Here is a 55,526-nt window from a genome sequence, read left to right on the forward strand (position 1 = left end):
TAAACCGATCCTGGTCATCAAAAGTGGGCGTAGCCCGGCGGCGCAGCGTCTGCTGAATTCGCATTCAGGTATGGATCCCGCGTGGGATGCCGCGATCCAGCGTGCCGGTTTACTTCGGGTGCAGGATACGCACGAGCTTTTTTCCGCCGTTGAGACGCTGAGCCATATGCGTCCGTTACGCGGCGAAAAGCTAATGATTGTCAGCAATGGGGCGGCACCTGCAGCGCTGGCACTGGATGAGCTCTGGCTACGCAACGGCAAGCTGGCTACGCTCGGCGAAGAGACGCTTCAACACCTGCGTGAGGCATTACCCGTCAGCGTCGCACCCGGAAACCCGCTGGATTTACGCGATGATGCCAGCAGCGAGCGCTATATAAAGGCCATTTCAATTTTGCTGGACAGCCAGGATTTCGACGCGCTCATGATCATCCACTCGCCCAGTGCGGTTGCGCCTGGTACTGAAAGCGCGCGGACGCTCATTGACGCTGTGCGTAATCATCCGCGCGGCAAATACGTTACCGTGCTCACCAACTGGTGCGGTGAATTTTCCTCTCAGGAGGCACGCCGGCTGTTCAGTGAAGCCGGGTTGCCGACGTATCGCACACCAGAAGGCACTATCACCGCATTTATGCATATGGTGGAATACCGTCGTAACCAAAAGCAACTGCGTGAAACCCCGGCTTTACCAGGTAACCTGACTGCGAATGCCGTCGACGTCCACCGACTGCTGCAGCAGGCTATCGAAGAGGGGGCGACCTCGCTCGACACGCATGAGGTACAGCCCGTTCTCGGCAGTTACGGCATGCAAACGCTGCCGACATGGATCGCCAGCGACAGCGCGGAAGCCGTCCATATTGCTGAGCAAATTGGCTACCCGGTTGCCCTGAAGCTTCGCTCTCCGGATATCCCACATAAGTCGGATATTCAGGGCGTAATGTTGTACTTACGCACGGCTGCGGAAGTGCAGCAAGCTGCAGATGCCATTTTCGATCGCGTCAAAATGGCCTGGCCGCAGGCCAGGATCCACGGCCTTCTCGTGCAAAGCATGGCTAACCGAGCAGGCGCCCAGGAGCTACGCGTGGTGGTTGAGCACGATCCGGTCTTTGGGCCGCTGATTATGCTGGGTGAAGGCGGCGTTGACTGGCGACCTGAAGAGCAGGCGGTGGTGGCATTACCGCCATTGAATATGAATCTGGCACGCTATCTGATAATACAGGCGATAAAGAGCAAAAAAATCCGTGGCCGGAGCGCCCTGCGCCCGCTTGATATTGCCGGATTAAGCCAGTTCCTGGTGCAGGTCTCTAACCTGATTGTGGATTGTGCCGAGATTCAGCGGTTGGATATTCACCCGCTGCTCGCGTCCGGCAATGAGTTTATCGCGCTGGATGTCACGCTGGATATTGCGCCATTCACAGGAGACAGAGAGAGCCGTCTGGCGATCCGCCCTTATCCTTTACACCTCGAAGAATGGGTGGAGATGAAAAACGGCGAACGCGCACTCTTCCGCCCTATTCTGCCGGAAGATGAGCCGCAGCTACGCACGTTCATCTCTCAGGTGACCAAAGAAGATCTTTACTACCGCTACTTTAGCGAGATCAATGAATTCACTCATGATGATTTAGCCAATATGACGCAGATCGACTACGATCGAGAAATGGCGTTTGTGGCCGTACGGCGTTCCGGGCAGAGTGATGAGATCCTTGGCGTGACGCGTGCTATTTCGGATCCGGATAATATCGATGCGGAGTTTGCCGTGCTGGTACGCTCTGATTTGAAAGGCCTGGGCCTGGGGAGACGGCTGCTGGAAAAACTCATCAGTTATACGCGAGATCACGGATTGCTCCGCCTGAATGGCATTACTATGCCCAACAATCGCGGTATGGTCACTCTGGCGCGCAAACTGGGTTTTGACGTGGATGTTCAGCTGGACGAAGGGATTGTGGCCTTGTCCCTCCCCCTGACATCAGCAGATAAACAAGAGTAACCTACTGGAAATGTTACCCACTTTTGATAGCACTGGGGTATCATTGTCCGCTTATGTTGTTTGCATGCTACAGACAACCCTTCAATGAACAGAGAAGAAACGCACTGTGATGTTGTCAAAATTCAAGCGTAATAAACATCAACAACACCTTGCTCAACTACCGAAGATTTCTCAGTCAGTTGATGATGTAGAGTTCTTTTACGCTCCCGCTCATTTTCGGGAGACGATCCTGGAAAAGATCGCCAGCGCTACGCGACGTATTTGTATTGTGGCGCTGTATCTTGAACAAGATGAAGGCGGGCGCGCGATCCTGAACGCGCTCTATGAAGCTAAGCGTCAACGTCCGGAGCTGGATGTTCGCGTTCTGGTTGACTGGCACCGTGCACAGCGCGGCCGCATTGGTGCGGCGGCGTCTAACACGAATGCTGACTGGTATTGCCGCACGGCGCAGGAGAACCCTGGCGTCGATGTGCCGGTTTATGGCGTACCGGTCAATACCCGTGAAGCACTCGGCGTTCTGCATTTCAAAGGCTTCATTATTGATGATAGCGTCCTCTACAGCGGCGCGAGTCTGAATGACGTTTACCTCCATCAGCTCGATAAATATCGATATGACCGCTACCATCTGATTCGCAATGCGCAGATGGCGGATATCATGTTTAACTGGGTTGACAGACACCTGGTCCATGGCCGTGGCGTGAACCGTCTCGACGATCCCCATCGACCTAAAAGCCCCGAAATCAAAAACGATGTTCGCACTTTCCGTCAGGAGCTGCGCGATGCGGTGTATCATTTTCAGGGCGATGCCAATAACGAAGAGCTTTCCGTTACGCCACTCGTTGGTTTAGGCAAATCGAGCCTGCTGAACAAGACCATTTTCCATTTAATGCCGTGTGCGGAACAGAAACTGACCATCTGCACGCCGTACTTTAACCTTCCCGCGGTGCTGGTTCGCAATATCATCCAGCTGCTGCGTGATGGTAAAAAAGTGGAAATCATTGTCGGGGATAAAACGGCAAACGACTTCTTTATCCCGGAAGATCAGCCGTTCAAGATTATCGGCGCGTTACCTTATCTCTATGAGATCAACCTGCGTCGATTCCTGAGCCGTTTGCAGTATTATGTGAATACCGACCAACTGGTTGTGCGTCTCTGGAAAGATGAAGACAACAGCTATCACCTTAAAGGTATGTGGGTCGACGATGAATGGATGCTGCTGACAGGCAATAACCTGAACCCACGCGCCTGGCGCCTGGATCTGGAAAATGCCATTTTGATCCACGATCCGCAGCACGAATTAGCCGCGAAACGCGAGCGCGAGCTGGAATTGATTCGTACTCATACCACCGTCGTTCGCCATTACCGCGATCTGCAGAGCATTGCCGATTATCCTGTGAAGGTCCGTAAACTTATTCGTCGTTTACGTCGGATCCGGATAGACCGCCTCATCAGCCGTATTCTGTAATGTTCAGGCCCTGTCATTAGCAGGGCTTTTTTATGGAGTTCGTTAATGCGCATCCCTCTCTTATTCGCCCTCTTGTGCCTGACAGGATGTAGCCACATGGCTAACGATAGCTGGTCGGGTCAGGATAAAGCCCAACACTTTATCGCTTCTGCCATGTTGTCCGCTGCCGGTAATGAGTATGCGCAACATCAGGGATACAGCAGAGATCGGAGTGCGGCAATCGGCCTGATGTTCTCAGTAAGCCTTGGAGCATCAAAAGAGCTTTGGGACAGCCGCCCCGCAGGGAGCGGCTGGAGCTGGAAAGATTTTGCCTGGGATGTCGCCGGCGCAACGACCGGCTATGCCGTGTGGCAGTTGGCGCATGATTAAAGTCGAATACCTTTACCCTTGCGGTGCAGCATCAGGGACACGATGAAAGCCAGAGCCCCCATCACCGTAACATACCAGAAAAACGTTGTTTCACTGCCCCATGATTTTAGCGACAGGGCAACGTATTCCGCAGACCCGCCAAAAATCGCATTCGCCACTGCATACGAAAGCCCAACCCCCAGCGCACGAACCTGAGCCGGGAACATTTCCGCCTTGAGTATGCCGCTGATCGAGGTATAGAAACTAACGATCACCATTGCCACCATCACCAGCGCAAATGCCGCATACGGTGAGGAAACATGCTGAAGCGCAGTCAAAATGGGGACGGTACATAATGCAGATAATCCGCCAAAAATGAGCATCGACGTACGTCGACCCATCTTATCCGAGAGCGCTCCGATGAGCGGTTGTATGAGCATAAAAACAAATAAAGCCACCGTCATGACAACGCTGGCGACATTCGCATGCATACCTGTAGTGTTCACCAGATACTTCTGCATATAAGTGGTGAAAGTGTAAAAACTGAGAGAGCCGCCCGCAGTAAAGCCCAGCACCATCAGGAAAGCCTTGCGGTTACGCCATAACCCTTTGAATGTTCCCGCCTCCTTCAGCGTTCTGACTTCCTTCTGAGAGGTCTCATCTAACTGACGACGCAGCCAAAGTGCGACGATAGCCAGTACTGCCCCCATGGCGAAAGGAATCCGCCATCCCCAGGTGTGAAGCTGCTCATCCGTCAAAATCTGCTGCAGGATCACCACGACAAGGATGGCCAACAGTTGACCACCAATTAGCGTGACGTACTGGAATGAGGCGTAAAAACCTTTACGGCCTTCCAGTGCAATCTCACTCATGTAGGTCGCACTGGTACCGTATTCACCGCCGACAGATAGCCCCTGGAATAAGCGGGCCAGTAAAAGTAGCGCCGGTGCCCAGGTCCCAATCGATTCATATCCCGGTAGACAGGCGATCACCAGCGAGCCAAAGCACATCATACAAACCGAGATCAACATGGAGGCCTTACGACCACGACGATCCGCAATGCGACCGAACAGCCAGCCACCGATTGGTCGCATTAAGAATCCTGCAGCGAATACCCCTGCCGTTTGTAGCAACTGCGTCGTGGTGTTTCCCGAAGGAAAGAAGATATGTGCGAAATAGAGTGAACAGAATGAGTAGACGTAAAAGTCGAACCATTCAACAAGGTTCCCTGAAGAGGCACTGACGATTGCCCATACCCTTCTGCGGGTATCACTGTTAGCCAGCGTCCCGTTTGATGCAATGCTTTCTGTCATTGTGATTATGCTCCAGCCATAAACAGCGGCGTATTGAGCCAGGAGACTCAATTACCTCGTAAATGAAATGTTATAATTTTGTTATAAACAACATTGAGACAGAGATCACACATTCCATTAGCAGGATAAGCGATTAGGAGAAAGGCTAATTAAGAGAAAATCCAAAAGCAAAAAACCCCGCACCTTTCGGTACGGGGTTCTTCTATTTGATGCCTGGCAGTTCCCTACTCTCACATGGGGAGACCCCACACTACCATCGGCGCTACGGCGTTTCACTTCTGAGTTCGGCATGGGGTCAGGTGGGACCACCGCGCTAAAGCCGCCAGGCAAATTCTGTTAAATCTGTATCAGGCTGAAAATATCGTGTCTGTCTCTTCGCCGAAACAGCTTCGGCGTTGTAAGGTTAAGCCTCACGGTTCATTAGTATCGGTTAGCTCAACGCATCGCTGCGCTTACACACCCGACCTATCAACGTCGTAGTCTTCAACGTTCCTTCAGGACTCTCAAGGAGTCAGGGAGAACTCATCTCGGGGCAAGTTTCGTGCTTAGATGCTTTCAGCACTTATCTCTTCCGCATTTAGCTACCGGGCAATGCCATTGGCATGACAACCCGAACACCAGTGATGCGTCCACTCCGGTCCTCTCGTACTAGGAGCAGCCCCCCTCAATTCTCCAGCGCCCACGGCAGATAGGGACCGAACTGTCTCACGACGTTCTAAACCCAGCTCGCGTACCACTTTAAATGGCGAACAGCCATACCCTTGGGACCTACTTCAGCCCCAGGATGTGATGAGCCGACATCGAGGTGCCAAACACCGCCGTCGATATGAACTCTTGGGCGGTATCAGCCTGTTATCCCCGGAGTACCTTTTATCCGTTGAGCGATGGCCCTTCCATTCAGAACCACCGGATCACTATGACCTGCTTTCGCACCTGCTCGAGCCGTCACTCTCGCAGTCAAGCTAGCTTATGCCATTGCACTAACCTCCTGATGTCCGACCAGGATTAGCTAACCTTCGTGCTCCTCCGTTACTCTTTGGGAGGAGACCGCCCCAGTCAAACTACCCACCAGACACTGTCCGCAACCCGGATTACGGGTCTACGTTAGAACACCAGCCATTAAAGGGTGGTATTTCAAGGGCGGCTCCACGCAGACTGGCGTCCACGCTTCAAAGCCTCCCACCTATCCTACACATCAAGGACCAGTGTTCAGTGTCAAGCTATAGTAAAGGTTCACGGGGTCTTTCCGTCTTGCCGCGGGTACACTGCATCTTCACAGCGAGTTCAATTTCACTGAGTCTCGGGTGGAGACAGCCTGGCCATCATTACGCCATTCGTGCAGGTCGGAACTTACCCGACAAGGAATTTCGCTACCTTAGGACCGTTATAGTTACGGCCGCCGTTTACCGGGGCTTCGATCAAGAGCTTCGCGTTGCCGCTAACCCCATCAATTAACCTTCCGGCACCGGGCAGGCGTCACACCGTATACGTCCACTTTCGTGTTTGCACAGTGCTGTGTTTTTAATAAACAGTTGCAGCCAGCTGGTATCTTCGACTGATTTCAGCTCCACCCGCAGGGGCTTCACCTACATATCAGCGTGCCTTCTCCCGAAGTTACGGCACCATTTTGCCTAGTTCCTTCACCCGAGTTCTCTCAAGCGCCTTGGTATTCTCTACCTGACCACCTGTGTCGGTTTGGGGTACGATTTGATGTTACCTGATGCTTAGAGGCTTTTCCTGGAAGCAGGGCATTTGTTACTTCAGCACCGTAGTGCCTCGTCATCACACCTCAGCGTTAAAAGAGTTCCGGATTTACCTAAAACTCCCGCCTACATGCTTAAACCGGGACAACCGTCGCCCGGCTAACATAGCCTTCTCCGTCCCCCCTTCGCAGTAACACCAAGTACAGGAATATTAACCTGTTTCCCATCGACTACGCCTTTCGGCCTCGCCTTAGGGGTCGACTCACCCTGCCCCGATTAACGTTGGACAGGAACCCTTGGTCTTCCGGCGTGCGGGCTTTTCACCCGCATTATCGTTACTTATGTCAGCATTCGCACTTCTGATACCTCCAGCAACCCTCACAGGCCACCTTCAACGGCTTACAGAACGCTCCCCTACCCAACAACACATAGTGTCGCTGCCGCAGCTTCGGTGCATGGTTTAGCCCCGTTACATCTTCCGCGCAGGCCGACTCGACCAGTGAGCTATTACGCTTTCTTTAAATGATGGCTGCTTCTAAGCCAACATCCTGGCTGTCTGTGCCTTCCCACATCGTTTCCCACTTAACCATGACTTTGGGACCTTAGCTGGCGGTCTGGGTTGTTTCCCTCTTCACGACGGACGTTAGCACCCGCCGTGTGTCTCCCGTGATAACATTCTTCGGTATTCGTAGTTTGCATCGGGTTGGTAAGCCGGGATGGCCCCCTAGCCGAAACAGTGCTCTACCCCCGAAGATGAGTTCACGAGGCGCTACCTAAATAGCTTTCGGGGAGAACCAGCTATCTCCCGGTTTGATTGGCCTTTCACCCCCAGCCACAAGTCATCCGCTAATTTTTCAACATTAGTCGGTTCGGTCCTCCAGTTAGTGTTACCCAACCTTCAACCTGCCCATGGCTAGATCACCGGGTTTCGGGTCTATACCCTGCAACTTAACGCCCAGTTAAGACTCGGTTTCCCTTCGGCTCCCCTATACGGTTAACCTTGCTACAGAATATAAGTCGCTGACCCATTATACAAAAGGTACGCAGTCACCTAACAAGTAGGCTCCCACTGCTTGTACGTACACGGTTTCAGGTTCTTTTTCACTCCCCTCGCCGGGGTTCTTTTCGCCTTTCCCTCACGGTACTGGTTCACTATCGGTCAGTCAGGAGTATTTAGCCTTGGAGGATGGTCCCCCCATATTCAGACAGGATACCACGTGTCCCGCCCTACTCTTCGAGTTCACAGCAAGTGTGCTTTCGTGTACGGGAGTATCACCCTGTACCCTGCGACTTTCCAGACGCTTCCACTAACACACAAGCTGATTCAGACTCTGGGCTGCTCCCCGTTCGCTCGCCGCTACTGGGGGAATCTCGGTTGATTTCTTTTCCTCGGGGTACTTAGATGTTTCAGTTCCCCCGGTTCGCCTCGTTAACCTATGTATTCAGTTAACGATAGTGTGTCGGAACACACTGGGTTTCCCCATTCGGACATCGCCGGGTCAAAGGTTCATATCACCTCGCCGGCGCTTTTCGCAGATTAGCACGTCCTTCATCGCCTCTGACTGCCAGGGCATCCACCGTGTACGCTTAGTCGCTTAACCTCACAACCCGAAGATGTTTCTTTCGATTCATCATCAAATTGCGAAAATTTGAGAGACTCGAACACACATAACATGTGTGTCGTTTCAATTTTCAGCTTGATCCAGATTTTTAAAGAGCAAATATCTCAAACGTCACCCGAAGATGAGTTTTGAGATATTAAGGCAGGTGACTTTCACTCACGAACCAGCAAGTGGCGTCCCCTAGGGGATTCGAACCCCTGTTACCGCCGTGAAAGGGCGGTGTCCTGGGCCTCTAGACGAAGGGGACACTGAAGTCTCAATCGCAAGACGCCTTGCTATTTACTTTTCATCAGACAATCTGTGTGGACACTACAAAGGCAGGTTCTTTAAGGTAAGGAGGTGATCCAACCGCAGGTTCCCCTACGGTTACCTTGTTACGACTTCACCCCAGTCATGAATCACAAAGTGGTAAGCGCCCTCCCGAAGGTTAAGCTACCTACTTCTTTTGCAACCCACTCCCATGGTGTGACGGGCGGTGTGTACAAGGCCCGGGAACGTATTCACCGTAGCATTCTGATCTACGATTACTAGCGATTCCGACTTCATGGAGTCGAGTTGCAGACTCCAATCCGGACTACGACGCACTTTATGAGGTCCGCTTGCTCTCGCGAGGTCGCTTCTCTTTGTATGCGCCATTGTAGCACGTGTGTAGCCCTACTCGTAAGGGCCATGATGACTTGACGTCATCCCCACCTTCCTCCAGTTTATCACTGGCAGTCTCCTTTGAGTTCCCGGCCGAACCGCTGGCAACAAAGGATAAGGGTTGCGCTCGTTGCGGGACTTAACCCAACATTTCACAACACGAGCTGACGACAGCCATGCAGCACCTGTCTCAGAGTTCCCGAAGGCACCAATCCATCTCTGGAAAGTTCTCTGGATGTCAAGAGTAGGTAAGGTTCTTCGCGTTGCATCGAATTAAACCACATGCTCCACCGCTTGTGCGGGCCCCCGTCAATTCATTTGAGTTTTAACCTTGCGGCCGTACTCCCCAGGCGGTCGACTTAACGCGTTAGCTCCGGAAGCCACGCCGCAAGGGCACAACCTCCAAGTCGACATCGTTTACGGCGTGGACTACCAGGGTATCTAATCCTGTTTGCTCCCCACGCTTTCGCACCTGAGCGTCAGTCTTTGTCCAGGGGGCCGCCTTCGCCACCGGTATTCCTCCAGATCTCTACGCATTTCACCGCTACACCTGGAATTCTACCCCCCTCTACAAGACTCTAGCCTGCCAGTTTCGAATGCAGTTCCCAGGTTGAGCCCGGGGATTTCACATCCGACTTGACAGACCGCCTGCGTGCGCTTTACGCCCAGTAATTCCGATTAACGCTTGCACCCTCCGTATTACCGCGGCTGCTGGCACGGAGTTAGCCGGTGCTTCTTCTGCGGGTAACGTCAATTGCTGAGGTTATTAACCTCAACACCTTCCTCCCCGCTGAAAGTACTTTACAACCCGAAGGCCTTCTTCATACACGCGGCATGGCTGCATCAGGCTTGCGCCCATTGTGCAATATTCCCCACTGCTGCCTCCCGTAGGAGTCTGGACCGTGTCTCAGTTCCAGTGTGGCTGGTCATCCTCTCAGACCAGCTAGGGATCGTCGCCTAGGTGAGCCGTTACCCCACCTACTAGCTAATCCCATCTGGGCACATCTGATGGCAAGAGGCCCGAAGGTCCCCCTCTTTGGTCTTGCGACATTATGCGGTATTAGCTACCGTTTCCAGTAGTTATCCCCCTCCATCAGGCAGTTTCCCAGACATTACTCACCCGTCCGCCGCTCGTCACCCAGGAGCAAGCTCCCTGTGTTACCGCTCGACTTGCATGTGTTAGGCCTGCCGCCAGCGTTCAATCTGAGCCATGATCAAACTCTTCAATTTAAGTTTGATGCTCGTGAATTAAACTTCGTAATGAATTACGTATGTTCACTCAGAGACTTGGTATTCATTTATTGTCCGAAGACATTAAGAATCCATATCACTTTGAGTGCCCACACAGATTGTCTGATAAATTGTTAAAGAGCAGTGCCGCTTCGCTTTTCGCAGCGGCGCGGGGTGTGCATATTACGTCTTCCCGCTTCAGAGTCAAGCGTTTATTTTCGCTTTTCTCTGCTGACCCGGCGGCGTGTGTGCCGTTGTTCCGTGTCAGTGGAGGCGCATTATAGGGAGTAATTACGAAGCTGCAAGGATAAAGTGAAAATTATTTACTGACTGCTCACTTTCCAGGCAAAGCTCCTCCCAGACCTCAATTTTTGCCTGGTTTTTAAACAAAAACGAGCCGCAAGCGGCTCGTTTTTGAGTTTTGTGATTTACTGCACTGCCACAATGCGATCGTCGTTGGCTTCGAGACGGATAACTTTGCCAGGAATCAGCTCCCCGGAAAGGATTTGCTGCGCCAGCGGGTTTTCGATCTGCTGCTGGATAGCTCGTTTCAATGGACGAGCCCCGTACACCGGGTCGTAACCATTCTCGCTCAGCAGCTTCAGCGCCTCGTCCGAGATGTGGATTTCATATCCACGCTCTTCCAGACGTTTATAAAGACGCTGCAGCTGAATCTGCGCAATCGACGCGATGTGTTTCTCACCCAGAGGATGGAAGACCACGACTTCATCAATACGGTTGATGAACTCCGGACGGAAGCTATGGCTGACCACACCGAGTACCAGATCCTTCATATGGCCGTAATCCAGTTCACCGAAGCGTTCCTGAATCAAATCGGAACCCAGGTTCGACGTCATAATCACTACTGTATTACGGAAATCGACCGTTCTCCCCTGCCCGTCGGTCAGTCGACCATCATCCAGCACCTGCAGCAGAATGTTGAACACATCCGGGTGTGCTTTTTCCACTTCATCCAGCAGGATGACGGAGTAAGGACGGCGGCGAACCGCTTCTGTCAGGTAGCCCCCTTCTTCATAACCGACATATCCCGGAGGCGCACCAACCAGACGCGAGACGGAGTGTTTCTCCATAAACTCGGACATATCGATACGCACCATCGCGTCGTCGCTGTCGAACATAAAGTTAGCCAGCGCTTTACACAGCTCGGTTTTACCGACACCGGTTGGCCCCAGGAACAGGAACGAACCGATTGGACGATTAGGATCGGAAAGCCCTGCACGGCTACGACGAATAGCGTTGGAAACAGCCTCAACCGCCTCGTTTTGCCCAATCACGCGATTGTGGAGATCCTGCTCCATGCGCAGCAGTTTCTCACGCTCACCTTCCAGCATGCGTGCCACTGGAATACCGGTCCAGCGCGCCAGCACTTCAGCAATTTCTGCATCCGTCACTTTATTACGTAACAAGCGCATCGTTTTGCCTTCGGACTGCGTCGCAATCTCAAGCTGTTTCTCCAGCTCAGGAATTTTGCCGTACTGTAGTTCAGACATACGCGCCAGGTCACCGACGCGACGCGCCTGCTCAATGGCGATTTTTGCCTGTTCCAGCTCTGCTTTGATCGTCTGGGTGCCAGAAAGGGACGCTTTCTCCGCTTTCCACTCTTCTTCTAACTCAGAGTACTGACGTTCTTTATCGTCCAGCTCTTCGTTCAGCATATCCAGGCGTTTCTTACTGGCTTCATCAGACTCTTTCTTCAACGCCTGCTGTTCCAGCTTGAGCTGAATAATACGGCGGTCAAGACGGTCCAACTCTTCCGGTTTCGAGTCAATCTGCATACGAATGCTTGATGCCGCTTCGTCGATCAGGTCAATCGCTTTGTCCGGCAGCTGACGGTCAGCGATATAACGATGTGAAAGCGTCGCCGCCGCAACGATGGCCGGGTCCGTAATCTGCACATGGTGGTGCAGCTCATAGCGCTCTTTCAGGCCACGCAGGATGGCGATGGTATCTTCAACGCTTGGCTCAGCAACAAACACTTTCTGGAAACGACGTTCCAGCGCAGCATCTTTCTCAATGTACTGACGGTACTCATCCAGAGTAGTTGCACCTACGCAGTGAAGTTCACCACGCGCCAGCGCAGGTTTCAGCATGTTCCCGGCATCCATTGCGCCGTCTGCTTTACCTGCACCGACCATGGTGTGCAACTCGTCGATAAACAGAATGACGTTGCCTTCCTGTTTCGCCAGGTCGTTAAGCACGCCTTTGAGACGCTCTTCAAACTCGCCACGGTATTTCGCACCGGCCACCAGCGCGCCCATATCCAGCGCCAGCACGCGGCGGCCTTTCAACCCTTCCGGCACTTCGCCGTTGACGATACGCTGCGCCAGCCCTTCAACAATGGCGGTTTTACCAACACCCGGTTCACCAATCAGCACCGGGTTGTTCTTGGTACGACGTTGCAGTACCTGGATAGTACGGCGAATTTCTTCGTCACGGCCGATCACCGGGTCAAGTTTGCCCTGTTCAGCACGCTCGGTCAGATCGACCGTAAATTTCTTCAAAGCCTGACGTTGGTCTTCGGCTCCCTGATCGTTCACGCTTTCACCTCCGCGCATTTTCTCAATCGCCTGAGTCACATTGGCGGTGGTTGCACCAGCAGATTTCAGCAGGTCGGTTAAGGTACCGCGTGATTCAAGCGCCGCCAGAACAAAAAGCTCTGACGATATAAAGTTGTCACCACGTTTTTGCGCCAGCTTGTCGCAAAGGTTCAGCACGCGCACCAGATCCTGAGACGGTTGAACGTCACCACCGGTACCTTCTACCTGCGGTAAACGGCTCAGCGCCTGATCGATAGCGGTGCGTAACTGGCCAGCATTAATGCCAGCGGACGTTAATAAAGGACGTACCGATCCCCCTTCCTGATTCAGCAAGGCGCTCATTAAATGAAGAGGTTCGATAAATTGGTTGTCGTGCCCCAGTGCGAGAGACTGGGCATCGGCGAGAGCAAGCTGGAATTTATTAGTAAGACGATCCAGACGCATAACTCCTCCCATTACAGGTCAAATTTGCTACTGGAGATTAAATGAGGTCATCCCTCAATTATTCAAGGTTAATGACCTGAATTATGTGAAAAGAAAACGGCACGTGCCGGATCGTCTTGATTCTTTAGGTTATATCAGCCAAATGAAACTTGCCATACGACCCGTCGTCTTGTCGCGGCGATAAGAGAAAAAATCACCCTTTTCGGTGAAGGTACAGCGATCGCCGCCGAAGATCTGCGTTACGCCCACGTTATTCAGGCGCTGACGAGCGAGCGTGTAGATATCGGCCAGATATTTACCTCCTGAAGGCAGGAAGGCTTCCACTGCTTGCGGATCTTTTGCCATAAAGGCTTCGCGGACCTCTGGGCCCACTTCAAATGCGCGAGGACCAATGGCCGGGCCGAGCCAGGCGATGATATTGTCTGGCTCATCGTTAAAGCAGGCGACTGTTTCTTCCAGAACACCTTCACACAGACCACGCCAGCCCGCATGAGCTGCCGCGACTTCAGTGCCCGCACGGTTACAGAACAGAACCGGCAGGCAGTCAGCGGTCATCACGGCGCACACCGTTCCTGGCGTGTTGCTGTAGGAAGCATCGGCACGTTTAGACGCATAGGGTTCCCCCGACAGCGTCAACACATCCTTGCCGTGAACCTGCTCAAGCCAGACCGGTTTAGACGGTAACTTGCCCGCAGCAAACAGACGTTTACGGTTTTCTTCAACGTGTTCCAGGTTGTCACCACAGTGCGCGCCAAGGTTCAACGACTCCCACGCCCCCTGGCTCACACCGCCGATTCGGGTCGAACTGCAGGCAGCCACGCCTTCGGGCAGCGGCCACTCCGGAACAATCAGTTTGGTCATAACCAGTCCACGTGATCCTTATGTTCTTCAAAGTCAGCGCGCATGGCGTCGATAAGTTCCACCATATCCTGTGGGATCGGCGCATGCCATTCCATCTGAATCCCCGTAATCGGGTGGTAAAGACGCAGCATGGTTGCGTGCAGTGCCTGACGGTCAAACTTACGCAGCACAGAAATGAACTCATCAGACGCGCCTTTTGGCGGACGAGGACGACCACCGTAAACCTGATCGCCCACCAGCGGATGGGTAATGTGCGCCATGTGCACGCGGATCTGGTGAGTACGGCCGGTTTCCAGACGCAGACGCAGGCGCGTATGTATGCGGAAATGTTCCATGATGCGGTAGTGCGTCACCGCCAGTTTACCCATCGGGTGCACCGACATATGGGTACGTTTGGTCGGGTGTCGACTGATAGGCTCTTCAACCGTGCCGCCAGAGGTCATATGACCAATGGCTACTGCTTCATACTCACGGGTGATTTCGCGCAGCTGCAGGGATTCCACCAGACGGGTCTGAGCAGGAACAGTCTTTGCCACTACCATCAGACCCGTGGTGTCTTTATCCAGACGGTGCACAATACCGGCGCGCGGTACATCAACGATTGGCGGGTAATAATGGAGAAGTGCGTTAAGTACCGTACCGTCAGGATTCCCCGCGCCTGGATGAACAACCAGGTCGCGCGGCTTGTTGATCACCAGAATGTCATCATCTTCATAGACGATGTCCAGTGGGATATCCTGCGGCTCGAAGCGGATTTCCTCTTCGATTTCAGCATTGATGGCGACAGCTTCCCCACCTAACACTTTCTCTTTTGGTTTGTCCCAGATCTTGCCGTTTACCATCACGCGCTGGTCAAGGATCCATTCTTTTATGCGTGAACGCGAATAATCAGGGAACAATTCGGCCAAAGCCTGATCTAAGCGTTGACCGAGCTGATTTTCGGAGACTGTTGCGGTGAGTTCTACTCGTTGTGCCATAAACTGCTTCTTCGTTTAACGTTGGGTTTTACGGCTTTGCCGTTTAATATAGTGTGCTATTGTAGCTGGTCTTAATCGGGAGCAGGAACAGAGTTTCTCCCGGACAAACATTTGAGGAAAGTCAAAACGTCATGACGCGCATGAAATATCTGGTGGCAGCGGCCACGTTGAGCCTGGCTTTGGTGGGCTGCTCCGGTTCAAATGAACAGGTCCCTGACAATCCGCCGAATGAAATCTATGCGACTGCACAACAAAAGTTGCAGGACGGTAACTGGAAACAGGCGATAACGCAACTGGAAGCGTTGGATAATCGCTATCCATTTGGTCCCTATTCACAGCAGGTACAGTTAGATCTTATCTATGCGTACTATAAAAATGCCGATCTTCCACTGGCTCAGGCCACCATCGATCGCTTCATGCGTCTGAACCCAACTCATCCTAACATCGATTATGTCATGTATATGCGCGGACTGACCAACATGGCGTTGGATGACAGTGCGCTGCAGGGCTTCTTCGGCGTGGATCGTTCTGACCGTGACCCGCAGCACGCACGCGATGCCTTCAATGACTTCTCCAAGCTGGTGCGCGGCTACCCGAACAGTCAGTACATTACCGATGCCACCAAGCGTCTGGTGTTCCTGAAAGATCGTCTGGCGAAATATGAATACTCCGTGGCTGAGTACTACACCCGCCGTGGCGCTTGGGTTGCCGTGGTTAACCGTGTTGAAGGTATGCTGCGTGACTATCCGGATACTCAGGCAACGCGCGATGGCCTGAAGCTGATGGAAAATGCCTATCGTCAGATGCAGATGACTTCGCAGGCTGAAAAGGTCGCGAAAATCATCGCCGCGAACAGCAGCAACACCTGACAGAAGCGTCAATGCAAATCGGCAGCCTCAGGGCTGCCGATTTTTTATTCATTTCTGTCACCCGCTGAAGCGCTTTAGCCTCAACACATCCCGTCAACTATGGCCCCAATTTTTGTCTTCGACAAGGTAAATCTCACCTCTTCCTGCCCTGCCTCACAAAAAAGATTCCCTGACAAAAAGTGACAAAATAACGTGATCTAAATCACACATTTTGACATTAGGTCGGGTATGCTGGAATCACCAAGACGGAAAGACAAGAGGTAAAATTTATGACAATGAACATTACCAGTAAACAAATGGAAATTACTCCGGCAATTCGCCAGCACGTCGCAGACCGTCTCGCCAAACTGGATAAATGGCAAACACATTTGATTAACCCACATATCATTCTGTCCAAGGAACCGCAGGGTTTCATCGCTGACGCAACTATCAATACTCCAAACGGCCATCTGGTCGCCAGCGCAAAACATGAGGATATGTACACCGCTATTAACGATTTGATCAACAAGCTGGAACGGCAGCTCAATAAAGTGCAACACAAAGGTGAAGCCCGTCGCGCCACAACATCGGTGAAAGACGCCAGCTTCGCGGAAGAAGTTGAAGAAGAGTAATCCTTTAAATTGAGTGTACCGCCAACGCGCCTTCGGGCGCGTTTTTTATTGACAGGGTGAAAACAGTACGGGTACTTTAACGGTATCAATTTCAGGATGACTTTATGAAACTTACGCCGTTCTTCTTCGCATTCTTTTTTACCTTCCCCTGACTGGGAGGCGTTTCGTCGTGTGATAAAGAATGCGAAGACGAACAACAAGGCCTCCCACAGCGGGAGGCCTTTTTTATTGATAACGATAAAACGAGACAGGCAACACTATGACACCGGAAAACCCGTTACTGGATCTGCGCGTAAAAATCAGCGCGCTGGACGAGAAATTACTGGCGCTGTTGGCCGAACGCCGTGCCCTCGCCGTCGAGGTGGGTAAAGCCAAGCTGGACTCTCACCGCCCCGTGCGCGATATCGACCGCGAGCGCGATTTACTGGAACGGTTGATTCAGCTCGGCAAAGCGCATCATCTTGATGCCCACTACATCACCCGTCTGTTCCAGCTCATCATCGAAGATTCCGTTCTGACCCAGCAAGCGTTGCTCCAGCAGCATCTGAACAAAACCAACCCGCACTCTGCACGCGTCGCGTTCCTCGGTCCAAAAGGCTCCTACTCCCACCTGGCTGCGCGCCAGTACGCAGCCCGCCATTTCGAAGAGTTCATTGAGAGCGGTTGTGCGAAGTTTGCTGATATTTTCAATCAGGTAGAAACCGGCCAGGCGGATTACGCCGTGGTGCCTATTGAGAACACCAGTTCCGGCGCCATTAATGATGTCTACGATCTGCTCCAGCACACCAGCCTGTCGCTGGTTGGCGAGCTGACAATCCCAATCGACCACTGCGTGCTGGTCTCCGGCTCAACCGACCTGAGCAAGATCGAAACGGTTTACAGCCATCCTCAACCGTTCCAACAGTGCAGCCAGTTCCTGAACCGCTATCCGAACTGGAAAATTGAGTACACTGAAAGCACCTCGGCGGCGATGGAAAAAGTGGCGCAGGCTAACTCTCCAACCGTCGCCGCGCTCGGCAGCGAAGCGGGTGGCGCGCTGTATGGCCTGCAGGTGCTTGAACGCAATCTGGCAAACCAGACGCAAAACATCACCCGTTTCGTGGTGCTGGCGCGTAAAGCAATTGATGTCTCGGATCAGGTTCCGGCAAAAACGACCCTGCTTATGGCTACCGGTCAGCAGGCAGGCGCACTGGTTGAAGCGCTGTTGGTACTGCGTAATCACAATCTGATCATGACAAAGCTGGAATCACGTCCGATCCACGGTAATCCGTGGGAAGAGATGTTCTACCTCGATATCCAGGCCAACCTGGAATCTGCATCCATGCAGAAAGCCCTGCGCGAACTCGGCGAGATCACGCGCTCCATGAAAGTGCTGGGCTGCTATCCGAGCGAGAACGTGGTCCCGGTTGACCCGGCTTAATGTTCAATAAATCGACTTTTCTTCATCCCTGCCACGCTGACGGGCAGGGTGAAGATGGCACCGGAGAGGGGGTACTTCGCCACCTCTTCCGCATCCATATTTTCCCGCGTGGTGGTAATAAACAGCGTTTTCATGTCATCACCGCCAAAACAGACCATCGTCGGGCAACGTACCGGCATGCGGTATTCTTCAAGTTGCTCCCCTTGCGGTGAAAAACGGGCAATACGCCAACCGTCAAACATCGCGCTCCAGTAGCAGCCTTCTTCATCCATAGCCGCACCGTCGGGTATGCCTTCCCCCTCGTTAAACCGGCGAAACGCCTCGCGCTTGCCGGGTTCGCCCTGCTCATCAAGCGGCGTACGGTAGATCACGCCGTTTGGCGTGTCTGAGGTAAACATCCACTGCTTGTCCGGACTAAACGCTAAGCCGTTATGCCCGTGAATATCACACTGGATCACTTTCGGCGTCAGGTCGTTATCGATACGCATCAGCATGGCACCGTTATAATCTCCCGGCCCCCAGAAGGTGCCTGCATAGAACCGTCCCAGATGGTCGGTACCCCCGTCGTTAAAACGAGCAAGCTGCGGGTTGGACGGGTTATCGCACACCTTGCGCCGGAGCAGACCGTGTTTATCGGTCAGCCAGATCCCCGTACGCATCGCCACAATAAACCCGCCACGCTCGCGCAGCGCGAAACAGCCCACCTCTTCGTGAAAAGAGAGCACTGTGTGTTCTGCCGTGGGCAGATGAAAACGATGGATCTCCCCTTCCAGAATATCCGCCCAGTAGAGTGCATTCTCTTCCGCACTCCACGTCGGGCACTCTGGCAAATGTCCGGTGTAATTCAACAGCAGCTGCGGTTCAGCCATGACAAGTCCCCAAAATGAAAAAAGCCAGCAACGCTGGCTTTCAGTATATACATCATCGCATTACTGGCGACTGTCATTTGCCTGACGCAACAGCGTGCGGCTTTCACTCTGGAAACGCGTGGCGTAATCGCCGAACCAGTGCTCTACCTTACGGAAGCTGTCGATAAACGCCTGCTTGTCTCCGTGCTCCAGCAGCGTAATAGCTTCGCCAAAGCGCTGATAGTAGCGCTTGATCAGCGCCAGGTTGTTTTCGGAGGACATAATAATGTCCGCGTAAAGCTGTGGATCCTGAGCAAACAGGCGCCCGACCATCGCCAGTTCCAGACGATAGATAGGTGAAGAGAGCGCCAGCAGTTGTTCAAGCTGCACGTTCTCTTCCGCCAGATGCAGACCATAGGCAAAGGTTGCAAAGTGGCGCAGCGCCTGAATGAAGGCCATGTTCTGGTCGTGCTCAACTGCGCTAATGCGGTGCAGTCGCGCGCCCCACACCTGAATTTGTTCCAGGAACCACTGGTATGCTTCCGGCTGACGCCCATCACAGTAGACGACTACCTGCTTCGCCAGGCTGCCACTGTCCGGGCCAAACATCGGGTGCAGACCCAGTACCGGGCCCGTATGTGCAGCCAGCATTGCCTGCAGCGGACCATTTTTGACGGAAGCCAGATCCACCAGAATGCAATCATCCGGTAAAGGAGGAAGCTTCCCGATGATCTGCTCCGTCACGTGGATCGGGACGCTGACAATAACCATTCCGGCATCTTTCATGAGTTCCGGGGCATGCTCCCAGTCCTCTTTTTCCAGAATGCGTACCTGGTAGCCAGAAAGCGTCAGCATTTTTTCAAACAGACGGCCCATCTGACCGCCGCCGCCGACAATCACTACCGGGCGCAGCGAAGGACAAAGGGTTTTGAAGCCTTTGTCATTTTCACTGGAGTAAGATTCGCGCATCACGCGGCGCAGGACATCTTCAATTAAATCCGGAGAAACGCCCAGCGCCTGAGCCTCTTTACGGCGGGAGGCGAGCATAGTGGCTTCGCGTTCCGGGACGTAAATCGGCAGGCCGTATTTGCTTTTGACCTCACCGACTTCAGCAACCAGCGCCATGCGGCGCGCCAGCAGGTCCAGCAGCGCCTTATCCACTTCATCAATTTGATCGCGTAATGCGGTCAATTCAGCAACCATAACTACCCTCTTAAGCCAGACGCGTCGCCAGCTGGCCGTTCAAATCTTTGTGGATCTCACGCAGCAGCGCATCGGTGGTTTCCCAGCTGATGCAGGCATCCGTAACGGAGACGCCATGCTTCATTGCGCTACGCGGTTGTTCCGATGACTGATTGCCTTCATGAATGTTGCTCTCAATCATCAGACCGATAATGGAACGGTTGCCATCTTTAATCTGTGCGATCACCGATTCCGCAACCGCAGGCTGGCGACGGTAATCTTTATTCGAATTACCATGACTGCAATCTACCATCAGCGCCGGGCGCAGTCCTGCCTGTGCCATCTCTTTTTCACACTGCGCGACATCAGCCGGGCTGTAGTTTGGCGCTTTACCGCCGCGCAGGATCACATGGCCATCGGGGTTGCCCTGCGTTTGCAGCAGGCACACCTGGCCCGCCTGGTTGATACCGACAAAACGGTGCGGCATTGCGGCAGCGCGCATCGCGTTAATCGCCGTCGCCAGACTACCATCGGTACCGTTTTTAAAACCGACCGGCATCGACAGGCCAGACGCCATCTCGCGGTGGGTTTGTGATTCCGTGGTACGCGCACCAATCGCAGACCAGCTGAACAGATCGCCCAGGTACTGCGGGCTGTTCGGATCCAGCGCTTCGGTAGCCAGCGGCAGCCCCATGCTCACCAGTTCCACCAGCAGGCGACGCGCAATTTTCAGTCCTGCTTCCACATCAAACGAGCCATCCATGTGCGGATCGTTAATCAACCCTTTCCAGCCCACGGTAGTACGTGGCTTCTCAAAATAGACGCGCATAACGAGATAGAGGCTATCGCTGACCTCCTCCGCTAATGCTTTAAATCGACGAGCGTACTCAATGGCGGTTTCAGGATCGTGAATGGAGCAAGGACCGCAAACCACCAGCAGGCGCGGGTCGCGGCCAGCGATGATGTCAGAAATGGTCTGGCGCGAGTGCTCGATTTGAGCTTCCTGCGCAATGCTCAGCGGAAATTCCGCTTTAAGCTGATCCGGAGTGATTAAAACCTGTTCGTCAGTGATATGTACGTTATTCAGCGCGTCTTTTTGCATGATGGCGATCCTGTCAAGCTCGTTTGCGATAGTTGTTTTCCTCAAAGAGGTGAAACCACCATACCATAAAAAGTAAACATTTCAATCCAAAATACGTACACATTAGTTTACACAAGCCAATTTATTGCAAAAATCAGCCGATAAAAACGTAAACTTTAAATTACAGACGGACTTTCATTAGCCAGGCTATGCTGAAGAAAAAGGAGAATGGCTATGCGTTCAATTGCTCTCACGCTGTTGTCACTGTTCTTATCAGGTTGCCAGATCAATCCTTACACCTTCCAGCCTGACTGGACCAGCCCGAGTTGGTTTGATGCAGGTAAAGAAGACGCCATGAATGGCCTGCCGGTTAAAGATAATCAAACCCTGGCCGATAGTTTTAACGACCCCCATGTCGATCGGAGTGAATATCTCCGGGGTTATACTGACGGTCAGAAGAAAGTGTGTGAAGAGGGTTTTATTCACGCATGGGGATTAGCAGGTAAATCTTTTCCTGCCAGTTGTGATACTGCCGAAAATGCAGCAAAGCTGCATGAGTCATGGCAAAAAGGGATGGATGAAAGTATGAGTACCAGCAGACTTAATTGAGTCTGGCTTTTAATGTCCAAATATAAGTAATTGTAGGATTTAGCTTAAGTCTGGCCTGCGATTTTTCTGACATAATGACGGCGTTGATAAACAATGGTATTCTGCCAACAACTCTTAAGGACAACTATTTCCAGAGCAGTGTGGCGGAATCTGGTGAGAAATTTATTCTTGATCTCTTTGTTCCGATTCACTCTGGTGATAATGCTGTTCTTTACGGCAGGTTCAGCGACGGCAGCTCCGTTCACAGATACCGATAAATCGGTACGTTCGATTGTTTCCGGTATTGTGAGCTATACCCGATGGCCTTCACTCTCAGGGCAGCCTAAGCTCTGTATTTATGCTTCATCTCACTATACGCAAGTACTCAGCAGTGAAGATGCGCAAAGCCAGTTACCTTATACTCCTGTCATTGTACGTAACGATCAGGAAGCACTCTCTGCGACGTGCGATGCTATTTATTTCGGGGCTGAATCGCCTGCAAAACAACTTGAATTAATTAGTCAATATCAGGGCCGAGCGTTGCTATTAATCTCAGAGCAAAATCCTGAATGTGTTATTGGCAGTGCATTTTGCCTGATAACAGAACAGAACCAGGTCAGATTTTCCGTCAATCTGGATGCATTGACGCGCAGTGGCGTGCGCGTCAATCCAGATGTATTAATGCTTGCACGGAATAAAAAGCATGAATAAGGATTTCGCCTCTACACCGCGTCCGACGTTTAAAAGAACGTTGCGCCGGATCAGCATGATAAGCGTCATCATTACAATGACATTTATATGGTTGTTGCTGTGTTTCGCTTCCGTGGTGACATTAAAGCAATACGCGCAAAAGAATCTCGAACTCACCGGCTCAACCATGAGTCACAGCCTTGAAGCCTCGTTGGTTTTCAATGATTCACTCGCGGCCAATGAAACACTTGCAGCCCTTGGGAAACAGGGGCAATTTGCCGTGGCGGAAGTCCTCAATGCCCACCAAAAACGTTTCGCTTACTGGTCATGGGATCCGGAAGATAACACAGACACCCTGGGTGCGCTGGTCAGCCGCTGGCTGTTTCCTGTCCCTGTTGCACAACCGATCGAGCATAACGGCACGGTGATTGGCGAAATTCGCCTTACCGCACGAGACAGCCTTATCAGCCACTTTATCTGGCTGTCGTTTGCTGTCCTGACCGGCTGCATTCTGTTTGCATCTGCCGTTGCGCTCACCATTACACGTTCCCTGCATCACGGTATGGTGACGGAGATGCAGAATATTACCGACGTCGTCCATGACGTGCGCGCCAACCGTAATTTCTCCCGTCGGGTGACGGAAGGCCGTATTGAAGAATTCCACCAGTTTGGCGAAGACTTCAACAGCCTGCTGGATGAGATGGAAGAGTGGCAGCTAAAGCTTCAGGCCAAGAATGCCCAGTTACTACGTACTGCCATGCACGACCCCTTAACCGGGCTGGCTAACCGCGCCGCGTTTCGTAATAGCATTGCGGCACTGATGAACGATTCATCGGCAAAGGCAAACTCGGCCCTGCTTTTCCTCGATGGGGATAACTTTAAGTTTATCAACGATACCTGGGGACATGCGGCAGGTGACGGCGTGCTGATTGAAGTCGCCAGCAGGATGGTTGAGTTTGGTGATAAACGTCATCAGTCATACCGCCTCGGCGGCGACGAGTTCGCCATGGTGCTGTACGGCGTCCATTCTGAGCGTGAAGTTCAATATATTTGTGCTGCGCTTTCGCAGCAGTTTATCCGTCCGTTTGATCTGCATAACGGGCAAACTGCATCATTGTCACTCAGCATTGGCTTCGCTCTGGCGTGGGAAAATGCCTCCGTGGAAGCATTACTGGAGCAAGCCGACCGCAATATGTACCTGGTCAAGAATCAGCGTACAAAAACAATAAATTAGAAAGGAATGTACTATGTTAAAGCGATATATCGCGCCCTTGTTACTCGGATCGCTGGCCCTGGCAGGCTGCCAGACACCGCCAGGTAAATTTACACCAGAACAAGTTGCGGCGATGAAGTCTTACGGCTTTAACGAACTGAATGGCGACTGGTCCCTGGGACTGTCGGATAAAATCTTATTTGATAAAAATGATGCAAGACTGCGCCCGGAGAGCGAAACACAGATCCAGACCATGGCCTCGCGTCTGGCGGCAACCGGTCTGAACCACGCCCGGATGGACGGTCACACGGATAATTATGGTGAGGATAGCTATAACGAAGCGCTCTCGTTAAAACGCGCCAATGCCGTTGCAGACACCTGGGCAAAGGGTGCGAATATCCCACGCAGTAACCTCACCACGCGGGGATTAGGCAAAAAATATCCCGTTGCCAGCAACAGCACCTCGCAAGGGCGCGCTGAAAACCGCCGGGTCGCGGTAGTCATCAGCACGCCATAAGGTTATTTAACGGAGGATCCGGCGAGCGACACGCCTGACGCCGCTCGCCAGCGTAGCCAGTCAACAAATATAAACAAGGCCAGACTAACGCCCATCACCGGCAACGCCAGTCCCAGCAGAGCACTAACCACTATCGTGACCGCCCTCCCCCAGAATGACAGCGCCAGCCAGCTCTGACAAAGCGTCTGCACCGGGTTCGCAGCTGACCTCGCCGGACGACGCATCCACCACATTCGGTATCCCCAGATAACGAGCACGCAAAGGGCAAGTCCGAACGCAACGAGCAGCAGCTGGTTCACCAGCCCGAATAAGATCCCCATATGGAAATCCACGCCCCAGCGGGTCAGTTTTGCCATTAACGGGAAATCTTCAAAGCGGGTTCTGTCCATGACCTGCATCGTATTGGGATCAACCGCAACGGCATCAACCTGCGTTGGCCAGCTGCGATCGATTTCCGTTACCGTCCAGGCTCGATCGGACGTACTGGCGGGGCGGATCTCAAGCTTGTTAGCATCAATTCCTGACTTTCGCGCAGCACTCAGCACGCCATCAAACTGCGTCAGATCCATCGCCATCTCCGGCACGATCATTACCCCATGATGGCCGCGATGTTCGGCGTGTTCGTCCATGACCATGGGCATACCGGAGAGCATTGTATTGACCTGCGGCGTCAGCCAGTTCATCTCAGCACGCAGCTTATCAACGTTCCCCCCCGCCCACTGGGACCAGGTCAGGCCGGTTGCTGAGAATAACAACATTCCACCCAGCAGCGTCCAGCCTAACGCCACATGCACTCGACGTCGGTTCTGAAAGGGGTTGTTAATGCGCCGTTTGGGTCGGGTATAAAACCACAGCGCAATGCCGCCGAGCGCAGCGACCCACATCCACGAGGCCGCCAGCTCGCTGTAGAGCCGCCCAACATCGCCCAGCATCAGCGACGTATGCAGATAATCAATAGTCTGACGCAGCGGTAAAATCCCGCTGGTTCCGTATACCGTCATGTCCCCCAGCACCGCCAGGCTTATCGGATCGACAAAGATAGCCCGATGTTCCGATGGACCAAGCGACGGGTCAGCAAACATCACGCGGGTGGTTTCACCCTCAGCCAGCCCCGGACGAACGGCGTGCAAACGCAGATCTGTTCCAAGGGTTTTTTCCGCCACGGCAATTTGTTCCGCCAGCGGCTGCAACTCACCCACAGAATTTGTGTGGAGCGCATGCCGGTAGAGCGCATTCTCCAGCTGCGGGGTTGCCACATACAGCGTACCGGTCAACGCAGCGAAGAAGATAAACGGGCCGACAAACAGCCCAACGTAGAAATGAAGGCGACGCAGCAGGTTTCCCCATGCCGCGCGCGGCGTGCAGGTAGTCATACTTTTCCTTTTTAAGGCAGTAAGTTATCGATTTATTTTTAAAGGGAAAAAGCAGACTGCCGCGGCGGCGCGCGGGTATCAGGGTAAAGCCAGGGGAAAAAGTGCCAGTGGCTGACCGCCTGGCACGGCGGCTTAACGCGCAGCCTTTGCAGCACCGCGCTTAGCAGGACGATCAGCGCCAGCATCACGCCAGGAACATGCGCTAACAGCACGCAGTAGCCGCAGGCCTCCGCATGGTCAACAGGCCTGGAATGCTGCATATCGCCGTGATGGTCATCCATCGACATCATGCTCATATCATGATGCATGCCCGGCATGGAGCTCATGGGATCTTTTTGCAGCGAGACAGAGATAAGCGGCGCGACCACGATCAGCAGGATCGCAAACAGCGCGGTCAATGCCGCTGCGCGTTTCCCATTATGCCGATGCAGTACGTTATCCACTTACCCTCCGGTGAAGAGGCAAGCATTGTAAATGATTTATGTCGAAAGAGTTAATGCGCGAGATGCGATTACAAAAAAAAGGGCCAGCCTTTCGGCCAGCCCTTTCTAACAGGATGTCGCTTAAGCGAATCTTAGTTCAGACGCTCTTTAATACGAGCAGACTTACCAGTACGCTCACGCAGGTAGTACAGTTTAGCTTTACGTACAGCACCACGACGTTTAACAGCAATGCTGTCAACTACCGGAGAGTGAGTCTGGAAGACACGCTCAACGCCTTCGCCGTTGGAAATTTTACGAACAGTGAATGCAGAGTGCAGACCGCGGTTACGAATAGCGATAACCACGCCCTCGAATGCCTGCAGACGTTTTTTGGAACCTTCAACAACCCATACTTTCACTTCCACGGTGTCACCTGGACGGAAGGAAGGTACGTCCTGCTTCATCTGCTCTTGTTCAAGTTGCTTAATAATGTTGCTCATAATTTAATCTCTTATCCTGGGTAAACTGATATTCGGGAGCGTATTACGCATTCCCATCATGTTCATGCTGCTGGTGTGCGTGTTCAGTTTTGAACTCGGCCAGCAACTTTGCTTGCTCTTCAGTCAGAGCCAGGTTTTCCAGAAGTTCAGGTCTTCTAAGCCAGGTTCGGCCCAGCGACTGCTTCAAACGCCAGCGACGTATCTCGGCATGGTTTCCAGACAGTAACACTGCCGGGACGTCCATCCCTTCTAACACTTCAGGACGAGTATAGTGTGGACAGTCCAGCAATCCATCGGCAAAGGAATCTTCCGTTGCCGAAGCTTCATGGCCCAGAACCCCCGGAATAAACCGGGCGACGGAGTCAATCAGCGTCATTGCGGGTAACTCACCACCGCTGAGAACGTAATCGCCGATAGACCATTCTTCGTCAATCTCGGTTTGAATTACGCGCTCATCTATCCCTTCGTAGCGACCACAGACCAGAATCAGTTTTTGATTCGTCGCCAGTTCGCTCACGCCCGCTTGATCAAGCTTGCGTCCCTGAGGTGACAGATAAATCACCTTTGCGCCTTCACCTGCCGCGGCTTTTGCTGTGTGAATGGCGTCCCGTAAGGGTTGCACCATCATTAACATCCCCGGTCCGCCGCCGTAAGGACGATCGTCCACGGTACGGTGCCGGTCATGAGTGAAGTCACGAGGACTCCAGCTCTGGATGCTCAGCAGGCCATTCTTTACTGCCCGGCCAGTTACCCCGTAATCGGTAATCGCGCGGAACATTTCAGGAAACAGGCTAATTATGCCAATCCACATAGCGCCGTCTTTTACCGTTTATCCGGAGAATTTAAAAACCAGGATCCCAATCTACTTCAATGGTTTGAGTAGTGAGATCGACTTTCTTGATAACCTGTCCATCGAGGAACGGAACCAACCGCTCCTTGATGCCAAATGCATCTTTCAGGTTTGCCTTAATGACGAGAACGTCATTTGACCCGGTTTCCATCATATCGATGACTTTCCCCAGGCTGTAGCCGTCGGTAGTGACTACCTGGCAACCCATAAGGTCTTTCCAGTAGTAGTCACCCTCTTCCAGCTGTGGCAACTGCGACGAATCCACGACAATTTCACAATTAGTCAGGGCATTCGCGGCATCACGATCGTCAACGCCTTTCAGCTTGATGATGATGTCCTGATTGTGGTGACGCCAGCTTTCCAGCTCGACCTCTTCCCACTTACCGCCTTTCTGGATAAACCAGGGCTGGTAATTAAAAATGCTATCAGCGTCTTCAGTGGAGGAAAACACTCTGAGCCAACCACGGATACCGTAGCAAGAACCCATTTTTCCCAATACGATCGGTTCAACAGGTGCTTTATTGCTCATCATGACCACCGTGACAGATTAAGCTGCTTTGTTTGCTGCTTTGATCAGCGTAGCAACGCGATCGGAAACAGTAGCGCCCTGGCCAACCCAGTGAGCGATACGATCCAGATCCAGACGAGTTTCTTCTTCTGCGCCAGCGGCCAGTGGGTTGAAGAAACCAACGCGCTCGATGAAGCGACCGTTGCGTGCATTACGGCTGTCAGTCACAACAACCTGGTAGAACGGACGCTTTTTAGCGCCGTGACGAGCTAAACGAATAGTAACCATAACATCCTCTTGTGTGAATAAAACAACCGGGCCCCATCGAGGAACGGAGCCCGGGTGTCATATTAAAAGCCCGAAAATTTTACTCATTTTCGGGCAAAAAGCAATCTCAAAAGCGATTAACGCCCTGGAAAACCGGGTGGCATCATGCCTTTCATGCCGCGCATCATCTTCGCCATGCCGCCTTTCTTCATTTTCTTCATCATGCGCTGCATGTCGTCGAACTGTTTCAGAAGGCGGTTTACGTCCTGCACCTGCATGCCGCAACCGGCCGCGATACGGCGTTTACGGGAACCTTTGATGATTTCTGGCTTCGCACGCTCTTTCAGCGTCATCGAGTTGATGATCGCCTCCATACGCACCAGCACTTTGTCATCCATCTGGGATTTTACGTTGTCAGGGATCTGGCCCATGCCCGGCAATTTGCCCATCAGGCTGGCCATGCCGCCCATGTTTTTCATCTGACGCAGTTGCTCAAGGAAGTCGGTGAGATCGAAACCGTCACCTTTTTTCAGCTTGCTGGCCAGCTTCTCGGCCTGCGCGCGGTCAACCTTGCTCTCGATATCTTCGATCAGCGACAGCACGTCGCCCATGCCGAGAATTCGGGAAGCAATGCGGTCCGGATGGAACGGCTCCAGCGCTTCGGTTTTCTCACCGACGCCGAGGAACTTGATTGGCTTACCGGTGATATGACGAATGGAGAGCGCCGCACCGCCGCGGGCGTCGCCGTCCACTTTGGTCAGCACCACGCCGGTTAACGGCAGCGCTTCGTTAAACGCTTTCGCGGTATTCGCCGCATCCTGACCGGTCATGGCGTCAACAACAAACAGGGTCTCTACCGGGTTGATAGAGGCATGCACCTGCTTGATCTCGTCCATCATCGCTTCGTCGACGTGCAGACGACCGGCGGTATCCACCAGCAGCACGTCGTAGAATTTCAGCTTCGCTTCTTTCAGCGCCGCGTTAACGATGTCGACAGGCTTCTGCGCCACGTCCGACGGGAAGAAATCCACGCCAACCTGCTCTGCCAGCGTTTCCAGCTGTTTGATCGCCGCCGGGCGATAGACGTCCGCAGACACCACCAGCACTTTTTTCTTGTGCTTTTCGCGCAGGAATTTACCCAGCTTACCAACGCTGGTCGTTTTACCCGCACCCTGCAGGCCCGCCATCAGCACCACGGCCGGAGGCTGAGCGGCCAGGTTAAGCACCTGGTTCTCTTCGCCCATCGCCGAAACCAGCTCGTTACGTACGATTTTGACGAATTCCTGACCCGGAGTCAGGCTCTTGTTAACTTCATGTCCAACCGCTTTTTCTTTTACGCGGTTGATAAAATCACGCACGACCGGTAACGCAACGTCTGCTTCGAGCAGCGCCATGCGCACTTCGCGCAGCGTTTCCTTGATATTCTCTTCGGTGAGGCGTCCGCGGCCGCTGATGTTGCGCAGCGTGCGCGACAAACGATCGGTTAAATTATCAAACATTGTCTCTCGCCTGGGGTAGAAACGTTGGGTCGCGTAAGCGACACATACACAGAATTTTGCCGGAGTATAACATGAAGGCAGCTTTGTTGTTATGCAACGGTTGGAGCACGCGTCACGTAACGTTATACTGCTTATCTTTCTTATTAAGACAACTGTCGACGCCTATATGCCTGTTTTCGCACTGATCGCCCTTGTTGCCTACTCTGTCAGCCTCGCGCTGATCATTCCCGGCCTGCTGCAAAAAAACAGCGGCTGGCGGCGCATGGCTGTTCTTTCGGCGGTGATAGCACTGATAAGCCATGCTTTTGCTCTGGAATCCCGCATTATTCCTGGCGACGGCAGCGTGCAAAACCTGAGCGTATTGAATGTCGGCTCACTGGTCAGCCTGATGATTTGTACGGTGATGACCATTGTTGCGTCCAAAAACCGCGGCTGGCTGCTGCTGCCGATTGTTTATGCCTTCGCGCTGATCAATCTGGCGTTAGCCACGTTTATGCCCAATGAGTTCATTACCCATCTGGAAGCGACGCCGGGGATGCTGGTGCATATCGGCCTGTCGCTGTTTGCCTACGCGACGCTGATTATTGCGGCGCTTTACGCCATGCAGCTCGCCTGGATTGATTACCAGTTGAAGAACAAAAAGCTGGCCTTCAATCACGAAATGCCGCCGCTGATGGTCATTGAGCGTAAGATGTTCCATATCACCCAGGTCGGCGTGGTGCTGCTGACACTCACGCTCTGCACCGGTCTGTTTTACATGAAGAACCTGTTCAGCGTGGAGAATATCGATAAAGCGGTGCTCTCCATCATCGCGTGGTTTGTCTATATTGTCCTGTTGTGGGGCCATTATCACGAAGGCTGGCGCGGTCGTCGCGTAGTCTGGTTCAACGTCGCGGGCGCGGGCATTCTTACCCTTGCCTATTTTGGAAGTCGCTTCATACAGCAATTTGCTGGCTAAGTAACAAAGGAGTTCCCCCTGGAACACATCTCCACCACCACGCTGATCGTCACCCTGATCATCATGGTGGTCATCTCCGCCTATTTCTCAGGCTCGGAAACCGGCATGATGACGCTCAACCGCTATCGGTTACGCCATCGCGCCAAACAGGGTAACCGTGCCGCCCGCCGTGTCGAAAAGCTGCTGCGTAAACCGGATCGCCTGATTAGCCTTGTGCTTATCGGTAATAACCTCGTCAACATTCTCGCCTCGGCACTGGGCACCATCGTCGGGATGCGCCTGTATGGCAACGCTGGCGTCGCGATTGCCACCGGGGTACTGACGTTTGTCGTGCTGGTGTTTGCTGAAGTACTGCCCAAAACCATTGCCGCGCTTTACCCGGAGAAGGTTGCCTACCCGAGCAGCTTCCTGCTGGCACCGCTGTTGATCCTGATGATGCCGCTGGTCTGGCTGCTGAATATGGTGACTCGCCTGCTGATGCGCATGGTCGGCATCAAAGCGGACGTCACCATCAGCAGCGCGCTCAGCAAAGACGAGTTGCGCACCATCGTGAACGAATCCCGCTCGCAGATCTCCCGGCGCAATCAGGACATGCTGTTGTCGGTACTGGATCTGGAAAAAGTCAGCGTCGACGACATCATGGTGCCGCGTAACGAGATCGTTGGGATTGATATCAACGACGACTGGAAAGCCATCGTCCGACAGCTGACGCACTCCCCACACGGGCGCATCGTGCTGTATCGCGATTCTCTGGATGATGCCATCAGCATGCTGCGCGTGCGTGAGGCGTATCGTCTGATGACCGAGAAAAAAGAGTTCACTAAAGAGGTGATGCTGCGCGCCGCAGATGAAATTTACTACGTGCCAGAAGGGACACCGCTCAGCATACAGCTGGTGAAGTTCCAGCGTAACAAGAAGAAAGTCGGTCTGGTGGTTGATGAGTACGGCGATATTCAGGGATTAGTGACGGTCGAAGATATCCTGGAAGAGATTGTCGGTGACTTTACCACATCCATGTCGCCTTCCCTTGCCGAAGAAGTCACCCCGCAAAATGACGGTTCGGTGCTGATCGACGGCAGTGCGAACATCCGTGAACTCAATAAAGCTTTCAACTGGCATTTACCGGAAGATGAAGCGCGCACCGTAAATGGAATGATTCTGGAAGCGCTGGAAGAGATCCCGGCAGCAGGAACGCGTGTGCGTATTGAACTGTATGATATTGATATCCTGGACGTGCAGGACAATATGATTAAGCAGGTGAAAGTCCTGCCCGTTAAGCCTCTACGCGAAAGTATTGCCGAATAAAATGTAGGCCGGGTAAGGCGAACGCCGCCACCCGGCACTACAGGCAGCACGTTATGCTTTCGCTTTCGCCACGGTCACCATTGCCGCGCGAATGGTACGACCGTTCAGGGTATAACCTTTCTTCATCACACCCAACACCTTACCGGCTTCAATTTCTTCAGACTCCACCATGGCGGTCGCCTGGTGTACGTTCGGATCCAGCGGTACATTGGTATCGGCAATCACTTCCACGCCAAACTTACGCACCACGTCCAGCATCGACTTCAACGTCAGCTCGATACCTTCGATCATTGCCGCGTTATCCGGATTCGCTTTGTCTGCCACTTCCAGCGCACGATCCAGGCTATCGATGACCGGCAGCAGTTCATTGACGAATTTTTCCAGCGCAAATTTGTGCGCTTTCTCAACGTCCAGCTCGGTACGACGACGCAGGTTTTCCATTTCCGCTTTGATACGCAGCACGCCATCGCGTTCGCGATTTTGCGCTTCTACCAGCTGGGCTTCCAGGTTGGCAATTTTTTCATCGCGCGGGTCCACCTGCTCAGCAGACGCTTCTGGCTCTACAGCCTCAACTTCATCGTGCTGTTCCGTGATAATTTCTTCAGGGGCTTGCCCCTCAGGCGTTTTCTGTTCTTTACTACTCATGAATTTCTCCGCGTTTTTCTGCATTCATCTCGCTAACTTCGCTTATTATGGGGATCAGTTTCCGGGATTCAAGGGAACAAGACAGATTGTCATCATTCATCAGGCACAAGGACCTCCAGAAAATGAATAATCATTTCAGGTGTATTGGGATCGTCGGGCATCCGCGTCACCCTACCGCATTGACGACACATGAAATGTTGTATCGCTGGCTGTGTGGCAAAGGCTATGAAGTGATGGTCGAGCAGCAGATTGCTCAGGAGCTGCAGCTGAAGGGCGTTAAAACCGGCACGCTGGCAGAAATTGGTCAGCAGGCGGATCTCGCCGTGGTGGTGGGCGGCGACGGCAACATGCTTGGCGCAGCCCGCACGCTGGCGCGTTATGATATTAAGGTCATCGGCATCAACCGTGGCAATCTCGGTTTTTTAACCGATCTCGACCCGGATAATGCCCAGCAGCAACTTGCTGACGTGCTGGAAGGGCACTACATCAGCGAAAAACGTTTTTTACTGGAAGCGCAGGTGTGCCAGCAGGACTGCCAGAAGCGCATCAGCACCGCGATCAACGAGGTGGTTCTCCACCCCGGTAAAGTGGCGCACATGATTGAGTTCGAAGTGTATATCGACGAAATCTTTGCCTTTTCGCAGCGCTCTGACGGGCTGATTATCTCAACGCCGACGGGCTCAACCGCCTACTCGCTTTCTGCGGGCGGCCCAATCCTGACACCATCACTGGATGCCATCACCCTGGTGCCGATGTTCCCGCACACGCTCTCCGCCCGCCCGCTGGTTATCAACGGCGACAGCACGATTCGTCTGCGCTTCTCACACCGCCGTAATGACCTGGAGATCAGCTGCGACAGCCAGATAGCGCTGCCGATCCAGGAAGGTGAAGATGTCCTCATTCGTCGATGTGATTACCACCTGAATCTGATTCATCCGAAAGATTACAGCTATTTCAACACATTAAGCTCGAAGCTTGGCTGGTCAAAAAAATTGTTCTGATTTTGCATCCAGCACTTTACTGTATAAAAAACCAGTTTATACTGTATGAAAACACAGTTATGGTTTTTCATACAGGAAAACAATTATGCTGGCACAACTGACCATCAGCAACTTTGCCATTGTTCGTGAGCTTGAGATCGACTTCCACAGCGGCATGACGGCAATCACCGGTGAAACCGGTGCGGGTAAATCTATTGCCATTGATGCCCTCGGCTTGTGCCTTGGCGGCCGCGCAGAGGGCGATATGGTGCGCCGGGGCGCAACCCGTGCCGACCTGTGCGCCCGTTTTTCCCTGAAAGACACCCCTGCAGCCCTGCGCTGGCTGGAAGCGAACCAGCTCGAAGACGGACGTGAGTGTTTACTCCGCCGCGTCATCAGCAGCGACGGTCGTTCCCGCGGTTTTATCAACGGTACAGCGGTCCCCCTTTCCCAGCTTCGCGAGCTTGGCCAGTTGCTTATCCAGATCCACGGTCAGCACGCGCATCAACAGTTGATTAAACCCGAGCAGCAGAAGGCCCTTCTTGATGGCTATGCAGGTGAGTACGCGCTTACTCAGCTTATGGCGGAACACTATCGCCAGTGGCATCAGAGCTGCCGTGAACTCGCTCAACACCAGCAGCAAAGTCAGGAGCGAGCAGCCCGTGCGGAACTGCTGGCGTATCAGCTTAAAGAGCTGAACGAATTCAACCCGCAGGCGGGAGAGTTTGAGCAAATCGACGAAGAGTACAAACGTCTGGCTAACAGCGGTCATTTACTTTCAACCAGCCAAAATGCGCTCAACATGCTGGCAGATGGCGAAGACGTAAATCTACAGAGCCAGTTGTATAACGTCCGTCAGCTGGTTACCGAACTGGTCGGGATGGACAGTAAACTCTCTGGCGTCCTGGATATGCTGGAAGAAGCGGCCATTCAGATCTCCGAAGCGGGTGACGAACTGCGCCACTACTGTGAACGTCTGGATCTCGACCCGAACCGTTTGTTTGAGCTTGAGCAGCGTATATCCCGTCAGATCTCACTGGCGCGTAAGCACCACGTCACGCCGGAGGAGTTGCCAGCCTTTTATCAGTCTCTCCTTGATGAACAACACCAGCTCGACGATCAGGCTGATTCACTGGAAACGCTGTCTCTGGCGGTAAACCTGCACCATCAGCAGGCGCTGGCAACAGCGAAACAGCTGCACGATATCCGTCAGCACTATGCGCAGGAGTTAAGCCAGCACATCACCGACAGCATGCACACCCTGGCGATGCCGCACGGCGTGTTCAGTATTGATGTTCGCTTCGAAGAGAGCCACCTGACTGCGGAAGGCGCGGATCGCATCGAATTCCGCGTCACCACGAACCCAGGTCAGCCTTTGCAGGCCATCTCTAAGGTCGCCTCCGGCGGCGAACTGTCGCGTATTGCACTGGCGATTCAGGTGATTACCGCGCGTAAAATGGAAACCCCGGCGCTGATTTTCGATGAAGTGGATGTAGGGATCAGTGGTCCGACAGCGGCCGTTGTAGGCAAACTGTTGCGCCAGTTGGGCGAATCGACTCAGGTGATGTGTGTCACCCACCTTCCACAGGTGGCTGGCTGTGGTCATCATCACTTTATCGTCAGCAAAGAGACGGATGGTGAAATGACCGAAACGCACATGAAACCGCTGGATAAACGCGCGCGTCTGCAGGAGCTGGCGCGCCTGCTCGGTGGTAGCGAAGTCACCCGCAATACGCTCGCGAATGCGAAAGAACTGCTGGCGGCATAAACTTTTTCGGGATCTCAGAGTCATAGAGAACAACAAAAACGCCGCCAGACCGGTTTCAAAGTGGGGCAAGGTCTATTATCATCGGCATATTACATATGAGCCGCGTTCTGCTCGGGCCCGAAAAGGAATCAAATCACTATGCGTTGTAAAATGCTGACCGCTGCCGCAGCGGTTCTTCTGATGTTGACCGCAGGCTGTTCCACTCTGGAGAAAGTGGTTTACCGTCCTGACATCAACCAGGGGAACTACCTTACCCCTAACGATGTGTCCAAAATCCGCGTGGGAATGACACAACAGCAGGTCGCTTATGCACTGGGAACCCCGATGATGTCCGATCCGTTCGGTACAAATACATGGTTCTATGTATTCCGTCAGCAGCCAGGCCACGAAGACGTGACCCAGCAGACCCTGACGTTGACCTTCAGCAGCGCCGGTGTCTTAACCAACATCGACAACAAGCCTGCCCTGACCAAATAATCAGAAGTCAGAAATGCAAAAAGGTGCTCATTGAGCACCTTTTTTGTGTCTGAACTCTAGCGCAGAATCGTAGCCCCGGTAAGCGCAGCGCCACCTGGGAAAGAAAGCGCTACTTACCCGCTTTCTCCGCACGCTGACGACGCAGTTCTTTCGGGTCGGCAATCAGCGGGCGATAAATCTCAACCCGGTCGCCCTCTTTCAATACGTCGCCCAGCTTCACCGGACGGCTGTAAATCCCGACCTTATTCTTCGCCAGGTCGATATCGCTGCGAAGCTCAAGGATGCCGGAAGCGCGAATAGCCGCCTCGACGGTGGCCCCCTCTTCCAGCGTCACGCGCTGCAGATACTGCTTTTCCGGCAGCGCATACACCACTTCCACCGCAATCTTATGCGACACTGTAAACCTCTTTGGCGCGGGTCGTGAACGCCTGAACCATGTTAGACGCCAGCTCTTTGAAGATGCGGCCAAACGCCAGCTCAATAAGCTTGTTGGTAAACTCGAAATCCAGCTGGAATTCGATACGACAGGCATCTGCACTCAGCGGCGTAAACTTCCAGCCGCCCATCAGGGTCTTAAACGGACCATCCACCAGATGCATCAAAATACTCTGATTATCGGTCAGCGTATTGCGGGTGGTGAACGTCTTGCTGATCCCCGCTTTGGAGACATCCACCGCCGCCGTCATCTGCGTTGGGCCGGACTCCAGAACACGACTCCCGGTGCACCCGGGGATGAATTCAGGATAAGACTGAACGTCGTTCACTAACTGATACATTTGTTCCGCGCTGTAAGGCACGAGCGCAGTACGGCTAATCTGAGGCATAGCATTTTCCATGGTCACACAACGGACAAATAATAACATTTATCACCTGTTAAAAAAACGCTAAGCCTCATCTCGTGCTAATATAGCGCGTTAGACCTCACGGGACGCAATGAGGTGACTTTTTGAAATCAGATTACCGACGGCTTTACGACACTTATGACGAAGAAAAAAGCACATAAACCAGGATCGGCGACCATTGCGCTCAACAAGCGTGCTCGCCACGAGTATTTCATTGAAGAAGAATTCGAAGCAGGTCTTGCGCTGCAGGGCTGGGAAGTAAAATCGCTGCGCGCGGGTAAAGCAAACATTGGCGACAGTTACGTGATCCTGAAAGACGGCGAAGCTTTCCTGTTCGGTGCGAACTTTACACCGCTGACCGTCGCCTCTTCACACTACGTATGCGACCCAACGCGCACGCGTAAACTGCTGCTGAACAAGCGTGAGCTTGAATCTCTTTACGGGCGCATCAACCGTGAAGGCTTTACCGTTGTTGCGCTCTCTATGTACTGGAAAAATGCCTGGTGCAAAGTGAAAATTGGCGTGGCGAAAGGTAAAAAACAGCACGACAAACGTACTGACCTGAAAGCGCGCGAATGGCAGTTGGATAAAGCGCGCATCATGAAAAACGCAGGACGTTGATTCTGCACACTTATTGTACTATTCAATAAGTTAGCGTTTCGGGCTGGTATCCAGGAAGTGAAATCTGGTATACTCAGTTCAACACTATTGGGGCTGATTCTGGATTCGACGGGATTTGCGAAACCCAAGGTGCATGCCGAGGGGCGGTTTGCCTCGTAAAAAGCCGCAAAAAAATAGTCGCAAACGACGAAAACTACGCTTTAGCAGCTTAATAACCTGCTAAGAGCCCTCTCTCCCTAGCTTCCGCTCTTAAGACGGGGATCAAAGAGAGGTCAAACCCAAAAGAGATCGCGTGGAAGCCCTGCCTGGGGTTGAAGCGTTAAAACTAATCAGGCTAGTTCGTTAGTGGCGTGTCTGTCCGCAGCTGGCGTGCGAATGTAAAGACAAACTAAGCATGTAGTACCGAGGATGTAGAAATTTCGGACGCGGGTTCAACTCCCGCCAGCTCCACCAAATAAAACAAGGGGTTACGTGAAAACGTAGCCCCTTTTTCTATTCCAATGGCGGCAAAATGGCGACAGGCTTTTGGACTGGCGACAAAAAAACCCGCTTTCAAAGCGGGCTCTTTTTAAAAATTCATGTGCCCTTGCCCATCTTTTCCCGGATGTGGGGGCGCAGAAGAAATCACATTAGGCTTAATGATATGCCTAACAAATGTTTCATGCGTGACAAAAGTACAACCGCAGTTGATATTTTGGCACTGGTTGTAACGTTCTTTGGTTGTTGCTGATACCTGAAAACTGCTTCTTGTATGGGCTGCCTGGCCGCACTCTGGACAATTCATCATTCCGGTTATACCACCACTTTTGCCAAAATCACAATAATGATACATCATTATTCAATTTTGAGAACACATTACTCCATTTCGAGATCATCAATCTTAACTTCAAGCTTCAGAGTCGTAGTAAAACCATTATCTGCACTGACATTATGCGTCAGCGTGGTAATGGTCCATTCGGCATCATCAATGGGCTGTTTAAAGCCGCTCACCTTCACCGGCATTTCGGTATACAGATCAGCCCTTCCCTTTGCGAGCTGCAGGGAGAATGTTGCAACCCCGCGCTGCAGGCGCTCCCATTGCATCTTTGCCGCTCGCTCTGCATTGCTGCGGTTTGCATAAGTTCTGTTGAGTACCAGCACGTTTTCATCCGTTCCAACCAGGTAATCTCCCTGTTTTGCTTCCGGCTCCTTTGCCGCGGTGGTTTTCTTTCGACGGCGCTTAACCTTTGCTGTCTCTTTTTTCTTTGGCTCACGGGTATGGAGCCAGCTGGCAATCACCCCCGTATAGGCATCGCGATCTGCCAGGGTAAAACGATGACCGTCACCGGCCTGGCGGGTTATGGTTATAACCGGCAGCGGCTTACCGCTTGCCGTTCTGCCCTGCCCCTGACGGATAAACAAGAGATTTCCGTCCTTAACTGAGGCTATCGCCCCATACTGCCGCGCCAGCTTCATCAAAAAGCTGGCGTCGCTTTCATTAGTCTGGTCAAGATGATCGACAGGCTTGTCCAACAGGTCCTTTCCCAGCGCCATCTTTAATTTATGCCTGCCCGCGATTTCCTTCACAACTTCGCCCACCGTTGTCTGGTGCCAGGACTTTTCACGCCGCGTATTCAGGGTTTCACGGAAATCTGCACTACGCGCGCGGATTGTGAGACGGTCAGGCGCGCCGCTGTGCTCAATCTCATCGACAGTAAAGGCCCCTTTCGGAAAAAGCGGCTGACCTTTCCACCCCAGCGCAAACTGAATAATGGCCCCCCGACGCGGCAGAACGATTTGCCCGTCCGAGTCGTCCAGCTCCAGATCAAGCTGGTCCGCTTCAAAGCCCCGGTTATCCGTCAGCGTCAGACTCATCAGGCGCGCATCCAGCACGGTAGTCACATCTTTACCTTCAATGATGATGCTGAAACCGGGGGTTTTACTGTTCAGGTTCAGGAGTTCAGAGCTGAAATTCACTGCAGTAACCCCCCAATCGTATTTTTCATATTGCCTATCGCAGAGGTGGCGGAGTCCTGCAAATTACTGAGCTGATCGCTGAGGCTGCCAAACATATCAGACAGCGATTCATCCACCCGTTTTAGGCTCAGCGAAAATTCGATGCGCCGGGGCATACCGCTCTCAAAAAATTCTGTTTTAGTCTGGCTCAGACTCTCGATAACAAACATGCCGTAAATTGTCCCGCTCCCCTCAATCAAAGGCCAGGCTTTCCCCAGCTCCGCCATCTGCTCCAGCGCCAGCAAAGACAGCCTGCCGCCGGTTATCTCCGGCAGCAGGACACCGGACAGAGTAAGCGAATCGTTATCCGGCCCAAGAAACTGCGTTGACGGGCGCCGGTTAACCCGGCTGTTTGCTGCGTGCCGCCAGCTGCGCTGATACTGCAGCTCCTGATAGGGCACGGTTCGCAGCATGAATACGTACAACCCCAGCACCATCATCATTATTCGTAACCCCCTCGATCACTGAAATTACTGCGTGTTTTTGCCCTGGCCCTGCGCTCTCGCTCATCAAGCTGCCGGGCCACCTCGCGGGCGATATCCTGTGCGCTTTGCCCTGGCTGGGCGACAATATGAATTGGCGCGCTTATCTCGTACTTAATTACCTGCGGCTGTCTCTCTGCCTTTGCTGACGGTGCCGGTTGCGTCCTGACAGGTACACTGTACGGATGAAGTGGTGCGGCTTCTGCCGGGGCAGCCGCCAGGCCCATTACCCTAGCGACCACGGAAGCGAACACCTTCTGGCGCATAGCCATCGGGTCAGCCCTGTTATCCGTGATTTCCGTAAGGGCCGCTGCTGGCATGACGGCCGCAGCGATATCAGCCCGCTCCGCAGCACGATCCCGACCAGGAAGTTTTACCGGGGCGTTAACAATCTCAGGAAGCAGTATTAACCTGCTTTCAGGCCGTTGCTCCGGGCTGGCTGTTACATCACGAACGGGGCTTACTGTTGCCGCCAGTTTCACAAGTTCAGTAGTGCGATTGATTACCGGAAGATTTGCCGGACCATTCACACTATCAGGCGGCAGATCTATCCCGCGTTCAGGACGTTGTTTAGCGCTGGCCGGTTCCGTCCGGGAAGGATTGAGCGTTGCCGCAACCCTCGCCAGATCAGCAGTCCGTTTCCTGCCGGTGACATTGGCGGGTCCGTTAACAATCTCAGGGCCATTCTCGCCCACGATGCCGAACTGGCCGCGCGGAATGGTACCGCCACTGTCGTACATGCCCGCAAAACCCATCGTCGGGAATCCGCCAGGCGGCAGCACCACTTTACCGTCTGTGTTTACCGTGGCTGGCTGCCGCCGCGTGACCTGCTCAGGAAGCTTCGCTTTGGCCGCCTCCTTGCTGACGATGCCGAGTTTTTCAAGCAGCCAGGACACGCCCGATTTGAGCGAATCCAGCGGGTGCATGACCATGTTCAGCCCTGCCGCCAGCTCTTCCCCAAATTGCCGTCCCATCGACGCCGCGCTTTGCAGCTCTGCAGAGGTGGATTTAACCGGCGTCAGCAGATCAGTAAACCAGCCCCACAATGCCTGGACCTTGTCACCTATCCACTGGAAAACAGGCTGCAGTGGCTCAAACGCCGCACTGATAGGCGCAGCTGCAGCTTTGAATCCTTCAACCACTCCGCCTAAAAATGCGCTTATCGGCTGCCAGTATTTCCAGACAACCAGCGCCACGCCAGCCAGCGCCGCCACAACGAGCCCTATCGGACTAAGCAGGGCGCCCAGCAATCCAGAAATCCCGTACAGCGCAACGCGAAGGAGGGCCAGCGGGCCGGACGCCAGAAAACGCAGCACGCCACCGGCTACGGATAATCCCCCGCGCAACGCGGCCAGTGGATTCATTACCATGCCGATAATGTTGCGAATACCAGACATTCCGCCGCGAAGGACAGCAAGCGGCGCACCGGCCAGCGCTTTCAGCGCATTGCCAGCCAGCCCGGCAGAACGGCGCAAGGAGTTAAGGGGAGACGCCAGCAATCCGGTGCTGCTGCCGGATGCCGCCAGGCCACGGCGCAACAGGGAAAGCGGCGCATTTGCCAGCCAGGACAGCGCGCCCCCAGTGCGGGTCACTGCAGACATAACGGAGGGGAGTGTTTTTACACCCAACACGGACAGGCCAAAACGGATCACCGCCAGCGGCCCCAGAACGGCAGCCACGGCCACCGCCAGCGTGCCGAGCACAACGGTGATCGCAGCTGTGGCTGCAGCCACTTTCATCAGCGTGCCCGCCAGCTGCGGGTTAGCCTCAACCCATCGACGCAGTGCCCCGGTAACGTTTTTGACGTACCCCATGATATCCATCAGCGGCTGGCGCAGGGTTTCACCCAGGCTACTGAAAGCGTTCTGCGCGCCCGTTTTAACAAGCAACCACTGCGCGGAAAGTGAATCCTTATTGATATCGGATTCTTTCTGCATGGAGCCGTTAGCCTCAGTGCCTGAGGTGAGTTTCAGCTGTCGCTGCAGCTCCGGCAGGTTGTTTGCAAGCTTCGCCGCATCGTCGCCAAACTCCTTACCAAATATCATCGTCATGGCGGACAGGCGCTTGTCCTGCGGCAGTTTGTTGACCTTCTCCAGCACGCGCTGAATGGTCCCCATTGCGTCCTTTGTCATCTGCTTTTCAATCTCTTCTGGATTGAGTTTCAGCAGATCCATACCTTCCATGAACCGCTTGCTCTGCATGGTTGCAATCGACAGTTCGCGCACCATCGCATTTGATGCGCTGGCGGCAATTTCAGGCGCGGCGCCCAGAGACAGGAAGGTGGAACCCAGCGCGGCCGCCTTGCGGAAATCAAGCCGGTCAGCCACGCCGCCCATGCGCTGCAACACATTGATGATATCGCCGCCCTTAGACATGGCGTTATCGTCCAGGTAGTTCAGGGCATCGCCAAGCTGTTCAATATTTCGGGTCGGCACTTTATACAGCTGCGCGATTTTCCCCAGCCCCTCCGCCAGCTCATCAGCGGGCAGCTCGAATGCCGTTGCGGCCTTTGCTGCAGTGGATGCAAAGGCCAGCAGGTCACGCTTCTGGTCTTCGTAAGAATCGTTCTGGTTTGTCACGCCCATGCGGGCGCCACCTTCAACCAGCGCGGCATAGTCAATAGCGCCATTCTCCATCGGCAGCTGTTCACTGGCGGCTTTGATGGCATCCTGCATATCGTAAAACTGTTTTGTGCGGTTTCCGTTGTCGTCCCGAAGCCCGTTAACCTGCTTTGCCACGCCTTTCATCGCATCTTCCATGCTGGCGTAGCTTTTAACGGCTGCCATCAGCGGCGCGCCCATCGCCAGCCCGGCGGCAGTAGTCGTTGCTCCGGCGCCCGCGATACGATCCCGCACCTCAAGTCGCCGGGAATACTGATCGCGGACGGCGTTCATTCGGGCCTGCTGCTCGCCCAGGAGTTTAAGGGATTTCTGCTGTCGGTCCAGCGCCTGCCGGGTTTCGTCGGCATTCTGCCGCAGCTCCCGCTGTGCACTGCTCAGCTTTTTGGTGTCCAGCCCGGCCTCATTGAGCGCAAGACGCTGACGCTGCACCGACTGACGCAGGCCGTTGTATTTACTTTGCAGCTCGTTAACGCGGTTTTTTGCCTGCTCAAGCAGGCGCGCCTGCGCCGCCGTCGGCCGGTTAGTGGCCGAGAACTGCGTGGCAAGCTTCGCCGCTTCTTCGCGTGCGGCTTTAAGACTGTTGCCGGTGACGGCCAGCTGCACGCTTGCCTTGCGAAAACCGTCAATACGGCCCGCCTGGGCGTCCAGTTCTTTTAATCTTGCGCGGCTTTGCTGAATGGCGGTAGCCAGCTCTTTAGAACTGGCCTGCGCTGATCGGAATGGGCGGGTGAGTTTATCAACCGCATTTAGAATTACCTGCAAACGCAGGTTAGTGTCACTCATCGCTGGCCCCGCTTCTCTGAATCGCTTTATGCCGCCACTCCAGCACTTCGGTCAGCGGCATAACGTCAGTGACGGACGGCGGCCAGTGAAAAATGGTGGCGATATCAGCCACCAGGTCTTCTACCGTCAGGCTGTCGGCAAACCGGCAAGCACCGATTTCTTCAACAAAAAAGTGACCACCTCAACCGACAGCGCGGTGAGATCGGCGGGGTCCATTTCAGCCATTTCCTGAGCGGTCAGCGCGGGCGTGGAGATGCGGGGAATAATCGTCATCATCGCGCCGACGTCCATATCCATGATCGCCTGCAGACGGGTGCCACGCAGCGCGCCGGACTGCGGCTTGCGCAGCACAATTTCGGCAATTTCGGTTTTACCGCGTTTGATTGGGGTGTCCAGCTGTACGGTTTTTTCAGTCTGTTGTTCGCTCATTGTCATTTCCTGTTAATAAGGTACTGGCGCGGCTGCCCGCGCCTTTAAAGTAGATCAGAGGCCCAGGGCGTTGCGGTGTTCTTCCATCAGGTCCACGCCATCAACGATTTCAATCATGTTGATCACATCAACCTCATAGAGCACCTCGCCGTTAATGGTCAGCTTCGCGTAGCTGTTGGTGCTGCTGACTTTTGTGGTGTTGCTCTCGCCGGTTTTCCATTCGCCGGAATCGACTTCTTTATGTCGCCCACGCACAACCAGCTCAACGGCCTGCACTTCGCCGGTATCATCACGCTGAATGGAGCCGGTGAAACGCAGCTGGATGCCGTCAACGGTGGCTTTACCCATCTGCTTGAATAACAGCAGTTCGGTACCACCGATTGAAAATTCCGTGTCCAGCGCCCCATCATCCAGCCCCAGATCAACATCAGCCGAACCGGGCATACCGCCGCCGCGATACTTTTCAAACTTGCGGCCGAATTTAGGCAGGGTCAGGGACTCAACGATCCCCTGATAGTTATTCCCGTCGTTAAACAGGTTCAGGTGTTTTAACTTGCGTGGTAAAGCCATATTGTCCCCTTACGCGCTGACCTGGCTGGAGAAATCCAGCAGATACTGATCGGTGATGCGCTGGCGCAGCATCAGGTTTTCCAGAGGCGGTACCGGCGTATAGTCGTAATCGATAGTGAGCTTCCCGGCTTTCAGGGAATCTTTATCGTTTACGGACTCATCCAGCCAGCAGTCGGCGCCGATGATGTAGCCCTGCGTTTTCAGGTTACGCAGTTTGGCGCGAATACCTTCGATAATGTCGCGGGCCAGTGACGGGTTAAGCACGCCATCCACCGCCCACATGTGCGCTTCGGCGATGGTGTCAGCCAGTACCTGCGCGGTGCGGGTGTAGTTTTCAAAGGCAAACAGTGGATCGTCACTGAGGCAACGGGAACCCCAGAAGCGGAAACCGTCTTTGCGGATCAGCGTGGTGACATCGTTCTGGTTCAGCAGCCCCGCATCGGTTGCCGGGTCCTGCAAATCCCAGAACACATCAGCAGAAATGCCGGTGACGCCATTCACGCCCACGTTGGACAGGGATTTGTGCCAGCCGGTCTGTTCGTCAATTTTGGCACGCAGGCCAAGCGCACGGGCTGAAGCATAAGCCGTTGCGTCAGCATTCAGCACGGTGTCAAAACTGATGAAATCAGGCCAGATCAGCATCCCCTCGCGCTGGCTGAAATTAGCGCGGTAAGCAATGGCCTCCTCTACCGTTTTACAGCCGTAGGCTGACAGATAGGCGAACCCGCGCAGACTCTGCGCCACGCTCAGCAGCTCAGTGGCAACTGCCTGCGTATCGTGCCCCGGCACGCCAAGAATGCGCGGCTTAACGCCGAGCTGGGACTGCGCAGATAACAGCGCTTTCATCCCAGTTTTTTTACCGTCGGCTGTCACGCCGCCGATAATGTTGGAGGTTGTCTCCGCTTCGGTTTCACCCTGTGCAACGCGCACAACGACGGTCACGGGTTTAGCCTGGTCGGCAATTGCATCCAGCGAGCGGGCCAGCGTGCCGGACTCGCCTGCTTTACCGCTGGCGGTCAGCACGTCGGTGAGCAGGACCGGTTTATTGAGGGGGAACACGGACGCATCTGCATCATCGCCGGTACAGACCATACCGACAATTGCTGTGCTTACTGTTGAAATAGGGCGGGTGCCATCGTTGACCTCAACGACACGCACACCGTGGTGATAATCCTGAGCCATACGGCGAACCCTCCGGTGTTTAGGTTTCGCCCTATGGTGAAGTGAATCAACTTTGTAGACAGCTTCACTGCATTGTTCTGTTATCCATACAATGCCGCAGGGAATTTCCGGTAGAGTGTAGACATACCCACATCAAAAATTAATGCGACACGTTGCCGCGACTCTCCTGCTTCCAGCAGTCTCCCCGCCTGCGCCCATTGTTCCGCTGTGAGTTTTGGTCGCCTGCCGCCGATACGCCCTTGCTGCCTGGCTGCTGCTAATCCGGCTCGGGTGCGCTCAACGATTAGCTCACGTTCCATTTCAGCAAGGGCTCCCATAACATGGAAAAAGAAACGCCCCATAGGAGTTGATGTGTCAATGCTATCGGTCAGGCTGCGGAAATTTATCCCTCTCCCGCGCAGGTCTTCGATTAGCGTAACAAGATGTCGCATGCTCCTGCCTAATCTATCCAGCTTCCAGACTACCAGCGTGTCTCCTTCTGAGAGTGTGCGCAGGACCTTTTTTAGCCCTGGCCGATCTGAGGTTTTTCCGCTCATTTTGTCCTCAAATATCAGCTCACATCCTGCGCACTCAAGCGCATTTCGTTGTAAAGCTGTGTTTTGGTCATTTGTTGACACCCTCACGTAACCGATTTGCATGATTTTTCGCCCATAAAAAAGTGGTGAATGATGCCACCATTTCATCGAGCATGGTCATTTCTGACTGTACTGCAGAGAATGGCCAACACGGACAATCATGACCGTGGTGGATAAAAAACCTTCGTTTGGGAGAGGGTGCAAAACTGCCCGCCGCAACAGGTACGCTTGCCACCCCTGGATGGATCACACTGCCGTTAAGCGGAGGACGGGATTTAATAATTCAATGGGGGATTGTGACAAATGGTGGAAGTGGTATAGCCGGAAATGCGCAATTACCTATAGCTTTTCCAAAATACTTTTTAGGAGGAGCTTTCGGCCCATTCGATACCAGCAATGGCGGCTTCTCAGTATCGTTTGCTACAAGATCTTTAACGGAGTTTGCCGCAGTATTCCGTGATGTTTCTAATGCGCCATACCCACATATTCCGGTTAGGCTTCAATCATCAAGCTATATTGCCATAGGCTTTTAAACGTTCGTTTGGGAGAAGCGGCAAAACTCGCCGCTGCGAGCGGCGTTTTGTCTAATAGCGGCTGGGCGAAATTCCCATTAATCGGCGGCATTACGTTAATGGTGCAGTGGGGACGATGGGAGGGAGGTGTAACAAGCACTACGTATAAGTGTGATATAACTTTTCCCGTGGCGTTTCCTACGGCCTGCTTCGGCGTATATTCAAGCGCAGGCGTGAGGGCATCCGATTATGATTATGTGCCAATTTATAGAACTTTAAGGCAAGCTGTTTCAATCGGCTACCCAACGAAAACGGGTGTTCACGCTCAGTTCTTCCTTGACGATACTCTGCCTGGTAATTCCCGTATGTTTACGTGGTTTGCAATAGGGTTTTAATTTAATCCTGTATCTAACCCGACTGTATATAAATAAAGCCCTTACGGGCTTTATTTCACTCAGGCCAATTTTTTACTACGTAACCGTTGTTTACTGCCTCAATGAGAATCCATTGAGGTATCGCAGGCAACGTTATGTCAGGCCATCCCTCACTCTCAGGCCAAACTTTAAACTTTTGCCTTACATCCAAAAGTTCCGCTTGCTGCTCAGAGGTTAATAAAACATTGTTGATAGTGTAATCAGAAACAAGCATTCGATCTGTACTGACGATGAATTCATCGCGCAAAGCACGGGCGCGTGCCTGGATTTGTTCCGGGCTTTCTTCCACAATGGGAATATCAATCCAGATCGGAAAACCATCAGATCCAATGCCACGCAATTTCCCTTCTGGTGGCGTCACGGAAAATTCGCTAAAAACACTATCCTCCACTTCGATTAAATCATTAGGAAGACTACCTGCATTTACATAAGACTCCTTTAAAGCTACGGGGTAAAAAGCATTATTTGCAGGGCTAAACCAATAGTTCATAACGCACTCCTTAGTTTGAGTCTCGGATCGTAAGTGCGGTTTCGTAAAATAATTATCTAGCTACTTTGTGTGAGTAATAACACAATACTTTGAGGTCAGTAGCCGACAGCGAACCAGTAAACGCTACGCTCAAAAGGTTGCTGGACGCCGTTCACTGTTCTGGCGCACAAGGCAAACGCACTGGTTTTATCCCTGATAAATCCATTAGTCATAGTTACCATGCTCACACCAGCGGAATCAGTTGTGTGGGCCATAGTGACCAGGCATAAACCACCTACGGGAAATGCGATTGGGAATTTAAAAGAATAATTACTCGCACCGGTTAAAAGCCCCCACTGCAACAGCATTTTTTTACCTCCAGAAACGGGAATATATAGCCAGCCATTAGCACCGATCTGTGCAGTGGCCGCCTCCATTTTTGCCGCTTCTCCCAAACGAAGGTATTCGATAATCCCATCCGCTGTCTTTCCAGACATAGTTGTCAGCGTGCTATCCAGCGGCTGCTTGCCTGCCAGTGCATTTGTCATGGTGGTTGCAAAGTTAGGATCGTTTCCTAACGCCGCTGCCAGCTCGTTCAGGGTATCAAGCGCCGCAGGTGATGAGCCAACAAGTGCAGCCAGAGCTGATTTTACGAAAGCAGTAGTGGCAATTTGCGTATTGTTGACAGTCTGCGCAGCCGTGGGCGCCGTCGGTGTTCCGGTCAGGACCGGGCTTGCCAGTGGGGCTTTGAGCGCAAGCGCGTTAGTAATGGTGGTGCTGAAATTAGGATCGTTGTTGATAGCCGCAGCAATTTCTTTCAGCGTGTCCAGCGTAGCCGGGGCACCATTTACCAAGGCGATCAGAGCCGCCTGCACAAACGCAGTTGTGGCAAGCTGAGTGGTATTGTTACCTGCAGCTGCAGTCGGGGCTTTCGGGGTGCCGGTAAACGTCGGGCTGGCTTTTGGCGCATACTGCGTATGCGGATCAGCTGCAGCAAGATGCGCCGCCATCAGCTCATCTACATACACCTTCAGTTCCAGCACCTTGTCATCCACATATTTTCGGGTAGCCAGCACTACGGAAGGATCAATTTTCAGCGTTATGTTATCGGTACTGCTGGTAATCAGTACCATGCGCACTGTCTGCGTGCGGCCGCTTCCCTCTGCCAGCTGCGGCTTGTAGCTCTCCGGGCAGTTCCCCACTGCGATCAGCGCGCCCGTTTCATCGAACAGCCCAACTTCACGAATCCACCAACCGCCCTCAGTTTCAGGAATCACCTGCTCAGCAATAATCTGGCTGCTGTTCTGCGGATCGATGTAAAGCATGTTCAGGTCAGCGCGCCGCTTTTCGGAAACCAGCTTCGTCTGTTGTGCGCTGGGAGTTGGAAGCACGCCGCCGCCATCCCCCACCGCCATCTGGGTAATTTTCAGCGGCACACCGAGCGCGGCAGCGCTTGCCAGTTTCGCCGCGCCAATATCCGTCAGCAGGGTATAAAATTTTGCGCTCATGGGTTCACTCTCATTGTGTCGATAACATGGACGGCGCCGCCCTCGTAGGCAGTGCCACCGGAAATGATGGTTTCGTTGATATACGGGTAAATCGTGATTTCTTCGCCGGTGTAAGTGGCAGCCCCAACGAAATATGGTCCGCTCGTCTGCAGGTTTATGGACATGCCGATCAGATGCCGGCTGCAGGGTTTGGCGTCATCAATCAGGCGCTCCAGCTCCAGATAGGTTTCTTCTGTTATGCCCTGGTCCTGCACCCCAATAGCCAGGCGAAACGTGCCCGGCGCCTCGCCGGTCTGCCACCATTCAATGATGCGGATCAGAAAGCCGAACGGCTCCACCACACGCCGCACAGCGCTGGTTGTGCCCTTGTGCTGATGGATATAGAACGCATCCTGCACCACACGGCGCTTCACGCTCTCCGCCCACCCTTCGTCCCAGCGATCAACCGAAAAGGCCCACGCCAGATACGGCAGAAACTTGACCGGGCATGTTGCCGGGTTCCATAAATCCCGAAGCGGCACCTGCAGATCGGAAATGCCGCTGCAGGTCTGCGCCAGGCGGCGCTCAAGCGGCGATGAGCCAGGAGGAAGCAGACTATTCATCCGTTCCCCCGTTGGTTACGCTCCATTCTGTACATGAAGCGGCTTGTGTCTTATCAAGCAATACATCAGCGAGCGGCGAGGCCAGCTCAACACGCTGTACACCTTCAACATGCAGCGCGGCATAAATAGCACTGCGGCGAATATCACGCCCCAGCCTCGTCTGGCTGGCGATATATTTCTGCAGGCTGGCTTTTGCCGCCTCCATCACCGGCTCAGCTTCTGGCCCCGGGTAAAGAAAGATCGTCGCATCCACGCTGTACGGAATGATTTCAGCGCTGCGCACCGTCAGACGGTCAGCAACCGGCCGCACGTTCTCACTGTTAAGCGCCTGTTCAACCACAGCCAGCAGATCCGCCGCAGCCGTTCCGTCGCCCTCACGGCTCAGCACGGTAAGCACCACCTCAGCCGGGGCCGGGCTGGTTGCGCTGGCGTCAGCCACTCGCCCGTCAGCGCTTTTAGCGTGAAACTCGTAAGCTCCCGTTGGGCCTGCAACTGACAGCCCTTCAAAAGCTGCAGGAACACGCTGACGCAGAGCCTCATCACTTTCCATCACGGCAGCAACCGGCGGTACCGCGTCGTTATCTGCAGGAATAACCGTCAGACGTTTTACGTTGCAGTTACCGGCCAGCTGATCGAGATCACTCCCCATGGAATAAGCCACCATGACCGCCTGCGCGGCCTCGTTAATGCGCTGGCGCAGGAGGATTTCACGATACGCATTTTCCTGCAGGAGCTTGGTTACAGGTTCAGACTCCAGCTCAAGCGTGCGCCTTACCGCGTCCTGCTCGTCTGCCGGATAAAGGGCTACAAACGCGGCTTTCCGTTCGTTTAACAGCGTTTCAAAATCCGGCACATCCACTATCTGCGGGGCGGGCAGCTGGGAAAGGTCAATGACTGCCATTGTCTGCTCCTGTTGATACCGAAAGTGAAACCGGCGCGCCGTTATCACGCTGCCCGGTAAGCTCAACCACCATCGAACCATCAAAACTGCTGTCTATGGTGATGGAATCCAGGGTAAGCCGTGGCTCCCAGCGACTCAGAGCCACATAGACCGCAGACATTACCTGCAGGCGGAGCGCCGGGTTCTGCGGCTGGTCTATCAGTTCAGACAGAAGCGAGCCATATTCCCGGCGGGCAATGCGGCTCCCCTGCGGGGTCAGCAGAATATCCCGGACCGACTGACGCAGGTGGTCCGTGTCGGTAATGGTCCTGCCGTTGCCCTGACTCATGCCGATATAAAGCGTCATACCGGGCCTCCTGATGTATCGCCGCCGGACTTAACGCCGGTATGACCGTGTTTATCGACTACGATCCCGTTAGAACTCATGGAACCGCCGCCCTGGGTGACGCCACCATTGATCACCACCTCGCTGTTTATGCGCGTGTTGCTTGCTTCCACCACAAATTCCCCCGTTTTCAGGGTTATGTTATCTGCAGCCTCGATCACCATGGATTTGATACCCCGCACATGCCAGCGGCCGGTCGCAGGTTCATATTCAAACCAGCCACCGTCCGGGTATTCCGTTATGCAGCCGTCAACTGAGTCCGACGGCGGCGCGAACTGGTTGGAATAGATCGCAGGTAAGGCAAAAGCGGTTTCCAGATTGCCGCCCATACTCAGCACCACTACCTGCTCATCCGGCGACGGGCACCACCATGTACGGGCACCACCTGCGCGCAGTGTCAACCAGTTAATCCAGTTGGTTTCAAGCTCGCCCACTTTCACCCGGCACAGCCAGTTTTCCCGGTCCACTTCGGTTACGGTGCCGGTGCGGATCAGGTTGGTGATAAGGCGCATGATTTCGGTTAGTTGTGCGTTCATGCAAATACAATGCAGAAAATATTTACTATCAACACTCGGTTGCTTTTGTATCGAACACTGTACAATAATCACAATCACTTCAAAAAAAACTGCATGAGCTATGAAATGCCACTATATAAATACGTTACAACTTCAACCCTAGAGTACATTCTTAATGGTTCAATACGATTCACACAACCAGGAGGATTTAACGATCCATTTGAATTAGCTTTGGAAGTTTATAATCCAAATTATAAGGAGGATGACCAAGTACAACTAAAATTTGACGTCCTATCTCAAGAATGCTTGATTGATAAATACACACTTGAGAAAGATTTTGAAGATGACAACTGCAGCGACCTTTTTTCTCGTGAACTCATTAGCAACTTAAATAAAGAGATAGGTATACTATGCCTATCAAAAAACTCAGACTCTCACTTAATGTGGGCTCACTACGCTGATGAATATAGTGGTGCCGTCATAGAGTTCGATGAAAGTCACGAGTATTTCTCTGGTTTAACGAAAGTTAAATACGAAAAACACCGACCGATTATTCACATGAACTATTTTTTAGAAAATAAAAAGATCCCAATCTCAAACCTATGTATAAAATCAGACGTTTGGGAGTATGAAAAAGAATACCGATTAATAAGATCATTGCGAGATTGTAAAAAAAACAAAGCTAAAGCCAAGAAGTTTGATATTTATACAAATGATATACCACTTGATGCAATCAAAGCTGTTACCCTTGGTGAGCGATGCGCACCAGAATCCGTTCGAAAGATTTATAACAAACTCAAAGACACTCATATTGCTTTGAGCATAGCTGCATTATCAAACTGGAAGTATGAATTCCGTTATGAACAAATAAAATTAAATGAGCCTGTTAAAAACATGTCACCTATGATCTCACCGCGCACAGCTGAGATTTTTGCTGAAGATAAAACAGCTTTAGGCGACATTGCCAGATTTATGTTGGAACGTCATCCGATGTCCAAGGTAACTAAATGGCGCTTATAATTAACGATTCAACCAATCAAATATAATATCTGTAATTAATCGCTCTGACTCAAAATTATAGCCAAGAAGACGTCGCTCTGGGTACCGAACCTTCAGACCATTGCGACTGACACGATCACGCAGGCCATAGTGGTGAACACGGGCAATGCGCTGCACTTTCCCATCAAACTGCACGCTGGCAGAGTCCGCAGTGGCGGATGTTTTCAGGTATTTAGTGGTGCGCAATTTGGCGAACATCTGGCGCTTGATGCGCCCCTTTTTACTTCTGGCCGTCACCCGGCGCGGCTCAAAGGTGGTGCCGTCTGGATTGCGCTGCAGCCTGATATTTTGCTGTTGCGACCGGCGCAGCTCCTGCGCCAGCTGTCGCATCATACGGTTGCGGGCTGCCGGTTCCAGATTCGCCAGCAGGGCCGCCAGCCAGTCATCCACCCTCTGCAGGTCATCCACGTTTCACCGTCCACATTTCTTCGGGTACGTCGGGTTCCGGCACCGCTTCAACGCTCGATACGGTGCCGTCTGTGCTGACAATCACGCGCTCCGTGAGCTGCAGATTGAGGCTGATATCACACAGATCGTTGCTCAGGATATCGACGTCAAAGGTAAAAAGTTTTTCGCGCAGCTCCGGGTTGTTGATAGCGTCCGGTTGATTGGTCATTAACCAGAGCAATACGGGCGCCATCACTAAATTCTGGTTGCCGCTAAAGTCTTCAATCACCACATTCAGGGTGTAGCGATATTCCCATGACATTGAACGGGCGCCGGTTGCGACCAGCGAACCGTTATCAACAAAAAGGTGCAGTTTGTCCGGGTTGTCATGGACATACGCCACCGATTTATTCAGGGCGTTGCGTAAGGACTGCGGCTTGTTCACTGTCTCGCTCCTGACACGCTATGATCGTGTCCACTTTGTCGGCACATACTGCCCAGGCGGCCTCAGTCTCATCCAGCACCTGGTTCAAATCCCCATTACTGCGCGGCGCTGACCTGTCCAGGCGGCATTGCGTCACTTTTGGACAACCACTCACGGTAAGCTGCACCTCCGGCGAGGGCCGGGCGCTCCCGCAGCCGGATAATGTCAGCAGACAAAGGAGTGTCAGCCCAGCGGCGTAGATCCTCGTTTTCACGTTTTAGCTCCTCGATCCGGCGCTGGCGACTCCGCAACAGCGAGGAAGTCTCCTCCGCTGCAGCATAAAGTTGCATCTGCGCCCGGCTGTTGGTTTCGGTAAGAATGGACAGGCTGATGAGCTGGCTGTTTTTCTTCGCCAGCTCCTGCTTGTTCTTTTTAAGCGCCTCAGCCTGCGTCCCGATGGTGTGACCGGCATTGTTAAGCCGCCATGACTGCCAGCCCAGCAGTGCCAGCACCAGAGCCAGGATCACCGCCAGCGCGCGCGTCATGTCCCTGCCCCTTTAAGACACCAGGCAAGCTCACGGGCGCGCCTGTTTTCCAGCCCTTTATTCCGTTGACCATTTACATAAACCCAGCGGGGGAGCTGGTTGCACGCCTGCCACCACTGCTGGCGATTGATGTAAGAAACCATTGTTGACCGGCAGATTGCCCCCGTTCCGACATTAAAACCGATACTGATCAGGGCATCGTAAACATGCTGAGGTGGTTTAACCTGCAGGCAGGCTTCAATCCTTTTTTCCGTCAGCAACACGTTATTAATCAGCCCCTGCGCGGCCTGTCGCTCCGTTATGGTTTTGCCCGGCACTACCCCGAACGTATTGCCGATCCCGTCAGTCCAGACCCCGGCGCTGCACTGGTATGGCTGGAGACGACACCCTTCGAAATCAGCAATCAGTTTCAGCCCCTCGACGGAGGTATGAAGCGACTGAAAACCCGGCAGCGTGGCGGCAATCGCCAGCACCGCGCCGACCAGGCAACGCTTAACGATTGAAGGACTCATATTCCCCCCTGGATATTCTGCCGTCCCGCAGCAGCTGGTAGGCTTTCAAGCGTAAATAACAGGTCACCGCTGCAGTAATAATCCCCAGCGCAAGACCGGTGATGGTCGATACATCTTTAAGAGACAAATCGCCGAGCCATGCCAGAAGCAGGGCAACGCAGTAAGTGATAAAGGCGCTGATTCGTTCAAGCGTCATAATTCAGTCCCATAGCTGAACGGTCTGCGTCGTGGTTGTCGCCGGAATATCCGGCAGCTCCACCTGTAGACCGTGCGGTAAAAAAGGGCCATACTCAGCCAGCCCCGGATTTGCCTGCAGAACCTGCTCGGTGACACCCTGCGTGCGCCCGTAATGACGCCAGCAAAGCGCGTCCACCGTGTCATACTGGTGCGCACGCACTTTCATCAGATAAGCTCCACCGTGCAGTGCGGTGCACTCCTGCACCCGGCTGATAGCCCAGCGGGCATCACGCCACAGTTCGCCGCTGGCCTCCGCCAGCTCCTCCCCTCGCTTTATCCCCGACGTCGTGGCGTCATAATCCTGGTAACGCTCATTGAGCACGGCGCGCGCCCAGCAATACACGGCGTTAAGGTAGTGCTGGATGCGCTCGCTTTTGCCGTCCAGCATTTCCGCCGGCACCTCAGCCAGATCCCGGTAGCCCTGCATCTGCTGGCGGTTGCGGAAGTCGTACAGCTCAGCGTTAACTTCGGAAATGGCTGTCAGTGCAACCTGCCTGAGACGGGGCTGCGTCACCGTGCCGTCAGTTCGCATCACGCTGCGAAACTTCGACAGGTCCACATCGGGCCAGAACGGCGTATTTTTAATAACGTCCGCCTGTTCCGGTGCCTGTTCTGGCGCAATAAACTGCATGCGGCTTTCTCCTGAAATTGTGGGCGGTGGACGGGGTTTTGATGTGGCAGTGCCTTTCGCCACCCCGTGCCGCCCGTGCGCGGGGCACGTTCGTTAGCGGCTGTCACTGCGCAATCTACGTTCCAGCTGCTGCTTTTCTTTTTTCACGCCGCAGCGGGGATCGAGCTGCAGCGCATGGGTAAGGTGATTAAGGGCAGAAGCCGGGTTGCTTTCGGTCAGTACCTCGCCGATGGCTTTGTGCAGGCGTGCCCGGGACTGGTCCGGCATATCCAGATCGGTAGTCAGTTCCAGCGTCTGCAGGAGCAGATCGGCATCAAAACCGGCGGCGGCCAGCAGGGCGCTTTGTGCAGCATCCGCCATTTCTTCCGCCAGAACGGTCTGCACGTTGCGGTTGCCCAGCGGCATCACCCAGCCATGGCGCAGCGCATGACGCCCGATTTCCAGCGCACCGGCATAATCACCGGCATCGATACGCCACAGCATCACGTACATCAGCACGTCATCCTGCTGTGCACCTCCGGCAGCCAGCACGCCCTCCGCCCAGGCGGCATACTTCGGCAGAAGCTCCACCTTGATTGCCGCCTTTT

Annotated in this window: 61 protein-coding genes, 1 tRNA gene, 3 rRNA genes, 1 other RNA gene, 1 pseudogene and 1 other annotated feature (2 of these 68 only partly in view); of the genes and pseudogenes, 22 read left to right on the forward strand and 45 right to left on the reverse strand. The window is 53.4% G+C overall.

Features of this window, described 5'->3' with window-relative positions:
• From pat to EXW94_RS21095, 4 genes are all read left to right on the forward strand, one after another.
• On the forward strand, window positions 1-1,984 hold the 3' portion of the coding sequence (pat, locus tag EXW94_RS21085) for a protein lysine acetyltransferase (RefSeq protein ID WP_174340929.1). The gene continues 680 nt to the left of window position 1, outside the view; 1,984 of the gene's 2,664 nt are visible here — the last part of the coding sequence; its start codon lies off the left edge, out of view; the stop codon is at window positions 1,982-1,984.
• Window positions 1,985-2,068: 84 nt separating this feature from the next.
• On the forward strand, window positions 2,069-2,116 hold the full coding sequence (locus EXW94_RS28090) for a hypothetical protein (protein ID WP_214594211.1): 48 nt from the start codon (window positions 2,069-2,071) through the stop codon (window positions 2,114-2,116).
• A complete protein-coding gene (gene pssA / locus EXW94_RS21090) occupies window positions 2,097-3,449 on the forward strand; it encodes a CDP-diacylglycerol--serine O-phosphatidyltransferase (RefSeq protein WP_228864761.1) in 1,353 nt (450 codons plus the stop codon). The genes EXW94_RS28090 and pssA overlap by 20 nt, the downstream gene beginning before the upstream one ends.
• Before the next feature lie 45 nt (window positions 3,450-3,494).
• On the forward strand, window positions 3,495-3,818 hold the full coding sequence (locus tag EXW94_RS21095) for a YfiM family lipoprotein (RefSeq protein WP_174340930.1): 324 nt from the start codon (window positions 3,495-3,497) through the stop codon (window positions 3,816-3,818).
• Here EXW94_RS21095 and EXW94_RS21100 read toward each other — a convergent pair.
• The 8 genes from EXW94_RS21100 to rluD form a co-directional block, all read right to left on the reverse strand.
• Window positions 3,815-5,110 (reverse strand): MFS transporter, encoded by a 1,296-nt coding sequence (locus EXW94_RS21100; protein WP_120157677.1) that lies wholly within the window; start codon window positions 5,108-5,110, stop codon window positions 3,815-3,817. The two genes, EXW94_RS21095 and EXW94_RS21100, sit on opposite strands and share 4 nt — an antisense overlap.
• A gap of 211 nt (window positions 5,111-5,321) precedes the next feature.
• Window positions 5,322-5,437: ribosomal RNA gene (rrf, locus tag EXW94_RS21105) — 5S ribosomal RNA — on the reverse strand.
• A gap of 72 nt (window positions 5,438-5,509) precedes the next feature.
• Window positions 5,510-8,414: ribosomal RNA gene (locus tag EXW94_RS21110) — 23S ribosomal RNA — on the reverse strand.
• Between the two features lie 192 nt (window positions 8,415-8,606).
• A tRNA-Glu gene (locus EXW94_RS21115) sits at window positions 8,607-8,682 on the reverse strand.
• An 85-nt stretch (window positions 8,683-8,767) separates the two neighbouring features.
• Window positions 8,768-10,307, reverse strand: a 16S ribosomal RNA gene (locus EXW94_RS21120).
• The 16S, 23S and 5S rRNA genes sit together here with 1 tRNA gene alongside, the layout of an rRNA operon.
• 428 nt (window positions 10,308-10,735) lie before the next feature.
• Window positions 10,736-13,309, reverse strand: coding sequence for an ATP-dependent chaperone ClpB (gene clpB, locus EXW94_RS21125; protein ID WP_089600687.1), 2,574 nt, complete (start codon window positions 13,307-13,309; stop codon window positions 10,736-10,738).
• 129 nt (window positions 13,310-13,438) lie between these two features.
• The gene (gene yfiH / locus EXW94_RS21130) at window positions 13,439-14,170 is read right to left on the reverse strand and encodes a purine nucleoside phosphorylase YfiH (RefSeq protein ID WP_174340931.1); all 732 of its coding nucleotides are present in this window, start codon (window positions 14,168-14,170) and stop codon (window positions 13,439-13,441) included.
• On the reverse strand, window positions 14,167-15,147 hold the full coding sequence (gene rluD, locus EXW94_RS21135; RefSeq protein WP_174340932.1) for a 23S rRNA pseudouridine(1911/1915/1917) synthase RluD: 981 nt from the start codon (window positions 15,145-15,147) through the stop codon (window positions 14,167-14,169). Before rluD ends, yfiH begins: the two co-directional genes overlap by 4 nt.
• Before the next feature lie 131 nt (window positions 15,148-15,278).
• Here rluD and bamD point away from each other — a divergent pair, with 131 nt between their 5' ends.
• The 4 genes from bamD to pheA all read left to right on the forward strand — a co-directional run bounded on the left by bamD (window position 15,279) and on the right by pheA (window position 18,047).
• Window positions 15,279-16,016, forward strand: a complete 738-nt coding sequence (bamD, locus tag EXW94_RS21140; RefSeq protein ID WP_010434129.1) for an outer membrane protein assembly factor BamD — start codon at window positions 15,279-15,281, stop codon at window positions 16,014-16,016.
• Between the two features lie 269 nt (window positions 16,017-16,285).
• Complete coding sequence (raiA, locus tag EXW94_RS21145) at window positions 16,286-16,627, forward strand: ribosome-associated translation inhibitor RaiA (RefSeq protein ID WP_008502470.1); 342 nt, start codon at window positions 16,286-16,288, stop codon at window positions 16,625-16,627.
• A gap of 103 nt (window positions 16,628-16,730) precedes the next feature.
• Window positions 16,731-16,856, forward strand: a sequence feature (Phe leader region).
• Window positions 16,732-16,779 carry a pheA operon leader peptide PheL gene (pheL, locus tag EXW94_RS21150; RefSeq protein WP_100249759.1) on the forward strand — a complete coding sequence of 16 codons (48 nt, stop codon included), beginning with the start codon at window positions 16,732-16,734 and terminating at the stop codon, window positions 16,777-16,779. It overlaps the preceding feature by 48 nt.
• Window positions 16,857-16,886: 30 nt before the next feature.
• A complete protein-coding gene (pheA, locus tag EXW94_RS21155) occupies window positions 16,887-18,047 on the forward strand; it encodes a bifunctional chorismate mutase/prephenate dehydratase (RefSeq protein ID WP_010434130.1) in 1,161 nt (386 codons plus the stop codon).
• Here the strand turns inward: pheA and EXW94_RS21160 are convergent.
• The 3 genes from EXW94_RS21160 to aroF are packed head-to-tail and all read right to left on the reverse strand — an operon-like array spanning window position 18,044 to window position 21,179.
• Window positions 18,044-18,916, reverse strand: a complete 873-nt coding sequence (locus EXW94_RS21160; protein WP_174340933.1) for an SMP-30/gluconolactonase/LRE family protein — start codon at window positions 18,914-18,916, stop codon at window positions 18,044-18,046. The genes pheA and EXW94_RS21160 overlap by 4 nt on opposite strands.
• 60 nt (window positions 18,917-18,976) lie before the next feature.
• A complete protein-coding gene (gene tyrA, locus EXW94_RS21165; protein WP_089600694.1) occupies window positions 18,977-20,098 on the reverse strand; it encodes a bifunctional chorismate mutase/prephenate dehydrogenase in 1,122 nt (373 codons plus the stop codon).
• 10 nt (window positions 20,099-20,108) lie between these two features.
• A complete protein-coding gene (gene aroF / locus EXW94_RS21170) occupies window positions 20,109-21,179 on the reverse strand; it encodes a 3-deoxy-7-phosphoheptulonate synthase AroF (RefSeq protein ID WP_174340934.1) in 1,071 nt (356 codons plus the stop codon).
• A 213-nt stretch (window positions 21,180-21,392) separates the two neighbouring features.
• On the opposite strand from aroF, the gene EXW94_RS21175 reads away from it, so the two are divergent.
• From EXW94_RS21175 to EXW94_RS21190, 4 genes are all read left to right on the forward strand, one after another.
• Window positions 21,393-21,767 carry a DUF2799 domain-containing protein gene (locus EXW94_RS21175; RefSeq protein WP_089600696.1) on the forward strand — a complete coding sequence of 125 codons (375 nt, stop codon included), beginning with the start codon at window positions 21,393-21,395 and terminating at the stop codon, window positions 21,765-21,767.
• 153 nt (window positions 21,768-21,920) lie between these two features.
• Complete coding sequence (locus EXW94_RS21180) at window positions 21,921-22,457, forward strand: YfiR family protein (RefSeq protein ID WP_172411144.1); 537 nt, start codon at window positions 21,921-21,923, stop codon at window positions 22,455-22,457.
• Window positions 22,450-23,670 (forward strand): diguanylate cyclase DgcN, encoded by a 1,221-nt coding sequence (gene dgcN / locus EXW94_RS21185; RefSeq protein WP_174340935.1) that lies wholly within the window; start codon window positions 22,450-22,452, stop codon window positions 23,668-23,670. Before EXW94_RS21180 ends, dgcN begins: the two co-directional genes overlap by 8 nt.
• A 13-nt stretch (window positions 23,671-23,683) precedes the next feature.
• Window positions 23,684-24,166 carry an OmpA family protein gene (locus EXW94_RS21190; RefSeq protein ID WP_108416517.1) on the forward strand — a complete coding sequence of 161 codons (483 nt, stop codon included), beginning with the start codon at window positions 23,684-23,686 and terminating at the stop codon, window positions 24,164-24,166.
• Between the two features lie 2 nt (window positions 24,167-24,168).
• Here EXW94_RS21190 and EXW94_RS21195 read toward each other — a convergent pair whose 3' ends face one another.
• The 7 genes from EXW94_RS21195 to ffh form a co-directional block, all read right to left on the reverse strand.
• Entirely contained in the window at window positions 24,169-25,539 is a 1,371-nt protein-coding gene (locus EXW94_RS21195; protein WP_174340936.1) for a PepSY domain-containing protein, read from the reverse strand.
• A gap of 38 nt (window positions 25,540-25,577) precedes the next feature.
• Window positions 25,578-25,982 (reverse strand): DUF2946 domain-containing protein, encoded by a 405-nt coding sequence (locus EXW94_RS21200; protein WP_174340937.1) that lies wholly within the window; start codon window positions 25,980-25,982, stop codon window positions 25,578-25,580.
• 131 nt (window positions 25,983-26,113) lie between these two features.
• Window positions 26,114-26,461: a 50S ribosomal protein L19 gene (rplS, locus tag EXW94_RS21205; protein ID WP_002914145.1), complete on the reverse strand. Its 348-nt coding sequence runs from the start codon at window positions 26,459-26,461 to the stop codon at window positions 26,114-26,116.
• A 43-nt stretch (window positions 26,462-26,504) separates the two neighbouring features.
• The gene (trmD, locus tag EXW94_RS21210) at window positions 26,505-27,272 is read right to left on the reverse strand and encodes a tRNA (guanosine(37)-N1)-methyltransferase TrmD (protein WP_010434154.1); all 768 of its coding nucleotides are present in this window, start codon (window positions 27,270-27,272) and stop codon (window positions 26,505-26,507) included.
• Window positions 27,273-27,303: 31 nt separating this feature from the next.
• Window positions 27,304-27,843 carry a ribosome maturation factor RimM gene (gene rimM, locus EXW94_RS21215; protein WP_174340938.1) on the reverse strand — a complete coding sequence of 180 codons (540 nt, stop codon included), beginning with the start codon at window positions 27,841-27,843 and terminating at the stop codon, window positions 27,304-27,306.
• Window positions 27,844-27,858: 15 nt separating this feature from the next.
• Entirely contained in the window at window positions 27,859-28,107 is a 249-nt protein-coding gene (gene rpsP, locus EXW94_RS21220; protein ID WP_003863133.1) for a 30S ribosomal protein S16, read from the reverse strand.
• A 116-nt stretch (window positions 28,108-28,223) separates the two neighbouring features.
• Window positions 28,224-29,585 (reverse strand): signal recognition particle protein, encoded by a 1,362-nt coding sequence (gene ffh, locus EXW94_RS21225; RefSeq protein ID WP_003863132.1) that lies wholly within the window; start codon window positions 29,583-29,585, stop codon window positions 28,224-28,226.
• Window positions 29,586-29,751: 166 nt separating this feature from the next.
• Between ffh and EXW94_RS21230 the strand changes: the two genes are divergently transcribed.
• Window positions 29,752-30,543, forward strand: coding sequence for an inner membrane protein YpjD (locus EXW94_RS21230; protein ID WP_041951454.1), 792 nt, complete (start codon window positions 29,752-29,754; stop codon window positions 30,541-30,543).
• An 18-nt stretch (window positions 30,544-30,561) separates the two neighbouring features.
• On the forward strand, window positions 30,562-31,848 hold the full coding sequence (locus EXW94_RS21235) for an HlyC/CorC family transporter (protein WP_174341024.1): 1,287 nt from the start codon (window positions 30,562-30,564) through the stop codon (window positions 31,846-31,848).
• A gap of 51 nt (window positions 31,849-31,899) precedes the next feature.
• On the opposite strand, the gene grpE is transcribed toward EXW94_RS21235, so the two are convergent.
• A complete protein-coding gene (gene grpE, locus EXW94_RS21240; RefSeq protein ID WP_174340939.1) occupies window positions 31,900-32,493 on the reverse strand; it encodes a nucleotide exchange factor GrpE in 594 nt (197 codons plus the stop codon).
• 122 nt (window positions 32,494-32,615) lie between these two features.
• On the opposite strand from grpE, the gene nadK reads away from it, so the two are divergent.
• The 3 genes from nadK to bamE all read left to right on the forward strand — a co-directional run bounded on the left by nadK (window position 32,616) and on the right by bamE (window position 35,718).
• Window positions 32,616-33,494 carry an NAD(+) kinase gene (gene nadK, locus EXW94_RS21245; protein WP_042717523.1) on the forward strand — a complete coding sequence of 293 codons (879 nt, stop codon included), beginning with the start codon at window positions 32,616-32,618 and terminating at the stop codon, window positions 33,492-33,494.
• Between the two features lie 85 nt (window positions 33,495-33,579).
• Window positions 33,580-35,241 (forward strand): DNA repair protein RecN, encoded by a 1,662-nt coding sequence (gene recN / locus EXW94_RS21250; protein WP_010434161.1) that lies wholly within the window; start codon window positions 33,580-33,582, stop codon window positions 35,239-35,241.
• 138 nt (window positions 35,242-35,379) lie between these two features.
• On the forward strand, window positions 35,380-35,718 hold the full coding sequence (bamE, locus tag EXW94_RS21255) for an outer membrane protein assembly factor BamE (RefSeq protein WP_014884883.1): 339 nt from the start codon (window positions 35,380-35,382) through the stop codon (window positions 35,716-35,718).
• A gap of 109 nt (window positions 35,719-35,827) precedes the next feature.
• On the opposite strand, the gene EXW94_RS21260 is transcribed toward bamE, so the two are convergent.
• Entirely contained in the window at window positions 35,828-36,115 is a 288-nt protein-coding gene (locus tag EXW94_RS21260) for an RnfH family protein (RefSeq protein WP_023308884.1), read from the reverse strand.
• Entirely contained in the window at window positions 36,105-36,542 is a 438-nt protein-coding gene (locus EXW94_RS21265) for a type II toxin-antitoxin system RatA family toxin (RefSeq protein WP_010434164.1), read from the reverse strand. The genes EXW94_RS21260 and EXW94_RS21265 overlap by 11 nt, the downstream gene beginning before the upstream one ends.
• Window positions 36,543-36,698: 156 nt before the next feature.
• Here EXW94_RS21265 and smpB point away from each other — a divergent pair, with 156 nt between their 5' ends.
• Together smpB and ssrA are read left to right on the forward strand one after the other, a co-directional pair.
• Complete coding sequence (gene smpB / locus EXW94_RS21270; RefSeq protein WP_174340940.1) at window positions 36,699-37,181, forward strand: SsrA-binding protein SmpB; 483 nt, start codon at window positions 36,699-36,701, stop codon at window positions 37,179-37,181.
• An 89-nt stretch (window positions 37,182-37,270) separates the two neighbouring features.
• Window positions 37,271-37,634, forward strand: a transfer-messenger RNA (tmRNA) gene (gene ssrA / locus EXW94_RS21275).
• Window positions 37,635-37,749: 115 nt separating this feature from the next.
• Here the strand turns inward: ssrA and EXW94_RS21280 are convergent.
• The 9 genes from EXW94_RS21280 to EXW94_RS21320 all read right to left on the reverse strand — a co-directional run bounded on the left by EXW94_RS21280 (window position 37,750) and on the right by EXW94_RS21320 (window position 45,881).
• Window positions 37,750-37,968 (reverse strand): ogr/Delta-like zinc finger family protein, encoded by a 219-nt coding sequence (locus tag EXW94_RS21280; RefSeq protein ID WP_045334934.1) that lies wholly within the window; start codon window positions 37,966-37,968, stop codon window positions 37,750-37,752.
• Window positions 37,969-38,036: 68 nt separating this feature from the next.
• Window positions 38,037-39,137 carry a phage late control D family protein gene (locus tag EXW94_RS21285; RefSeq protein WP_174340941.1) on the reverse strand — a complete coding sequence of 367 codons (1,101 nt, stop codon included), beginning with the start codon at window positions 39,135-39,137 and terminating at the stop codon, window positions 38,037-38,039.
• Entirely contained in the window at window positions 39,134-39,619 is a 486-nt protein-coding gene (locus EXW94_RS21290; protein WP_174340942.1) for a phage tail protein, read from the reverse strand. Before EXW94_RS21290 ends, EXW94_RS21285 begins: the two co-directional genes overlap by 4 nt.
• The gene (locus tag EXW94_RS21295; RefSeq protein WP_174340943.1) at window positions 39,619-43,062 is read right to left on the reverse strand and encodes a phage tail tape measure protein; all 3,444 of its coding nucleotides are present in this window, start codon (window positions 43,060-43,062) and stop codon (window positions 39,619-39,621) included. Before EXW94_RS21295 ends, EXW94_RS21290 begins: the two co-directional genes overlap by 1 nt.
• On the reverse strand, window positions 43,055-43,174 hold the full coding sequence (locus tag EXW94_RS21300; protein ID WP_007848878.1) for a GpE family phage tail protein: 120 nt from the start codon (window positions 43,172-43,174) through the stop codon (window positions 43,055-43,057). Before EXW94_RS21300 ends, EXW94_RS21295 begins: the two co-directional genes overlap by 8 nt.
• A 14-nt stretch (window positions 43,175-43,188) precedes the next feature.
• Window positions 43,189-43,491: a phage tail assembly protein gene (locus EXW94_RS21305; RefSeq protein WP_014884889.1), complete on the reverse strand. Its 303-nt coding sequence runs from the start codon at window positions 43,489-43,491 to the stop codon at window positions 43,189-43,191.
• A gap of 54 nt (window positions 43,492-43,545) precedes the next feature.
• The gene (locus EXW94_RS21310) at window positions 43,546-44,061 is read right to left on the reverse strand and encodes a phage major tail tube protein (RefSeq protein WP_007848874.1); all 516 of its coding nucleotides are present in this window, start codon (window positions 44,059-44,061) and stop codon (window positions 43,546-43,548) included.
• 9 nt (window positions 44,062-44,070) lie between these two features.
• Entirely contained in the window at window positions 44,071-45,243 is a 1,173-nt protein-coding gene (locus EXW94_RS21315; protein WP_007848866.1) for a phage tail sheath protein, read from the reverse strand.
• 80 nt (window positions 45,244-45,323) lie between these two features.
• Window positions 45,324-45,881 carry a recombinase family protein gene (locus EXW94_RS21320; RefSeq protein WP_174341025.1) on the reverse strand — a complete coding sequence of 186 codons (558 nt, stop codon included), beginning with the start codon at window positions 45,879-45,881 and terminating at the stop codon, window positions 45,324-45,326.
• 233 nt (window positions 45,882-46,114) lie between these two features.
• On the opposite strand from EXW94_RS21320, the gene EXW94_RS21325 reads away from it, so the two are divergent.
• On the forward strand, window positions 46,115-46,351 hold the full coding sequence (locus EXW94_RS21325; protein ID WP_141395143.1) for a hypothetical protein: 237 nt from the start codon (window positions 46,115-46,117) through the stop codon (window positions 46,349-46,351).
• Window positions 46,352-46,449: 98 nt separating this feature from the next.
• On the forward strand, window positions 46,450-46,725 hold the full coding sequence (locus tag EXW94_RS28590; RefSeq protein WP_375336651.1) for a hypothetical protein: 276 nt from the start codon (window positions 46,450-46,452) through the stop codon (window positions 46,723-46,725).
• A gap of 55 nt (window positions 46,726-46,780) precedes the next feature.
• Here the strand turns inward: EXW94_RS28590 and EXW94_RS21330 are convergent, their stop codons facing one another.
• From EXW94_RS21330 to EXW94_RS21355, 6 genes are all read right to left on the reverse strand, one after another.
• A complete protein-coding gene (locus EXW94_RS21330) occupies window positions 46,781-47,254 on the reverse strand; it encodes a tail fiber assembly protein (protein WP_174340944.1) in 474 nt (157 codons plus the stop codon).
• A 95-nt stretch (window positions 47,255-47,349) separates the two neighbouring features.
• Complete coding sequence (locus tag EXW94_RS21335; protein WP_254797866.1) at window positions 47,350-48,741, reverse strand: phage tail protein; 1,392 nt, start codon at window positions 48,739-48,741, stop codon at window positions 47,350-47,352.
• The gene (locus tag EXW94_RS21340) at window positions 48,738-49,343 is read right to left on the reverse strand and encodes a phage tail protein I (RefSeq protein WP_174340945.1); all 606 of its coding nucleotides are present in this window, start codon (window positions 49,341-49,343) and stop codon (window positions 48,738-48,740) included. Before EXW94_RS21340 ends, EXW94_RS21335 begins: the two co-directional genes overlap by 4 nt.
• The gene (locus EXW94_RS21345; RefSeq protein WP_174340946.1) at window positions 49,336-50,244 is read right to left on the reverse strand and encodes a baseplate assembly protein; all 909 of its coding nucleotides are present in this window, start codon (window positions 50,242-50,244) and stop codon (window positions 49,336-49,338) included. The genes EXW94_RS21340 and EXW94_RS21345 overlap by 8 nt, the downstream gene beginning before the upstream one ends.
• Window positions 50,231-50,590, reverse strand: a complete 360-nt coding sequence (locus EXW94_RS21350) for a GPW/gp25 family protein (RefSeq protein ID WP_015386368.1) — start codon at window positions 50,588-50,590, stop codon at window positions 50,231-50,233. The genes EXW94_RS21345 and EXW94_RS21350 overlap by 14 nt, the downstream gene beginning before the upstream one ends.
• Window positions 50,587-51,165: a phage baseplate assembly protein V gene (locus tag EXW94_RS21355; RefSeq protein WP_174340947.1), complete on the reverse strand. Its 579-nt coding sequence runs from the start codon at window positions 51,163-51,165 to the stop codon at window positions 50,587-50,589. Before EXW94_RS21355 ends, EXW94_RS21350 begins: the two co-directional genes overlap by 4 nt.
• 93 nt (window positions 51,166-51,258) lie before the next feature.
• On the opposite strand from EXW94_RS21355, the gene EXW94_RS21360 reads away from it, so the two are divergent.
• Window positions 51,259-52,164, forward strand: a complete 906-nt coding sequence (locus EXW94_RS21360; protein ID WP_174340948.1) for a DUF2971 domain-containing protein — start codon at window positions 51,259-51,261, stop codon at window positions 52,162-52,164.
• On the opposite strand, the gene EXW94_RS21365 is transcribed toward EXW94_RS21360, so the two are convergent.
• The 9 genes and pseudogenes from EXW94_RS21365 to gpM form a co-directional block, all read right to left on the reverse strand.
• Window positions 52,165-52,611: a phage virion morphogenesis protein gene (locus EXW94_RS21365; RefSeq protein ID WP_174340949.1), complete on the reverse strand. Its 447-nt coding sequence runs from the start codon at window positions 52,609-52,611 to the stop codon at window positions 52,165-52,167.
• Entirely contained in the window at window positions 52,604-53,035 is a 432-nt protein-coding gene (locus EXW94_RS21370) for a phage tail protein (protein ID WP_174340950.1), read from the reverse strand. The genes EXW94_RS21365 and EXW94_RS21370 overlap by 8 nt, the downstream gene beginning before the upstream one ends.
• Window positions 52,998-53,246 carry an Rz1-like lysis system protein LysC gene (gene lysC / locus EXW94_RS28095; RefSeq protein ID WP_223195361.1) on the reverse strand — a complete coding sequence of 83 codons (249 nt, stop codon included), beginning with the start codon at window positions 53,244-53,246 and terminating at the stop codon, window positions 52,998-53,000. The genes EXW94_RS21370 and lysC overlap by 38 nt, the downstream gene beginning before the upstream one ends.
• Window positions 53,131-53,559, reverse strand: coding sequence for an Rz-like lysis system protein LysB (gene lysB / locus EXW94_RS28310; protein ID WP_174340951.1), 429 nt, complete (start codon window positions 53,557-53,559; stop codon window positions 53,131-53,133). Before lysB ends, lysC begins: the two co-directional genes overlap by 116 nt.
• On the reverse strand, window positions 53,556-54,071 hold the full coding sequence (locus EXW94_RS21380; protein ID WP_174340952.1) for a lysozyme: 516 nt from the start codon (window positions 54,069-54,071) through the stop codon (window positions 53,556-53,558). The genes lysB and EXW94_RS21380 overlap by 4 nt, the downstream gene beginning before the upstream one ends.
• Window positions 54,052-54,267 (reverse strand): hypothetical protein, encoded by a 216-nt coding sequence (locus EXW94_RS21385; RefSeq protein WP_050870765.1) that lies wholly within the window; start codon window positions 54,265-54,267, stop codon window positions 54,052-54,054. Before EXW94_RS21385 ends, EXW94_RS21380 begins: the two co-directional genes overlap by 20 nt.
• Before the next feature lie 3 nt (window positions 54,268-54,270).
• Complete coding sequence (locus EXW94_RS21390; protein WP_174340953.1) at window positions 54,271-54,474, reverse strand: tail protein X; 204 nt, start codon at window positions 54,472-54,474, stop codon at window positions 54,271-54,273.
• Window positions 54,474-54,939: pseudogene (locus EXW94_RS21395) on the reverse strand (head completion/stabilization protein). The gene EXW94_RS21390 and the pseudogene EXW94_RS21395 overlap by 1 nt, the downstream one beginning before the upstream one ends.
• A 93-nt stretch (window positions 54,940-55,032) precedes the next feature.
• Window positions 55,033-55,526, reverse strand: the 3' portion of a protein-coding gene (gpM, locus tag EXW94_RS21400) for a phage terminase small subunit (protein WP_174340954.1). It continues 157 nt past the right edge of the window; the window shows 494 of its 651 coding nt (coding positions 158-651); its start codon lies beyond the right edge, outside the window; its stop codon occupies window positions 55,033-55,035.

It is taken from the genome of Enterobacter sp. JMULE2, from assembly GCF_013337145.1.
Taxonomy (GTDB): domain Bacteria; phylum Pseudomonadota; class Gammaproteobacteria; order Enterobacterales; family Enterobacteriaceae; genus Enterobacter; species Enterobacter mori.

Bases quoted from the DNA above. Each gene is read 5' to 3' on its own strand.
- EXW94_RS21095 (WP_174340930.1), top strand. From the start codon at position 3,495: ATGCGCATCCCTCTCTTATTCGCCCTCTTGTGCCTGACAGGATGTAGC.
- EXW94_RS21100 (WP_120157677.1), bottom strand. From the start codon at position 5,110: ATGACAGAAAGCATTGCATCAAACGGGACGCTGGCTAACAGTGATACC.
- clpB (WP_089600687.1), bottom strand. From the start codon at position 13,309: ATGCGTCTGGATCGTCTTACTAATAAATTCCAGCTTGCTCTCGCCGAT.
- yfiH (WP_174340931.1), bottom strand. From the start codon at position 14,170: ATGACCAAACTGATTGTTCCGGAGTGGCCGCTGCCCGAAGGCGTGGCT.
- rluD (WP_174340932.1), bottom strand. From the start codon at position 15,147: ATGGCACAACGAGTAGAACTCACCGCAACAGTCTCCGAAAATCAGCTC.
- bamD (WP_010434129.1), top strand. From the start codon at position 15,279: ATGACGCGCATGAAATATCTGGTGGCAGCGGCCACGTTGAGCCTGGCT.
- raiA (WP_008502470.1), top strand. From the start codon at position 16,286: ATGACAATGAACATTACCAGTAAACAAATGGAAATTACTCCGGCAATT.
- pheA (WP_010434130.1), top strand. From the start codon at position 16,887: ATGACACCGGAAAACCCGTTACTGGATCTGCGCGTAAAAATCAGCGCG.
- EXW94_RS21160 (WP_174340933.1), bottom strand. From the start codon at position 18,916: ATGGCTGAACCGCAGCTGCTGTTGAATTACACCGGACATTTGCCAGAG.
- tyrA (WP_089600694.1), bottom strand. From the start codon at position 20,098: ATGGTTGCTGAATTGACCGCATTACGCGATCAAATTGATGAAGTGGAT.
- aroF (WP_174340934.1), bottom strand. From the start codon at position 21,179: ATGCAAAAAGACGCGCTGAATAACGTACATATCACTGACGAACAGGTT.
- EXW94_RS21175 (WP_089600696.1), top strand. From the start codon at position 21,393: ATGCGTTCAATTGCTCTCACGCTGTTGTCACTGTTCTTATCAGGTTGC.
- dgcN (WP_174340935.1), top strand. From the start codon at position 22,450: ATGAATAAGGATTTCGCCTCTACACCGCGTCCGACGTTTAAAAGAACG.
- EXW94_RS21190 (WP_108416517.1), top strand. From the start codon at position 23,684: ATGTTAAAGCGATATATCGCGCCCTTGTTACTCGGATCGCTGGCCCTG.
- EXW94_RS21195 (WP_174340936.1), bottom strand. From the start codon at position 25,539: ATGACTACCTGCACGCCGCGCGCGGCATGGGGAAACCTGCTGCGTCGC.
- rplS (WP_002914145.1), bottom strand. From the start codon at position 26,461: ATGAGCAACATTATTAAGCAACTTGAACAAGAGCAGATGAAGCAGGAC.
- trmD (WP_010434154.1), bottom strand. From the start codon at position 27,272: ATGTGGATTGGCATAATTAGCCTGTTTCCTGAAATGTTCCGCGCGATT.
- rimM (WP_174340938.1), bottom strand. From the start codon at position 27,843: ATGATGAGCAATAAAGCACCTGTTGAACCGATCGTATTGGGAAAAATG.
- rpsP (WP_003863133.1), bottom strand. From the start codon at position 28,107: ATGGTTACTATTCGTTTAGCTCGTCACGGCGCTAAAAAGCGTCCGTTC.
- ffh (WP_003863132.1), bottom strand. From the start codon at position 29,585: ATGTTTGATAATTTAACCGATCGTTTGTCGCGCACGCTGCGCAACATC.
- EXW94_RS21230 (WP_041951454.1), top strand. From the start codon at position 29,752: ATGCCTGTTTTCGCACTGATCGCCCTTGTTGCCTACTCTGTCAGCCTC.
- grpE (WP_174340939.1), bottom strand. From the start codon at position 32,493: ATGAGTAGTAAAGAACAGAAAACGCCTGAGGGGCAAGCCCCTGAAGAA.
- nadK (WP_042717523.1), top strand. From the start codon at position 32,616: ATGAATAATCATTTCAGGTGTATTGGGATCGTCGGGCATCCGCGTCAC.
- recN (WP_010434161.1), top strand. From the start codon at position 33,580: ATGCTGGCACAACTGACCATCAGCAACTTTGCCATTGTTCGTGAGCTT.
- bamE (WP_014884883.1), top strand. From the start codon at position 35,380: ATGCGTTGTAAAATGCTGACCGCTGCCGCAGCGGTTCTTCTGATGTTG.
- EXW94_RS21265 (WP_010434164.1), bottom strand. From the start codon at position 36,542: ATGCCTCAGATTAGCCGTACTGCGCTCGTGCCTTACAGCGCGGAACAA.
- smpB (WP_174340940.1), top strand. From the start codon at position 36,699: ATGACGAAGAAAAAAGCACATAAACCAGGATCGGCGACCATTGCGCTC.
- EXW94_RS21280 (WP_045334934.1), bottom strand. From the start codon at position 37,968: ATGATGAATTGTCCAGAGTGCGGCCAGGCAGCCCATACAAGAAGCAGT.
- EXW94_RS21290 (WP_174340942.1), bottom strand. From the start codon at position 39,619: ATGATGATGGTGCTGGGGTTGTACGTATTCATGCTGCGAACCGTGCCC.
- EXW94_RS21295 (WP_174340943.1), bottom strand. From the start codon at position 43,062: ATGAGTGACACTAACCTGCGTTTGCAGGTAATTCTAAATGCGGTTGAT.
- EXW94_RS21305 (WP_014884889.1), bottom strand. From the start codon at position 43,491: ATGAGCGAACAACAGACTGAAAAAACCGTACAGCTGGACACCCCAATC.
- EXW94_RS21310 (WP_007848874.1), bottom strand. From the start codon at position 44,061: ATGGCTTTACCACGCAAGTTAAAACACCTGAACCTGTTTAACGACGGG.
- EXW94_RS21315 (WP_007848866.1), bottom strand. From the start codon at position 45,243: ATGGCTCAGGATTATCACCACGGTGTGCGTGTCGTTGAGGTCAACGAT.
- EXW94_RS21320 (WP_174341025.1), bottom strand. From the start codon at position 45,881: ATGCAAATCGGTTACGTGAGGGTGTCAACAAATGACCAAAACACAGCT.
- EXW94_RS28590 (WP_375336651.1), top strand. From the start codon at position 46,450: ATGGTGCAGTGGGGACGATGGGAGGGAGGTGTAACAAGCACTACGTAT.
- EXW94_RS21330 (WP_174340944.1), bottom strand. From the start codon at position 47,254: ATGAACTATTGGTTTAGCCCTGCAAATAATGCTTTTTACCCCGTAGCT.
- EXW94_RS21335 (WP_254797866.1), bottom strand. From the start codon at position 48,741: ATGAGCGCAAAATTTTATACCCTGCTGACGGATATTGGCGCGGCGAAA.
- EXW94_RS21340 (WP_174340945.1), bottom strand. From the start codon at position 49,343: ATGAATAGTCTGCTTCCTCCTGGCTCATCGCCGCTTGAGCGCCGCCTG.
- EXW94_RS21345 (WP_174340946.1), bottom strand. From the start codon at position 50,244: ATGGCAGTCATTGACCTTTCCCAGCTGCCCGCCCCGCAGATAGTGGAT.
- EXW94_RS21350 (WP_015386368.1), bottom strand. From the start codon at position 50,590: ATGACGCTTTATATCGGCATGAGTCAGGGCAACGGCAGGACCATTACC.
- EXW94_RS21355 (WP_174340947.1), bottom strand. From the start codon at position 51,165: ATGAACGCACAACTAACCGAAATCATGCGCCTTATCACCAACCTGATC.
- EXW94_RS21360 (WP_174340948.1), top strand. From the start codon at position 51,259: ATGAGCTATGAAATGCCACTATATAAATACGTTACAACTTCAACCCTA.
- lysB (WP_174340951.1), bottom strand. From the start codon at position 53,559: ATGACGCGCGCGCTGGCGGTGATCCTGGCTCTGGTGCTGGCACTGCTG.
- EXW94_RS21380 (WP_174340952.1), bottom strand. From the start codon at position 54,071: ATGAGTCCTTCAATCGTTAAGCGTTGCCTGGTCGGCGCGGTGCTGGCG.
- EXW94_RS21385 (WP_050870765.1), bottom strand. From the start codon at position 54,267: ATGACGCTTGAACGAATCAGCGCCTTTATCACTTACTGCGTTGCCCTG.
- EXW94_RS21390 (WP_174340953.1), bottom strand. From the start codon at position 54,474: ATGAAAGTGCGTGCGCACCAGTATGACACGGTGGACGCGCTTTGCTGG.